General features: G+C 68.7%; 49 protein-coding genes and 1 tRNA gene (2 of these 50 only partly in view). 27 read left to right on the top strand and 23 right to left on the bottom strand.

What is annotated here, in order from left to right:
* The 4 genes in view from CS1GBM4_RS19180 to CS1GBM4_RS19165 are tightly spaced (each overlapping or abutting the next) and all read left to right on the top strand, a layout consistent with a single transcriptional unit that may run on beyond the window.
* Positions 1-519, top strand: the 3' portion of a protein-coding gene (locus CS1GBM4_RS19180; RefSeq protein WP_186420347.1) for an ABC transporter permease. The gene continues 288 nt to the left of window position 1, outside the view; the window shows 519 of its 807 coding nt (coding positions 289-807); its start codon lies beyond the left edge, outside the window; it ends in the stop codon at positions 517-519.
* The gene (locus CS1GBM4_RS19175) at positions 516-1274 is read left to right on the top strand and encodes an ABC transporter ATP-binding protein (protein WP_186420346.1); all 759 of its coding nucleotides are present in this window, start codon (positions 516-518) and stop codon (positions 1272-1274) included. The genes CS1GBM4_RS19180 and CS1GBM4_RS19175 overlap by 4 nt, the downstream gene beginning before the upstream one ends.
* Positions 1271-1603: a hypothetical protein gene (locus CS1GBM4_RS19170; protein ID WP_186420345.1), complete on the top strand. Its 333-nt coding sequence runs from the start codon at positions 1271-1273 to the stop codon at positions 1601-1603. Before CS1GBM4_RS19175 ends, CS1GBM4_RS19170 begins: the two co-directional genes overlap by 4 nt.
* Positions 1603-2664, top strand: a complete 1062-nt coding sequence (locus CS1GBM4_RS19165) for an NrtA/SsuA/CpmA family ABC transporter substrate-binding protein (RefSeq protein WP_244607306.1) — start codon at positions 1603-1605, stop codon at positions 2662-2664. The genes CS1GBM4_RS19170 and CS1GBM4_RS19165 overlap by 1 nt, the downstream gene beginning before the upstream one ends.
* Before the next feature lie 112 nt (positions 2665-2776).
* On the opposite strand, the gene CS1GBM4_RS19160 is transcribed toward CS1GBM4_RS19165, so the two are convergent.
* Complete coding sequence (locus CS1GBM4_RS19160; protein WP_186420344.1) at positions 2777-3466, bottom strand: Crp/Fnr family transcriptional regulator; 690 nt, start codon at positions 3464-3466, stop codon at positions 2777-2779.
* 384 nt (positions 3467-3850) lie between these two features.
* Between CS1GBM4_RS19160 and CS1GBM4_RS19155 the strand changes: the two genes are divergently transcribed.
* From CS1GBM4_RS19155 to CS1GBM4_RS19140, 4 genes are all read left to right on the top strand, one after another.
* Entirely contained in the window at positions 3851-4636 is a 786-nt protein-coding gene (locus CS1GBM4_RS19155) for a hypothetical protein (protein ID WP_186420343.1), read from the top strand.
* 124 nt (positions 4637-4760) lie between these two features.
* Positions 4761-6194, top strand: a complete 1434-nt coding sequence (locus CS1GBM4_RS19150; protein WP_186420342.1) for a DUF1254 domain-containing protein — start codon at positions 4761-4763, stop codon at positions 6192-6194.
* 68 nt (positions 6195-6262) lie between these two features.
* The gene (locus tag CS1GBM4_RS19145; protein ID WP_186420341.1) at positions 6263-7297 is read left to right on the top strand and encodes a DUF1254 domain-containing protein; all 1035 of its coding nucleotides are present in this window, start codon (positions 6263-6265) and stop codon (positions 7295-7297) included.
* A gap of 144 nt (positions 7298-7441) precedes the next feature.
* The gene (locus CS1GBM4_RS19140; RefSeq protein WP_186420340.1) at positions 7442-8674 is read left to right on the top strand and encodes an MFS transporter; all 1233 of its coding nucleotides are present in this window, start codon (positions 7442-7444) and stop codon (positions 8672-8674) included.
* Between the two features lie 20 nt (positions 8675-8694).
* On the opposite strand, the gene CS1GBM4_RS19135 is transcribed toward CS1GBM4_RS19140, so the two are convergent.
* The 8 genes from CS1GBM4_RS19135 to CS1GBM4_RS19100 all read right to left on the bottom strand — a co-directional run bounded on the left by CS1GBM4_RS19135 (position 8695) and on the right by CS1GBM4_RS19100 (position 16807).
* Entirely contained in the window at positions 8695-10908 is a 2214-nt protein-coding gene (locus CS1GBM4_RS19135; protein WP_186420339.1) for an amylo-alpha-1,6-glucosidase, read from the bottom strand.
* Between the two features lie 13 nt (positions 10909-10921).
* Complete coding sequence (locus CS1GBM4_RS19130) at positions 10922-12019, bottom strand: glycosyltransferase family 4 protein (protein ID WP_186420338.1); 1098 nt, start codon at positions 12017-12019, stop codon at positions 10922-10924.
* Between the two features lie 296 nt (positions 12020-12315).
* Complete coding sequence (locus tag CS1GBM4_RS19125) at positions 12316-12792, bottom strand: Hsp20 family protein (RefSeq protein ID WP_186420337.1); 477 nt, start codon at positions 12790-12792, stop codon at positions 12316-12318.
* A gap of 327 nt (positions 12793-13119) precedes the next feature.
* Positions 13120-13470: a hypothetical protein gene (locus CS1GBM4_RS19120; RefSeq protein WP_186420336.1), complete on the bottom strand. Its 351-nt coding sequence runs from the start codon at positions 13468-13470 to the stop codon at positions 13120-13122.
* Positions 13471-13711: 241 nt separating this feature from the next.
* Positions 13712-13787, bottom strand: a tRNA-Thr gene (locus CS1GBM4_RS19115).
* A gap of 103 nt (positions 13788-13890) precedes the next feature.
* Complete coding sequence (locus tag CS1GBM4_RS19110) at positions 13891-14835, bottom strand: prephenate/arogenate dehydrogenase family protein (RefSeq protein ID WP_186420335.1); 945 nt, start codon at positions 14833-14835, stop codon at positions 13891-13893.
* Positions 14832-15941, bottom strand: a complete 1110-nt coding sequence (locus CS1GBM4_RS19105; RefSeq protein ID WP_186420334.1) for a histidinol-phosphate transaminase — start codon at positions 15939-15941, stop codon at positions 14832-14834. The genes CS1GBM4_RS19110 and CS1GBM4_RS19105 overlap by 4 nt, the downstream gene beginning before the upstream one ends.
* A 32-nt stretch (positions 15942-15973) precedes the next feature.
* Positions 15974-16807 carry a chorismate mutase gene (locus CS1GBM4_RS19100; RefSeq protein WP_186420333.1) on the bottom strand — a complete coding sequence of 278 codons (834 nt, stop codon included), beginning with the start codon at positions 16805-16807 and terminating at the stop codon, positions 15974-15976.
* Positions 16808-16962: 155 nt separating this feature from the next.
* Here CS1GBM4_RS19100 and CS1GBM4_RS19095 point away from each other — a divergent pair, with 155 nt between their 5' ends.
* Together CS1GBM4_RS19095 and metW are read left to right on the top strand one after the other, a co-directional pair.
* Positions 16963-18141, top strand: a complete 1179-nt coding sequence (locus CS1GBM4_RS19095; RefSeq protein ID WP_186420332.1) for a homoserine O-acetyltransferase — start codon at positions 16963-16965, stop codon at positions 18139-18141.
* A 178-nt stretch (positions 18142-18319) separates the two neighbouring features.
* The gene (gene metW / locus CS1GBM4_RS19090; RefSeq protein ID WP_186420331.1) at positions 18320-18943 is read left to right on the top strand and encodes a methionine biosynthesis protein MetW; all 624 of its coding nucleotides are present in this window, start codon (positions 18320-18322) and stop codon (positions 18941-18943) included.
* Positions 18944-19101: 158 nt separating this feature from the next.
* Here metW and CS1GBM4_RS19085 read toward each other — a convergent pair whose 3' ends face one another.
* Both CS1GBM4_RS19085 and otsB read right to left on the bottom strand, forming a co-directional pair.
* Positions 19102-20943 (bottom strand): glycoside hydrolase family 15 protein, encoded by a 1842-nt coding sequence (locus CS1GBM4_RS19085; RefSeq protein ID WP_186420330.1) that lies wholly within the window; start codon positions 20941-20943, stop codon positions 19102-19104.
* Positions 20944-20957: 14 nt separating this feature from the next.
* Entirely contained in the window at positions 20958-22079 is a 1122-nt protein-coding gene (gene otsB, locus CS1GBM4_RS19080; RefSeq protein ID WP_348522335.1) for a trehalose-phosphatase, read from the bottom strand.
* On the opposite strand from otsB, the gene CS1GBM4_RS19075 reads away from it, so the two are divergent.
* From CS1GBM4_RS19075 to CS1GBM4_RS19050, 6 genes are all read left to right on the top strand, one after another.
* The gene (locus CS1GBM4_RS19075; protein ID WP_244607305.1) at positions 22050-23528 is read left to right on the top strand and encodes a trehalose-6-phosphate synthase; all 1479 of its coding nucleotides are present in this window, start codon (positions 22050-22052) and stop codon (positions 23526-23528) included. The genes otsB and CS1GBM4_RS19075 overlap by 30 nt on opposite strands.
* A gap of 116 nt (positions 23529-23644) precedes the next feature.
* Positions 23645-25912, top strand: a complete 2268-nt coding sequence (gene ptsP, locus CS1GBM4_RS19070) for a phosphoenolpyruvate--protein phosphotransferase (protein WP_186420329.1) — start codon at positions 23645-23647, stop codon at positions 25910-25912.
* Positions 25913-25968: 56 nt separating this feature from the next.
* Complete coding sequence (gene prfA / locus CS1GBM4_RS19065; protein ID WP_186420328.1) at positions 25969-27054, top strand: peptide chain release factor 1; 1086 nt, start codon at positions 25969-25971, stop codon at positions 27052-27054.
* Complete coding sequence (locus tag CS1GBM4_RS19060; protein ID WP_186420327.1) at positions 27051-27359, top strand: hypothetical protein; 309 nt, start codon at positions 27051-27053, stop codon at positions 27357-27359. Before prfA ends, CS1GBM4_RS19060 begins: the two co-directional genes overlap by 4 nt.
* 93 nt (positions 27360-27452) lie before the next feature.
* Positions 27453-28271 (top strand): peptide chain release factor N(5)-glutamine methyltransferase, encoded by an 819-nt coding sequence (gene prmC / locus CS1GBM4_RS19055; RefSeq protein WP_186420326.1) that lies wholly within the window; start codon positions 27453-27455, stop codon positions 28269-28271.
* Positions 28272-28662: 391 nt separating this feature from the next.
* Positions 28663-29637 (top strand): DUF4167 domain-containing protein, encoded by a 975-nt coding sequence (locus CS1GBM4_RS19050; RefSeq protein WP_186420325.1) that lies wholly within the window; start codon positions 28663-28665, stop codon positions 29635-29637.
* 67 nt (positions 29638-29704) lie between these two features.
* Here the strand turns inward: CS1GBM4_RS19050 and CS1GBM4_RS19045 are convergent, their stop codons facing one another.
* Entirely contained in the window at positions 29705-30493 is a 789-nt protein-coding gene (locus CS1GBM4_RS19045; protein ID WP_186420324.1) for an MOSC domain-containing protein, read from the bottom strand.
* A 104-nt stretch (positions 30494-30597) separates the two neighbouring features.
* The gene (locus CS1GBM4_RS19040; protein WP_186420323.1) at positions 30598-30930 is read right to left on the bottom strand and encodes a DUF2293 domain-containing protein; all 333 of its coding nucleotides are present in this window, start codon (positions 30928-30930) and stop codon (positions 30598-30600) included.
* Between the two features lie 179 nt (positions 30931-31109).
* On the opposite strand from CS1GBM4_RS19040, the gene clpB reads away from it, so the two are divergent.
* A complete protein-coding gene (gene clpB, locus CS1GBM4_RS19035) occupies positions 31110-33731 on the top strand; it encodes an ATP-dependent chaperone ClpB (protein WP_186420322.1) in 2622 nt (873 codons plus the stop codon).
* 92 nt (positions 33732-33823) lie between these two features.
* On the opposite strand, the gene CS1GBM4_RS19030 is transcribed toward clpB, so the two are convergent.
* Positions 33824-35032 (bottom strand): M20 family metallopeptidase, encoded by a 1209-nt coding sequence (locus tag CS1GBM4_RS19030; RefSeq protein ID WP_186420321.1) that lies wholly within the window; start codon positions 35030-35032, stop codon positions 33824-33826.
* Between the two features lie 213 nt (positions 35033-35245).
* Here CS1GBM4_RS19030 and CS1GBM4_RS19025 point away from each other — a divergent pair, with 213 nt between their 5' ends.
* Positions 35246-36715 (top strand): methyl-accepting chemotaxis protein, encoded by a 1470-nt coding sequence (locus tag CS1GBM4_RS19025; RefSeq protein ID WP_186420320.1) that lies wholly within the window; start codon positions 35246-35248, stop codon positions 36713-36715.
* Between the two features lie 43 nt (positions 36716-36758).
* On the opposite strand, the gene CS1GBM4_RS19020 is transcribed toward CS1GBM4_RS19025, so the two are convergent.
* Positions 36759-37391: a LysE family translocator gene (locus tag CS1GBM4_RS19020; protein ID WP_186420319.1), complete on the bottom strand. Its 633-nt coding sequence runs from the start codon at positions 37389-37391 to the stop codon at positions 36759-36761.
* 179 nt (positions 37392-37570) lie between these two features.
* Between CS1GBM4_RS19020 and CS1GBM4_RS19015 the strand changes: the two genes are divergently transcribed.
* Complete coding sequence (locus tag CS1GBM4_RS19015; protein WP_186420318.1) at positions 37571-38095, top strand: GNAT family acetyltransferase; 525 nt, start codon at positions 37571-37573, stop codon at positions 38093-38095.
* 40 nt (positions 38096-38135) lie between these two features.
* Here the strand turns inward: CS1GBM4_RS19015 and CS1GBM4_RS19010 are convergent, their stop codons facing one another.
* The 3 genes from CS1GBM4_RS19010 to gcvA form a co-directional block, all read right to left on the bottom strand.
* On the bottom strand, positions 38136-38642 hold the full coding sequence (locus tag CS1GBM4_RS19010) for a DinB family protein (protein WP_186420317.1): 507 nt from the start codon (positions 38640-38642) through the stop codon (positions 38136-38138).
* 203 nt (positions 38643-38845) lie between these two features.
* Positions 38846-40066: an FAD-binding oxidoreductase gene (locus CS1GBM4_RS19005; RefSeq protein ID WP_186420316.1), complete on the bottom strand. Its 1221-nt coding sequence runs from the start codon at positions 40064-40066 to the stop codon at positions 38846-38848.
* Between the two features lie 129 nt (positions 40067-40195).
* The gene (gcvA, locus tag CS1GBM4_RS19000) at positions 40196-41110 is read right to left on the bottom strand and encodes a transcriptional regulator GcvA (RefSeq protein ID WP_186420315.1); all 915 of its coding nucleotides are present in this window, start codon (positions 41108-41110) and stop codon (positions 40196-40198) included.
* A 183-nt stretch (positions 41111-41293) separates the two neighbouring features.
* On the opposite strand from gcvA, the gene CS1GBM4_RS18995 reads away from it, so the two are divergent.
* The 5 genes from CS1GBM4_RS18995 (at position 41294) to CS1GBM4_RS18975 (ending at position 47773) form a co-directional block, all read left to right on the top strand.
* Positions 41294-42814, top strand: coding sequence for an aldehyde dehydrogenase family protein (locus CS1GBM4_RS18995; RefSeq protein WP_186420314.1), 1521 nt, complete (start codon positions 41294-41296; stop codon positions 42812-42814).
* A gap of 140 nt (positions 42815-42954) precedes the next feature.
* The gene (locus tag CS1GBM4_RS18990) at positions 42955-44172 is read left to right on the top strand and encodes an acyl-CoA dehydrogenase (protein ID WP_186420313.1); all 1218 of its coding nucleotides are present in this window, start codon (positions 42955-42957) and stop codon (positions 44170-44172) included.
* A gap of 104 nt (positions 44173-44276) precedes the next feature.
* Positions 44277-45467, top strand: a complete 1191-nt coding sequence (locus CS1GBM4_RS18985; RefSeq protein ID WP_186420312.1) for a CoA transferase — start codon at positions 44277-44279, stop codon at positions 45465-45467.
* Positions 45460-47130, top strand: coding sequence for a thiamine pyrophosphate-binding protein (locus tag CS1GBM4_RS18980; RefSeq protein ID WP_186420311.1), 1671 nt, complete (start codon positions 45460-45462; stop codon positions 47128-47130). Before CS1GBM4_RS18985 ends, CS1GBM4_RS18980 begins: the two co-directional genes overlap by 8 nt.
* Positions 47131-47254: 124 nt before the next feature.
* Complete coding sequence (locus tag CS1GBM4_RS18975; protein WP_186420310.1) at positions 47255-47773, top strand: hypothetical protein; 519 nt, start codon at positions 47255-47257, stop codon at positions 47771-47773.
* Here CS1GBM4_RS18975 and CS1GBM4_RS18970 read toward each other — a convergent pair.
* The 5 genes from CS1GBM4_RS18970 to CS1GBM4_RS18950 all read right to left on the bottom strand — a co-directional run bounded on the left by CS1GBM4_RS18970 (position 47767) and on the right by CS1GBM4_RS18950 (position 52917).
* On the bottom strand, positions 47767-48483 hold the full coding sequence (locus CS1GBM4_RS18970) for an SDR family NAD(P)-dependent oxidoreductase (protein ID WP_186420309.1): 717 nt from the start codon (positions 48481-48483) through the stop codon (positions 47767-47769). The genes CS1GBM4_RS18975 and CS1GBM4_RS18970 overlap by 7 nt on opposite strands.
* Positions 48480-49448 (bottom strand): transaldolase, encoded by a 969-nt coding sequence (tal, locus tag CS1GBM4_RS18965; RefSeq protein WP_186420308.1) that lies wholly within the window; start codon positions 49446-49448, stop codon positions 48480-48482. The genes CS1GBM4_RS18970 and tal overlap by 4 nt, the downstream gene beginning before the upstream one ends.
* A gap of 218 nt (positions 49449-49666) precedes the next feature.
* Positions 49667-50503, bottom strand: a complete 837-nt coding sequence (locus CS1GBM4_RS18960) for a carbohydrate ABC transporter permease (protein ID WP_186420307.1) — start codon at positions 50501-50503, stop codon at positions 49667-49669.
* Positions 50503-51300: a sugar ABC transporter permease gene (locus tag CS1GBM4_RS18955; RefSeq protein ID WP_348522337.1), complete on the bottom strand. Its 798-nt coding sequence runs from the start codon at positions 51298-51300 to the stop codon at positions 50503-50505. Before CS1GBM4_RS18955 ends, CS1GBM4_RS18960 begins: the two co-directional genes overlap by 1 nt.
* Before the next feature lie 234 nt (positions 51301-51534).
* Positions 51535-52917, bottom strand: coding sequence for an ABC transporter substrate-binding protein (locus CS1GBM4_RS18950; protein WP_186420305.1), 1383 nt, complete (start codon positions 52915-52917; stop codon positions 51535-51537).
* A gap of 303 nt (positions 52918-53220) precedes the next feature.
* Here CS1GBM4_RS18950 and CS1GBM4_RS18945 point away from each other — a divergent pair, with 303 nt between their 5' ends.
* From CS1GBM4_RS18945 to CS1GBM4_RS18935, 3 genes are all read left to right on the top strand, one after another.
* Complete coding sequence (locus CS1GBM4_RS18945; protein WP_186420304.1) at positions 53221-54207, top strand: ABC transporter substrate-binding protein; 987 nt, start codon at positions 53221-53223, stop codon at positions 54205-54207.
* 31 nt (positions 54208-54238) lie between these two features.
* Entirely contained in the window at positions 54239-55984 is a 1746-nt protein-coding gene (locus tag CS1GBM4_RS18940; RefSeq protein WP_186420303.1) for an iron ABC transporter permease, read from the top strand.
* Between the two features lie 223 nt (positions 55985-56207).
* Positions 56208-56261, top strand: the beginning of a protein-coding gene (locus CS1GBM4_RS18935) for a diguanylate cyclase (RefSeq protein ID WP_186420302.1). It continues 1251 nt past the right edge of the window; only the first 54 of its 1305 coding nucleotides appear in the window; it begins with the start codon at positions 56208-56210; its stop codon lies off the right edge, out of view.

Here is a 56261-nt window from a genome sequence, read left to right as displayed (position 1 = left end):
GGCCTCAGCAGACGCGCCTATACCGCGCTGTGGCCGATCCTGCTGTTCTTCCAGGCGATCGGCGACATCGCCTGGCTGCCGATCCTGATCATCTGGTTCGGCTTCGGCATGACGACGATGACGGTCATCATCGTCTACACGGTGCTCTTCCCCGTGGTGCTCAACACGGTGCTGGGCGTCCGCTCCGTGCGCGTCGAGCTCTACCGCGCCGCCCAGAGCCTGGGCGCGACGCCGGCGCGCGTCCTCACCGAGGTCGTAATCCCCGGCGCGCTGCCCAACGTCATCACCGGCCTGCGCAACGGTCTGGGCTATGGCTGGCGCGCGCTGATCGCCGCCGAGATGATCGTGGGCACGAGCGGCATCGGCTTCCTGATGTTCGATGCGCGCCGGGCCGGATCGGTGGTCGAGATCGTGCTCGGCATGATCGTGCTCGGCATCCTCTGGTACATCGTCGATGCCTGGGTGCTGGCGCCGATCGAGCGCGCCACCGGTCGTCGCTGGGGGCTCGTGACGCAGTGAAGACGCTCAGCCTGAAATCCCTCTCCAAGACCTATTTCGACCTCTATGCCGGCTCGCACCATACGGCGCTGCACGACATCTCGCTGGACGTACCGGCCGGCGAATTCGTCGCGATCGTCGGCCCGTCCGGCTGCGGCAAGTCGACGATCCTGAACATGGTCGCCGGCTTCATCGCGCCGTCCGGCGGCGAGATCCTGGTCGGCGGCGAGCCGGTCAGGGGGCCGGGCGCCGACAGGGGCGTGGTCTTCCAGTCCTTCGCCCTGTTTCCCTGGAAGACGGTGCTCGAGAATGTCGGCTTCGGCCCCAAGATGCGCGGCGTCCCCAAGGCCGAGCGGGACGAGATCGCCCGGGACTATCTCGGGCTGGTCGGCCTGGCGCATGCGGCGGACCGCTATCCCAACGAGCTCTCCGGCGGCATGCAGCAGCGCGTCGGCGTCGTGCGGGCCCTCGCCAACGAGCCGGACATCCTGCTGATGGACGAGCCCTTCGCCAGCGTCGACGCGCAGACCCGCATGACGCTGCAGGAGGAGCTCACCCGGATCTGGGAGGATCGGCGGCCGACCGTCGTCTTCATCACGCATGACGTGCCCGAGGCGGTCTTCCTGGCGAACCGCGTCGTGGTGCTGTCGAAGGGCCGCATCCTGGAGCAGGTCGAGGTGCCGCTGGCGCGGCCGCGCGTCTGGGACAGGCTGGTCGAGGACGACGCCTTCAAATCCCTGTCCAACAAGGTCCTGGCGCTGGTGAGGGCAGCATGACGCTGGTCCGCGCAGCCCTCGCGTCCAGGCGCGGCCGCATCCTGCTCGGCCTGCTGGTCGCGTGGCTCGCCTGGCAGGGCTGGCTCGTGCTGGCAGCCCCCGCCAAGATCGCCGGCGGCTTCCCCGAGCGCCAGCGCGTCAGCGCGCTGATCTCGCTGCCTTTCGCCCCCGAGCGCTTCCACATCCTGATCTTCCAGCGCTTCGGGCGCGTCTCGGGCACCGACGGCAACAGCGTCGAGGTCAGGAATATCGACAAGAGCCAACTCAACGCCATCGCCCGGTACCACTGGGTGAAGAGGATCGAGCCCTTGCAACCGGGAGGATCGTGATGATCACACGCAGGACCATGCTTGCCGGAGCGGCGGTCGTCGCCGCGCCGGCCGTCGTCAGGGCGCAGCAGCTGGCGAAGCTGAAGGCCGGGATGGTCACCGGCATCGACCAGCTCGGCCTGCCCATCGCGCTGGAGCGGGGCTTCTTCGAGAAATGGGGGCTCGACGTCGATATCGCCCGGCCCTACGCGACCGGCGTCGACGCCCTGAACGCGCTGCAGGCCGGCGAGAGCGAGATCGTCCAGGTCGGCGTGCCGATGATCGGGGCCGTGGTGCGGGGCATGGATCTCGTCGCGCTTGGCAACTACAGCGGCAATGCGACCCGCCGCGGCTCGGACGCCACCATGGCGCTCGTCGCCCGCTCCGATGCCGGGATCGCCAAGGGCGATCTCGCCTCCCTCAAGGGCAAGAAGATCGCCGCCTCCTTCGGCACGATCAACCATCTCTACATCCTCGCCCTGATCGAGAAGGGCGGGCTCGGCGTCGCCGATGTGACGCTGGTCAACACGCCGCCGCCCGATATGACGGTGGCGCTGCTGGCCAAGGGGATCGACGCCTTCGTCGGCTGGGATCCCTGGCCTATCATCGCGCTCAAGGACGTTCCGGGCGCGATCGAGGTCATCCGCGGCGGCGACGTCATCGCCTATGTCGGCTTCAACGTCGCGCTGCGGCCCTGGGTGGCCGCCAACGGCGCCAAGATCGAGAAATTCCTCGCCGCGGTCTCCGAGGCCGATCAGTGGATGCGCAAGAACCCGAAGGCCGCCGCCCATGTCGGCACGCGCTGGATTCCGGGGCTCAAGCCGGAGATCGCCGAGGCCGCGATGGAGTTCAACATCCAGCAGGCCGACAGGCGCCTCTCGGCCAACAACTACCGGGCGATGTGGGCGGCGCTCGACCGTCTCAACCGGCTGGGCTTCCTGAAGTCCGGCTTCGACGTGAACAAGCACATCGAGCCGAAGCACATCCTCGAGGTGATGCAGGAGCACCCGGCCCTGTTCAACGACCTGCCGCCGATCCCGGCCGACGTCGCGATCGGCCCCGGCTACGAGTTCAAGCCCTGAGCCGAGCGATCGCGGGCGGCGGCAGCCAACGCCGGCGCCCGCGGCCGCGACGGCCGGAAAGATCGCCGCAACCGGAGCCGGCATCGGGCGAGAGCCGCGGGGACCTTCGCGATCAATCGGAGCCGTCCCCATCGGCGAAGCGGCGGAGCGCTGCCGGGTCGGTGATGTCGATCGAGCGGTAGGTATTGGTCAGCCAGCCGGCCTCGGAGAAGCGTCTGATGGCGGCGTTGACCTGCTTGCGCGAGGCGTTCGCCATGACGCCGACCTCGCTCTGCGTCAGCGGGATCGGCGCTTCCCCGATCCAGGTCGTGCGCTGAAGCACCGAGGCGATCCGCCGGTCCGCCTCCGGCTTCTGCAGATCGTTGATCACACGGAACAGGAACTCGACCGTCATCATCAGCAAGAGCGAGACATGGTGCACCACCGCCGGATCGCGCGCGGCCATCTGGTCCATCGCCGCGAGGGGGAGATGCAGCATCGTCGTCTCGACGACGGCCTTCATCTCGGCCCTGCGCGGCTTGCGCGTGAGAAAGCAGCCCTCGCCGGTCCAGTGACCCGGCACGCCCAAAAGGATCAGGCGCGGCGTCGCGCCGGCCGGGGCGAGGCTGACGCTGACGGTGCCCGCCACGAGCCCGTAAACCCCGCCGGCGGGATCGTCGAGGCGAAACACCGTCTCGCCCGGCGCGAAATGCAGCAGGACCGAACGCCGCAGCACGTCGGCCCGGAACGCCTCCGGCAGCAAGGGCAGCCAGCCACGCTCGCTCATGATCTGCTCGGCACGCGCCCTGCCGACTTGCCCCATGAAAAAACTCCAACTTTGTCCGATTCGGGACAAAATACGATTTCAGGAGCGACCATACTACCCGCTAGTGCAACGCAGATGTCGACCGATGCCGACTTTCAATGCCGCCGACCGAGTAGATCTTTACATATATAAGAAAACTTGGAGTAAGGATGAGGAGACGAAATAGCTTCCTGCTTCGCCGGGCTGTTCCTTCATCGCAAATCTCCGCCTCTACTCGGCAGAAGCCCAAGGCATTAGCGGCAGGCGAGCCGAACCGGGCCGCCAGCGGCGGCCCGGGCGGGCGCAATGACGAGAGCGGCAAGCCGCGACGGAATGGGCGGCTCGGATCCGCCTCGTCTTCGAAGCAACGCCCGAGCGGACGATCATGGAGGACACCAGGGCATGAAGCTGATTGTCGCCGTCACGGCGGTCCTGATCGGCGGGTCTCCGGCCGCGGCCGCCGACGTGCCGCCCGCGGCCAACCAACCGTCCCCGCTCGCTCCGGCCAGCGGCCCGAGCTTCTCCTTCACCGGCTATGGCTGGGCCTCGGCGCTGCACGGACGCGCCTCGACGCTGCCGCCGCTGCCCGCGGCAAAGGTCGATCTCAGCTTCGGCGACATCCTGAAGGACTTCAACGGCGGGGTGATGGGCGTCGCCGAGATGCGGCTCGGCAACTGGGGCCTCATCGCCGACGTGATGGTCTCGCAGATGACCTCGGGCGCGACACTGCCGGGCCCCTTCTTTTCGACGGTGAAGCTGCGTTCCCAAACCGTGACCATTCAGGCTTCCGCGCTCTATCGCGTTCACAGCGACGCGACCTTCGACATCGATCTCGGTGCCGGCCTGCGCTTCTGGAATCTCGACAACCGCCTGACGATCGGCCCGGGCGCGCTGAACCTCGCCCTCACGCATTCCGAGGCGGAGAGCTGGCTCGATCCGGTGCTGGCCGGCCGGCTGATCGCGCGCCTCGGCGGGCCGTGGAGCGTGACCCTGATCGGAGATGTCGGGGGCTTCGATGCCGGCTCGCGGCTGACATGGCAGGCGCTCGGTACCGTGAACTACCGCTGGAACGAGAGCTGGACGCTCCACGCCGGCTACCGGGCCCTGCATGTCGACTACCGCAAGGGCCGTTTCCTTTACGACACGACCATGCACGGCCCGATCCTGGCCGCGAGCTACCGGTTCTGACGGCGCGCCTGGCCATCATGCCGATGCCCGACCGCTTCCCCCCGCCGGGTCTGCTCGCGCCGCCGTCAGGCGTGATCGCCGACCCATTCCGACCCGTCCGGCCCCTCCGCGGAAGAAGATGATCATGGCAAGCCCCCTCTCCATCAGCAGGCGAGCCCTGCTCGCATCGCTCGCGGGCATCGGAGCGGGCGCCGCGCTCGGCCCGGCCGCGAGCCCTTCCGCCGAAGCCGCCGAAGCTGGAGCGCTGCGCGCGATCGCGAAGGAGGCGACGATCTGGGGCTTCCCGCTCGTCGACAATTACCGCATCCAGTATTCGTACTTCGCGGATCGCGGCGGCCCCGAATTCAAGGCGCCGTGGAATGTGATCGCCAACACGGCGCGCGTCTATACGCCCGAGGACAAGGCGATCCAGACGCCGAACTCGGACACGCCCTATTCCTATATCGGCGCCGACCTGCGTGCCGAGCCGCTGGTGATCTCCGTTCCCGCCGTCGAGGCGGGCCGCTACTACTCGCTCCAGTTCATCGACCAGTACACCTTCAACTTCGCCTATGTCGGCAGCCGCGCCACCGGCAACGAAGCCGGCAGCTTCCTGCTCGCCGGCCCGGGCTGGACGGGCCGCAGGCCGCCCGGCGTGAAGCGCGTCATCCGCTGCGAGACCCAGTTCGCCTTCGTGCTCTACCGGACCCAGCTGTTCGAGCCCTCCGACATCGAGAAGGTCAAGGCGATCCAGGCTGGCTACAAGGTGCAGCCGCTCTCGCAATTTCTCGGCGAGCCGGCGCCGGCAGCAGCGCCCGCCATCGACTTTCCCCGGCCGCCCCCGCCCGAGAAGCAGCGCAATTCGGCCGAGTTCTTTCAGATCCTGGGCTTCATCCTGCAATTCTGCCCGATACACCCGTCCGAGCGGGCCCTACGTCAGCGCTTCGCCCGCATCGGCATCGAGCCGGGCAAGGTCCTGGATGCCGCCAGCCTCGCGCCCGAGCGGCGCAAGGTGCTCGAGGACGGCATGGCCGACGCCTGGAAGGCCTTCGCCGCCTTCAAGGCCGGCGAGCTCGACACCGGCCGGCGCACCGCGGCGGAGGGATTCGGAACGCGGAGCTTCCTGAAGAACGACTACATGATCCGCATGGCCTCGGCCGCGCTGGGCATCTACGGCAACTCGAAGGAAGAAGCGCTCTACCCCTTCTATTACAACGATTCCGCCGGCAAGGCGCTGAACGGCCGCGACGGACGCTATACGCTGCGCTTCGATCCGAAGCGCTCGTTCCCGGTCAACGCTTTCTGGTCGCTCACCGTCTACGAGCTGCCGCAGAGCCTGCTCTCGGCGAATGTGCTCAACCGCTACCTCATCAACTCGCCGATGCTGCCCTCGCTGAAGCGGGATCCGGACGGGCTGGTGACGCTCCATCTCCAGCACGATTCCCCGGGACCGGAGCGCGAGGCGAACTGGCTGCCGGTGCCCGCCGGGCCGTTCTGGACGACGCTGCGCCTCTACTGGCCCAAGCCCGAGGCGCTGGACCGCCGCTGGAAGCAGCCGCCGCTCGTGCGGGCGGCGTAGTCCGCGCGGCCCCCTCGGCCCGGATCCCCGCCCGCCCCATCCCCATCACCAGACACAAGGAAGCGATCATGAAGCAGCTCCTCTCACTGGCGGTCCTGGCCGTGCTCGGCCCTGTCGCGGCCGCTCATGCGCAGGCTGCTCCCCAGCCGAAGCCCGTCCCGGTCACGGTCGATAACTTCGCGCGCGCGGAATCGGATCTCTACTTCGCCGGCATCGTCAGGAATGGCGGCTTCGGCAAGTTCGACCACACGCGCGAGCCGGCACCACTCGACAAGCAGACCGTGATCCGCCTCAACCGCGACACCCTCTACTCGTCGGCGGTGTTCGATCTCGATGCCGGGCCGGTCACGATCACGATCCCCGATGCGGGCCGACGCTTCATCTCGATGCAGGTGTTCGACGAGGATCAGTACACTCATCGGGTCGCCTACAAGCCGGGCCGCTACACCCTGACGCGCGACACCGTCGGCACGCGCTATGTGGCCGTGGCGTTCCGCACGCTGGCCGATCCGGCCGACAAGGACGACATGAAGCAGGCCCATGCGGTGCAGGACGCGATCAAGGTCGAGCAGCCGGGCGGGCCGGGCAAGTTCGAGATCCCGGCCTGGGACCAGACCAGCCAGAAGAAGGTCCGCGACCTGCTGATCGCGCTCAGCGATACCCTGCCCGACAAGAACCGGATGTTCGGCACGCGGGCGGAGGTCGACCCGGTCCGCTTCCTGCTCGGCGCCGCCTCGGGCTGGGGCGGCAACCCCGACAAGGAGGCCGTCTACCTCAATGTCGTCCCCGAGAAGAACGACGGCAGGACGGTCTACGGCCTGAAGGTACCGGCGAGCGTGCCGGTCGACGCTTTCTGGTCGGTCAGCCTCTACAACAAGGACGGCTTCTTCGAGAAGAACGAACTCGGCGCCTATTCGCTCAACAGCATCACCGCCAGGAAAAGCGCCGACGGCAGCTTCGATATCCAGTTCGGCGGCTGCGACGGCACGATTCCCAATTGCCTGCCGATCATGGAAGGCTGGAACTACATGGTCCGGCTCTATCGTCCCCGTGCGGAGATCCTGAACGGGACCTGGACCTTCCCGGCTGCCGTCGCGAGATAGCACCGGCCGGCTCGAGCGAGGGTCCTGGCGGGCGCGCCGTCGACCTCGGCTGACCGTCCGGAGGCCGGCGTCGTTCGCCGGCGCAACCGGAACGGCCCCGGCGGCGTTTCATCACGCAGGGGCAGGTCAGCAGGGCGCCCGGCGATGACGCCGACCTGCCGGTTGGAGCGCGTCGTGGCGGGTCAGGATCGGCGAGGTGGGGTAAACCGCGACCTGCTGGCGGGCTTCGTCCTGCTCTATGCGCTGATCTATGCCGCCTTCGGCGTGGCGTCGCCGTTCTGGCCGCATTATTTCGAGACGCGCGGCGTCGCTTCGGAAGAGCTCGGCCTGCTCCTCGCCCTCGGCACGGCGGTGCGGCTGGTGTCCGGCCCGGCAGCGGGACGGATCGCCGACCGGCGGAGGGCACGGCGGATGGTGCTCGCCAGCTGCCTCGGCATCGCAGGCCTGGTCGCGTTCGGCCTGGCGACCGCCGGAGGCCTGCTGCCGCTGCTTCTGTTCAGCCTCTTCCATGCGGCCGCGCTCGCGCCGACCACCACCCTGGCGGATGCGCTGGCCTCGCGCGCGGCGGTCGCGCCAGGAGACGGCCGGTCCAGGCGCTTCGAGTATGGCTGGGTCCGCGGCACCGGCTCGGCGGCCTTCATCATCGGAACGCTGCTCGCCGGGCAGATGGTCGGCGCGATCGGGCTGACCTCCATCGTCCTGCTTCATGCGGGGCTGCTCGTCGTGTCGGCCTTCGCGGTGCTTCTGGTCCCGGACACCCCATCCGACCGGCGACCGGCAGCGCAGGACCCGGCTTCGCCCGAAGGCGGCTTCTCGGCGCTCATGCGAATCGCCGTGTTCCGCCGCCTTCTGCTGGTTGTTGCGCTGATCCTGGGCAGCCACGCCATGCACGACGCCTTTGCGGTGATCCGCTGGACTGCGGCCGGCATCGGCCCGGGCACGGCGAGCCTGCTGTGGTCGCTGTCGGTCGCGGCGGAGGTGATCGTGTTCTTCGTCGTCGGCCCGCCCCTGGTCGCGCGCGTCGGCCCGGCCGCCGCGGCTGCCATCGCCGCCCTCGCCGGGCTGGCGCGGTGGAGCATCATGGCGCTGACGGCCGATCCGCTGGTCCTCGCCCTGGTGCAGCCGTTCCACGGAGCGACCTTCGCCCTGCTGCACCTCGCCTGCATCCGGATCCTGACGCAGAGCGTGCCGCCGGAACTCGCCGCCACGGGACAGGCGGTCTATGCCGTGGCGTCCGGTGCGGCGACGGCACTGCTGACGCTCGCAGCCGGCGTGCTTTATGCCCGCTACGGCGCCACAGCCTTCTTCGCGATGGCCGCGCTGTGCGGCCTGGCGCTGCCTCTGACGAGGGGGCTGCGTTCGGCCGGCGGGAGCTGAGGCGGCTTGCGCGCCGCCGCTCAGTGGACGACCAGCACGCCGACGGGGCCGCTGCGCTTCAGGACCTCCACCACGACCTGCGATCCGGAACGCCTGAGCGACACCGCCACCGCGTTGCCCGCCACCGTGAGATTGTCGAGCACGACCTGGTCCAGAAAGCCGGGCAGGACGGGCTGTTCGAAGAGGATCTGGCCCCGCTCGGGGTCGAAGCCGAGACCAATGCTCGACTGGAGCATGAACAAGGGCGCGGTCGCGGCCCAGGCCTGCGGGGCGCAGGCGACGGGATAGAAGGTCGGACCTTGGGCGCGCCGGCGCCGGAAGCCGCAGAACAGCTCCGGCAGGCGATGCAGATCGATATAGGTCGAGGCTGCATGGAGCCCTTCGAAGACGCGCGCGGCTTCGTGGCGGAAGCCGTAGCGGGCGAAGCCCGCCGCGATGAGCGCATTGTCGTGCGGCCAGACCGAGCCGTTGTGATAGCTCATCGGATTGTAGCGGGCCTCGCCGGAGGCGACGGTGCGTACGCCCCAACCGCAGAACGAATCCCCGGCCATCAGGGTCCGGACGACCGAGCCCGCCCGCTCCGGATAGGCGATGCCGGTCGCCAGCGCGTGCCCCGCATTCGAGGTCCGGACACGACATGGCCGCTTCTCGCCGTCGAGGGCGAGCACATAGGTGCCGAGCGCCTCGTCGAAGAAGGTCCTATCGAACGCGGCGCGCAACGCCTCGGCCCGCTCGCGATAGCGCGTGGCCTCACCGGGATGGCCGAGGCGGCCGGCGATATCGCCGGCCGCAAGCCAGGCGGCGTAGACATAGGCCTGGACCTCGGCCAGCGCGATCGGTCCGCGCGCCAGGGTGCCGTCGCTGTGAAAGACCGAATCATGGCTGTCCTTCCAGCCCTGATTGACCAGGCCCTCGATGGTCTGCCGGCCATATTCGACGAAGCCGTCGCCATCGCGGTCGCCATGATGCTCGATCCAGCCGAGCGCCGCCTGGATGCTCGGCCAGAGCTGGCGCAGGGTGGCTAGATCGCCGGTGCGGCGCAGGTAGCCGCCGGCGAGCATCACGAAGAGCGGCGTGGAATCGACGCTGCCGTAATAGCGGCGGAACGGCACCTCGCCGAGCTCGGCCATCTCGCCATAGCGGACCTCGTGGAGGATCTTGCCCGGTTCGGCATCGGCCACGGCATCCTGCGCCCTGGCCTGGTTGGCGGCGAGATGGCGAAGCACGCCGCGGGCGATCGAAGGGTCGAACCACAGCGTCTGGAGCGCCGTGATCAGCGCATCGCGGCCGAACACCGTGCTGAACCAGGGTATGCCGGCATAGGGGTAGGAGCCCTCGGGCGTCTCGGTGACCAGCATGTAGAGGTCCGAGATGCTTCGCCGCACCCCCTCGTTGAAGACTTCGTTCGAGGTCGTGATCGAGGCCGCCAGAGCGGCAGAAGCCCGCCGCGCGCGCCGCGCATCCCGCAGCGCGACGAAGAAGGCGCGGCGCGGCGAATGATCCGCCTCCTCCGCGCCGCAACTGATCTCCGCGAACAGGGACCGCGCCTCCCCCGGTTCCAGATCGAAGCTGAAGACCGCGCGATTCCCGGCGAGTTGCGCCGGCGCCGGCTCGAAGGACAGGGTCGTGACCCGGTGGTTGCCGTCGAGACCGGTATAGCCGAGGGTCACCCGGCCGGCGGCCAGCCTCGGCGGGTGCTTCTCGCCGCGGCGGGCGCGCCGCGTGCCGCGCACCTCGAACAGATCGGCGAAATCGGCCTCGAAGGCGATCTCCAGCGAGATCCGCCGGCGACGTTCGTCGTAGTTCCGCACGACGAGGCGCTCGAGGCACGCCGCTTTCCAGAGGAAGCGCGAGCGACGCACATGAATGAGGTCATGCTCGAGCTTGAGCCGGCCATCTTCATAGAGATCGGGATTGGTGAGGTCGCAGGTCAGGGTCGCGTTGTCGTCGCGCATCGTCGACGACAACAGCATCGGGCGCCGGCCCTCGATCGTCAGGTAGAGATGCGACAGATGCCGGGTATCGCGGTAGAAGATGCCCTCGGGGCTGCCGGGCCCCGAGAGGGCGTCGCCATTGTGATCGAAGACGGCGAAGCTGTCGTCGTGCTTCAGCGTCCGCGGCCGGCGCTCCTGAAGCGAGGCGGTGGCGGGGATGAAGAACTGAACCTGGTGGGCCGCTTCGCCTCCCGCCGGCGCGGGTGCGTGCGGTATGGCTTCGGCGCCGAGTGGCTGCATATCCGATCCGCCTCTATGCGACGACCTGCAGAGGAAGCTCGTGGCCGCGGCGCTGCCGGACGGGTGCCATCTGGGTCCGCGCGCCCGGCAGGTCGCGATAGACCGCGAGATAATCCTGCGTCATCCGCTCGGCGGTGAAGCGCTCCTCGAAGGTCGCCCGCACCCTACCACGATCGAGCTGATCCAGACGAGCCACCGCCTCCGCCGCATCGCCGACGGTGTCGACGATGTAGCCTGACAGGCCGTCGTCGATCACCTCCGGAACCGAGCCGCTGCGGAACGCGATCACCGGTGTCCCGCAGGCCATGGCTTCGATCATGACGAGACCGAACGGCTCCGGCCAGTCGATCGGAAACAGCAGAGCGCGGGCATTACCGAGAAACTCGGCCTTCCGCGGCTCGTCGATCTCGCCGATGAACTCGACATTCGGGTGCGATGCGATCAGCGGGGCGATCGTGCTGTCCCAGTAGGCCTGGTCGACCCTGTCGACCTTGGCCGCGATCTTGAGCTTCATCCCGGCGCGCGCAGCGATCTCGATGGCACGGTCCGGCCGCTTCTCCGGCGAGATGCGGCCGAGAAAGGCGAGGTAGTCGCCATGCGGCCCGGGCCTGAAGGGCAGCAGGTCTCGCGGCAGGCCGTGATGGACATTGCCGGCCCAGTTGAGATGGTCGGGAAGAGGGCGGCGCTGGTCATGCGAGATGGAGACCAGCGGCATCTCCGGGAAGGCCGCGTAGAAGGGCTTCAGATCGGGCAGGTCGAGCCGGCCGTGCAAGGTCGTGACGGTGCGATCGGCGAAGTCGCGGATGAGCGGGTAGTGCAGAAGCTCGATGTGGAAATGCAGGACGTCGAACTCGTCCGCCCGGCGCCGGACCTCGTCGAGCATCATGATGTGGAACGGCAGATGGTCCTTGACCGCCGGATTCAATCTCAGGGCCATGTCGCAGCAACGGACGAGCTCGGCCCGGGTCATCGAGTCGCCGCTGGCGAACAGGGTCACCTCGTGTCCCTGGCGGACCAATTCCTCGGTCAGGTAGGAGACGATCCGTTCCGTCCCTCCGTACAGCCTGGGCGGGCAGGATTCGGCGAGCGGGGCAATCTGGGCGATTTTCATCGGCGGGACCTGATCGATACGACAACGCACCGGCCATGAAGCGAGCGGTGACGGGCTGGAAGGACCGAGAGAGCAGCCGCCCTCGGCGAGACGATGGAGCTAGAACGGGAAGAGAGCGCGGCCGGTTCCGAACGCTCGGACATTCGTCCGGAGCCGACCCTCCGGCGGCGAGTCCGGCAGCGTCCGGGTCCGTCGCCGGCGCTCGGGCCGATCGCTCAATGCCTGATCGCGACACGTTCGATCCGGGCGACGCCGGGCTCGCGCCCGGCGCCCGACCTCGGGGCCGGCAGCGCGGCTCAGGCCGCGCGCTTCCCGGCTTCGATCTGGGCTCGCCCGCCCTGCAGCGGCGCCGTGCCGGCCGCGATCTCGATCCGGCGCGGCTTCATCTCCTCCGGCAGTTCGCGCTTGAGGTCGACCGTCAGCAGACCGTTCTCGAGGCTAGCCGAGACGACCTTGACGTGGTCGGCGAGCTCGAAACGGCGCTCGAAGGTGCGCTCGGCGATGCCGTGATGGAGATATTCGCCCGCATCCTGGCCAGCCTTGTGCCCCGAGACCATGAGCATGTTCGGCTCATGCGTGACGGTGAGATCGTCCTGCGCGAAACCAGCGACCGCCATCGTGATGCGATAGTCGTCGTCGCCGGTCTTGACGATGTCGTAGGGCGGCCAATGGCCGGCCGTATCGAGCCGGCTCGCAGCTTCGAGGGCATTGAACATACGGTCGAAGCCGATACTCGACCGGTAGAGCGGAGAAAAATCGAACACTGTTCTCATAGCCACATCCTCCATCGAGCAACATGGGTACAAGACGGACCAGCCCGGGTCCCGAGGCGCCGGCTGGCCGGCCGATCCCATCGGAAGGCGATCGGCATCAGAGGATTTGGTTCGGATCGATCGTTGTTCAAGAGGAGAGTGCGTCGTTCTTCCCGACGCGGAAAGCCCCGCCGGAAAGCCGGCGGGGCTCGGGCTATGCCAGGATGATCGCGAAGAGGAACCCGCTCGCTCCGGCGAGCATCGCGAGTGCCGCGAAGCGGGCCAGGCCCCTGTCGCTGAGCCGCCCGCTCCGGGGGGCCGTGACGGTCGCCATCCGGACCTCCTTGGTCACACGAAGACCGGCGCTCCGGACGACAGGCCGGCACTCATACCCGCCGCGCCGGCCGGTCCGCCGCCGGCGCCGCGATCGAGAACGGACAGCGCCTCCATGACCTCATCGGAGCCGACCGGCCGAGGTGCGAAAGGCGGGTGCCGCAACGCAGGGCACGAGTCCACGGCGCAGGCATCGGAAGCCCAGGATGACAGGATCGCCCGCATTTCCGAGCGCGACAGCGAGGTGTCGAGCAGGACATCGCCGGGGCGTTCATAGAACCGGCTGGGGTGCAACAGCCGGTCGAGGGCCGCGTCGTCGGTCTGGGGACGCGTGGGCGGCCTGATCGCGATCGATGGCTGGCTCATCGATGAACCCCTTCAGAAAGCTCCTTTCGATTGGCGCGAAGGATCTTCGCGGCGATCAATTTGGGCGCTGCCGGCCGGCCTTCAAGGCCGGATGCAGCAGGTCCATCGGGCCCGCACCGACGCACAGGCCGCCATTGTTCGCGAAGGCTCGCGGCGGCGATGCGCGCCAGCGAAGGCCGAACGCCGGGAACGGCCGTTCCGGCGGTCTCTCGAGAATCTGCGAATGCCGGGATCAGGAAAATGGTGCCGCAAGAGGGAATCGAACCCCCGACCCCATCATTACGAATGACGTGCTCTACCAGCTGAGCTATTGCGGCGACGGGTGGGGCTGTATCAGCCCTCCCCCGCTTTGGCAAGGCAAAGTGCCGGCGCGCCGGGCGGCTCCACGGCCGGCCGCGGAGCCGCCGAGGCCGCGCCGCCTCATCCCTTTTTCAGCTTCTCCGTCTCGGCCTTCTCCTGGCCGAGCGCGACGATGCCGCGCCGGATCGCCCGCGTACGGGTGAAGTGCTTGTGCAAGGTCTCGCCGTCGCCATAGCGGATGGCGCGGGTGAGGATGGCGAGGTCCTCGTTGAAGCGGCCGAGCATCTCCAGCACCGCCTCCTTGTTGGCGAGGAAGACGTCGCGCCACATGGTCGGATCCGAGGCCGCGATGCGGGTGAAGTCGCGGAAGCCGCCGGCCGAGAACTTGATCACCTCCGACTGCGTCACCGCCGCCAGATCCTCGGCCGTGCCGACGATGTTGTAGGCAATCAGATGCGGCAGATGGCTGGTGATGGCGAGGACGAGATCATGGTGCTGCGAGCCCATCACCTCGACGATCGCCGCCATGCCCTCCCAGAACTGGCGGGTGCGGGCGACGGCGCCCTGGTCGGTGCCGGCCGGCGGCGTCAGGATGCACCAGCGGTTGAGGAAGAGGCTGGGGAAGCCGGCATCGGGGCCAGAATTCTCGGTGCCGGCGACCGGATGGGCCGGGACGAAATGCACGCCCTCCGGCAGGTGCGGCGTCACCGCCTCCACGACCGCGTGCTTGACCGAGCCGACATCGGAGAGGATCGCGCCGGGCTTCAGCACGCCGGCGATCTCGGCCGCGACCGCCCCGCAGGCGCCGACCGGCACGCAGAGCACGACATGGTCGGCGTCGCGCGCCGCCTCGGCGGCGGTCTCTGCGACCTCGTGGCCGAGGCCGAGCTCGCGGGCCCGGCGGCGGACCTCGGCATCGGCGTCGCTCAGCACGATGTGGCGGGCGAGGTTGAGCTCCCTGGCCGCATGCGCGATCGAGGAGCCGATCAGGCCGATGCCGATGACGGCGAGCCGCCCGAAGAGCGGCTCGTCCCGGCGCGGCGCGAAGCTGTCCGGCGCGCTCACGCGGCCTTGCCCAGGAACTCGGCCAGCGCCGCGACGACGAGGCGGTTGGCCTCCTCGCTGCCGATGGTCATGCGCAACGCGTCGGGCAGGCCGTAGGCGCCGACGGCGCGCAGGATCAGCCCGCGCCGGGTCAGGAAGGCGTCGGCCTCCTTCGCGCTCCTGCCGGCTTCCTTCGGGAAGTGGATCAGGATGAAGTTGCCGACCGAGGGCGTCACCACGAGGCCGAGCTTCTCGAGCTCGGCCGTGGTCCAGGCCAGCCATGTCTCGTTGTGCTCGATTGCGGCGGCGAGATGCGCCTCGTCGGCGATCGCGGCGATGCCCGCCTCGATCGCGGCGCCGTTGACGTTGAAGGGGCCGCGGGTGCGGTTCAGCGCATCGACGATATGGGCCGGCCCGTAGAGCCAGCCGAGCCGCAGATTGGCCAGCCCGTAGATCTTGGAGAAGGTGCGCGTCATCACGACGTTCTCGCTCTCGGCGACGAGTTCGAGGCCCGCGGCGTAATCGTTGCGCCGGACATATTCGGCATAGGCGGCGTCGAGCACCAGCAGCACATGGGCCGGGAGGCCGGCATGCAGGCGCTTGACCTCGTCGAAGGGCAGATAGGTGCCGGTCGGGTTGTTGGGATTGGCAAGGAAGACGATCTTGGTCCGCGGCGTCACCGCGGCGAGGATGGCGTCGACATCGGCGGTGGGGGTCTTCTCCGGCACGACCACGGGCCTGCCGCCGGCGGCGAGGATGGCGATGCGGTAGACCAGGAAGCCGTGCTGCGTGAACACGCCCTCGTCACCCTCACCCAGATAGGCCTTGGTGATCAGCTGCAGCAACTCGTCCGAGCCGGTGCCGCAGACGATGCGGTTGGGATCGAGCCCATAGCGGCCGGCGATCGCCTCGCGCAGCTTCGTCGCCGAGCCGTCGGGATAGAACTCGAGCTTGCCGGCGAGGCCGCCAAAGGCGGCGACGGCCTTCGGGCTCGGGCCGAGCGGGGTTTCGTTGGAGGAGAGCTTGTGCAGCTTGACGCCGGCCGGCGCCGCGGACTTGCCGGGAACATAGGCCTCGATGTCGAGGACGCCGGGACGCGGGACGGGGCGGGAGGCGGGCAGAGCCATGGGGCTGGACCTTGGAGAAGAAGGAGTTTCGGTCAACGAGCGGATTTGAAGGCGAAGCGGGCGGCGTGGCTGCCGATCTCGGTGAGCTCCTTGAGGCCCGCGGGCTCGAGCGCGCTCCGGATGGCGTCGACCGGCGTCTCGCCGGAGGCGGCCACCAGCAGCGCCAGATGCGAGCCGTCGGCGGCGCTGGCCGAGACCTCGGCGAGGTGGTGGGCAAGGCCGTGGCGAAGCTGTTCCGACCAGCGCTCGACGCGGGCGGCATAGAGCACGATCTCGCGCACGGCGGCGTCGGTCAGCGGCTTGGCGATGCAGTAGACCGGCGTGCCGGCCGGATGGTCGGGCCGTTCGATGAAGGGCAGGCGCGCGATGATCTTGGGTTGGGCGGGACCGATCAGGCCCTGCCACCAGACGCCCGCGCTGGCGCCGAGGTCCATGCGGAAGATGCCGAGATCGCCGGCCGAGTCCGCCACGGCCGCGATCACGGCGCGGGCGTCCTCATGCGGAACGTAAGGCACGGTGAAGCCGAAATGGAAGCGGGCGCTGTCGCGCATCGGCGCGTCGCCGCCGGAGATGTCGGCATGGACCGCGTAGTTCGCCTGCACATAGGTGAAGGTCGCGATGATGATGCGCCAGATGCTCTCGACGGTGTCGAGCGGCAGCAGGCCCTGATGACGCAGCGCCAGGCGCTTCATCATGTCGGCCTCGCGGCCGGGGCGGAAGGCTGAACCGGAGACCTGCGTCTTCTTGATCGCGATCAGCGTCTCGATGATCTGCGAGCGCTCCATGAGGAGGCCGTGCATCGCCGCATCGATGCGGTCGATCTCGCTGCGCAGATCGGCGAGCGTGGTCGGTGCGGCTTGCGTCATCGGGGCCAGACTTCTTTAATCGTCCCGGTCTCTTAGCCGCCGCCGCCGGGCTTGGCAAAGCGCTCGCCATGCATCGCCGCGTTGACAGGCGGGAAGAGCCGCGCCATCGGTAAAGTCCGCTATTACGAACGGACCGGGCGACAAGACAAATCCGAATGCCGAACCGGACGCAAGCTCCCAACCTCCTCGCCGACCCGCTGGCCGAAGCCAACCGGCCCTCGAGCCTGCTCGCCCGGTTCGGGCCGGACAAGGCCCTGCAGCTCGACTCCGGCGCGACGCTGGAGCACTGGCAGATCGCCTATCAGACTTACGGTTCGTTGAACGCGGCTCGCTCGAACGCCGTTCTGATCTGCCATGCGCTGACCGGCGACCAGTATGTCGCGAGTCGCAATCCAGTCACCGGCAAGGGCGGTTGGTGGACGGCGATGGTCGGCCCGGGCAAGCCGATCGACACCGAGCGCTTCTTCGTCATCTGCGCCAACGTGCTCGGCGGCTGCATGGGCACCACCGGCCCGGCCTCGACCAATCCCGAAACGGGGAAGCCCTGGGGCCTCTCCTTCCCGATGGTGACCATCCGCGACATGGTCCGGGCACAGGCCCATCTCATCGACAGCCTCGGCATCGACAGCCTGTTCTGCGTCGCCGGAGGCTCGATGGGCGGGATGCAGGTGCTGCAATGGGCGGCGAGCTATCCGACGCGGGTATTCTCGGCGCTGCCGCTCGCCACCGCCGCCAAGCATTCGGCCCAGAACATCGCCTTCCACGAGGTCGGCCGGCAGGCGGTGATGGCCGATCCCGACTGGCGCCGGGGGCGCTATCTCGAGGAGGGCACGCGCCCGGCCAAAGGGCTCTCGGTCGCGCGCATGGGCGCGCACATCACCTATCTCTCGGAACCGGCGCTGCACCGCAAGTTCGGCCGCAAGCTGCAGGAGCGCAGCGCGCCGACCTTCACCTTCGACGCCGATTTTCAGGTCGAAAGCTACCTCCGTCACCAGGGCGTCAGCTTCGTCGAGCGCTTCGACGCCAATTCCTATCTCTATGTGACGCGGGCGATGGATTATTTCGACCTCGCCGCCGACCATGACGGGGTGCTGGCCAAGGCCTTCGCCGGGACGCGGACGCGCTTCTGCGTCGCGTCCTTCACCTCCGACTGGCTGTTCCCGACCAGCGACTCGCGCGCCATCGTGCACGCGCTCAACGCCGCCGGCGCCTCGGTCTCCTTCGTCGAGCTGGAGAGCGACAAGGGCCACGACGCCTTCCTGCTGGAAGAGCCCAACCTGTTCGCGACGGCACGCGGCTTCATCGGCGCCGCGGCAAGAGCGAGGGGGTTGTGATGGCTGGGCTTGCGCCGCCGCCGTCCCCTCTCCCCTTGCGGGAGAAGGTAGCCGCGAAGCGGCCGGATGAGGGGTCGCGCCGCACCGACCGCTTCCTCCTAAAATCCGCCAACGACCAGCGTCGCGAGACCCCTCACCCCAGCCCTTTCCCGCAAGGGGAGAGGGGGCAGGTTGCGCCATGACCCTCCCCGACAACCAGACCAACCGCATCGACCTGCGCCTCGTCGCCGAGATGGTGACGCCGGGCTCGCGGGTGCTCGATGTCGGCTGCGGCGACGGCGCCTTGCTGGCGCTGCTCGCGGAGACGCGCGGGGTCGACGGCCGCGGCATCGAGCTCTCGCGCGAGGGCGTCGCCGGCTGCGTCGCCCGCGGGCTCTCGGTGATCCAGGGCGACGCCGATACCGACCTCGCCGATTATCCCGACGATTCGTTCGACTACGTCATCCTCTCGCAAACCATCCAGGCGACCCGCAATCCGCGCCTCGTGCTCGAGCACATGCTGCGCATCGGCCGGCGTGCCATCGTCTCCTTCCCGAATTTCGGACATTGGCGGATGCGCGCCCAGGTCTTCTTCATGGGGCGAATGCCGGTGACGGACTCGCTGCCCTATGCCTGGTGGGAGACGCCGAACATCCATTTCTGCACGATCCGCGACTTCGTCGCGCTCTGCGACATGATCGGCGCGCAGAAGGAGCGCGCCGTCGCTCTCGACGTTTCCGGCGGCAGGGTCGGCGTCAGCGCGCCCTGGTGGTTCTGGAACCTGTTCGGCGCTCAGGCGGTGTTTTTGTTGAAGCGGGGCTAGCGTCGTCGTCTTTCCGGGGCTTCGCGCAGCGAAGAGCCCGGACCCCCAAGAACACGACGCATCAAGTCGAGCCGAGCCGCCTCGGCCCCTCCGGCAACCATGGTGTTCATGGGTTCCGGGCTCAGGCCTGCAGCCTGCCTCGGAAAGACGAGCCCCTCTCAGAACGCCTCTTCCCAATTCCGGCTGAGCCGCATCGCCGAATTGATCAGGCCGACCATCGAATAAGTCTGCGGGAAATTGCCCCAGAGCTCGCCGGTTTCGAGATCAGCGTCCTCCGAGAGCAGGCCGAAGCTGTTGCGCCGCTGCAGGATGCGGCCGAACAGCTCCTTGGCCTCGTCCTTGCGCCCGATCGCGTGCAGCGCATCGACATACCAGAAGGCGCAGATGAGGAACCCTGTATGCATGAAGCCGAAATCGTCTTCCGTGCCGTAACGCAGGATCAGGTCGCCGCGGCCGAGCTCGCGGCCGATCGCCTCGACCGTCGCGATGTAGCGCGGGTCTTCGGCGGCGACGAAGCCGAGCTCGGCGATCAGCAGCAGGGTGGCATCGAGGTCCGTGCCGTCGAAGGTCGAGACGAAATGGCCCTTCTCCTGGTTCCAGATCCGGTCGGAGATGATGTCCTTCAGGCGTCTGGCCTCGCTGCGCCAGTATTCCCTGCGGTCGGCACGGCCGAGCGTGCCGGCGATGCGGGCCAGCCGGTCGCAAGCCGCCCAGCACATGACGCTGGAGAAGGAGTGGACGACCTGCCTCTCGCGCAATTCCCAGGGGCCGGCATCGGGCTTGTCGAAGACGGCGATCGCGCGCTCGCCCATGCGCTCGAGCTGGGCGAAGAGCGCCTCCTTGCCGGGCTGGATCAGGCGGCGGTCGAAGAAGGAATGAGTCGCGGCGAGCACGACCGCGCCATAGCCGTCGTTCTGGATCTGGGTCGCGGCGCCGTTGCCGACGCGGACGGGGGCATGGCCGCGATAGCCCGCGAGGCTCTGCACCTCGAATTCGCGCAGTTCGCCGCCGCGCGTGATCGGGTAGAGCGGCGGCAGATGCTCGGCACCGCTTTCCGAATAGGTGTCGACGATGTTGGTGATGAAGCCGAGATAATCCTCCATCGTCCGGGTCGTGCCCAGGCGGTTGAGGGCGTGAACGACGAAATAGGCGTCGCGGAGCCAGCAGAAGCGGTAATCCCAGTTGCGCTGCGTGCCCGGCGCCTCGGGGATCGAGGTGGTCAGCGCCGCGACGATCGCGCCGCTCTCCTCGAAGGAGCAGAGCTTGAGCGTGATCGCGGCACGGATGACCTCGCGCTGCCATTCGAAGGGAATCGACAGCGAACGGACCCAGTCGCGCCAGTAATCGGTGGTCTTGTCGAGGAACTCGCGCGAGGTCGTCTCGATCTCGGCGCGCAGGGCCTCGTCCGAGCCGATGAAGAAGGAGAACGGTTTCTCCACCGCGAAGGGGATGCCCTCCAGCACATAGGAGATCGGCGCATCGGTGGTCAGGCGGATCGTCTGGTCGGCGCCGACGAAGCGGACATGGTTGGAGCCGCGCGTGATCTCGTCCGGCTCCTCGCCGAGGCCGAGGCAGGGCTTGACCACGACGCGGATGCGCGGGCGGCCGGAGATCCGCCGCACGCGGCGCACCAGCTGCGGCGGCCGGAAGAAGCGCTCGTAGCGGACGAAGCGCGGCGCGAAATCGAGGATCTCCAGCGCATTGCCATGATCGTCCGAGAGCACCGAGGAGAGGATCGCGGTGTTGTCGAGATAGCTCTGCTCGCAGCGCGTCATCCCCGCCATCTCGATGGCGAAGACGCCTTTCCTCGGCATGGCGTCCTCGCCATCGTCGATCTGGTTGTCGATCAGCGAGCAGAACACCGGGTCCCGGTCGAAGCGCGGGAAGCAGCTCCAGACGATGCGCGCGCGCCGGTCGATCAGCGCCGCGATGGTGCAATTGCCGATGACGCCGAGATCGAGCGAGGCAACGCTCGGCGGGGCGGTAGTCGTCACGGTCATGCCTGTCCCTGAAATCAGCCCTGGAGGAAGGTTTCGAGCGTGAGGTCGCCGCCTTCGGCGGCCGCCAGCAGAACATGATGCAAAGCCGTCGGCGAGGCCAGACGATGGCGGGCGCAGGTCCGGCCCTCGCCGATCCGGATCGACAGGCCCTCCGCCGCGTTCACCGCGGCGAAGCCGTCCTCGTCGGTGATGTCGTCGCCGACGAAGACCGGCGTGCGGCCGGCATAGCCCTGCTGCCGCATCAGCCAGGCGATGGCGCCGCCCTTGCTGGCGGTGGCGGGCACGAGCTCGGCGACCGCCTTTCCGCGCTGCAGACGCATGGACGGGCCAATCTCCGCCGCGACGGCTTCCATCAGCGCCAGCGCCTCGTCCGCGAGAGCCGGCGCGAGCCGCCAGTGCAGCGCCACCGACTGGCGCTTGTCCTCGACGATGACGCCGACATGGGCGTTGGCGAAGCGGACCAGGGCGCGCATCGCGGCGCGCAGGGCATCGGAGGGCGCAGCGAGTGGCGCCTCCCCGCCGCCGAGGCGCAATTGCGCGCCGTGCAGGCCGGCGGCGTCGAAGCGGTAAGGCGCCATCATCTCGTCGAGCAGGGCGACGGGCCGCCCCGAAACGAGCGCCAGCGCGCCGTCCAGCCGCCGGCGCAACGCATCGAGCGCCGCCGGCAAGCGCCGGTCGACCCGCACATCGTCCGGCGAAGGGGCGATCTCGACCAGGGTGCCGTCGAAGTCCAGGAATAGGGCGATCGGGCCGGTCCGAACGGCGGCTTCGGCGGGCGGCTCGGTGATTTGGAGGTTCGGCATCTGCGACATGGCGGCTTGGTTAGCGAGCGAAGCGGGCAAAAGGACGACGGAAGCGGAGTGTCCGCCAGGTCGCCACATTCGGGTGGCAGTTTGGCACCTTGGCGCCGCGATCCGGCCACGGCGGCGACGCGATCCGGCCGGGAAGCCGGCGTGCACCGAAACATTACGCCTGCCCGCGCGTTCTGTTCCCGCGCCTTTACGGCGAGCGTCAGCAAAAAGTGAGGTATTATGCGTCTTGTCGTCGTGTCCAACCGCGTCACCATGCCGGAACGAGGCGAAAAGGTGGCGGCAGGTGGATTGGCGGTGGCCTTGCGTTCGGCGCTCGAGCAGCATGGCGGCCTGTGGTTCGGCTGGAGCGGGGCGACGAGCGCCGAACCTGCGACCAGCGTGAGCCCCGTCAAGCACGGCAAGGTGAGCTATGCCCTCACCGACCTGACCGAATCGGAACGGCAGAGCTATTATCTCGGCTTCGCCAACCGGGCGCTCTGGCCGCTGATGCACTACCGGCTCGGCCTCACCGAGTTCAGCCGCGCCGACTACGCCGGCTATCTCGGCGTGAACCGCCGCTTCGCCAGGCTGCTGCAGCCGCTGCTCAAGCCCGACGACGTCATCTGGATCCACGATTACCACCTGATCCCGCTGGCGGCCGAGCTGCGCCGGCGCGGGGTCACCAACCGGATCGGCTATTTCCATCACATTCCCTGGCCGCCGGCCGAGGTCTTCGCCGCCCTGCCCTTCTCCTCGACGCTGATCAGCACGATGACCGCCTACGACCTGATCGGCATGCAGACCCAGAACGACGCGAGGAACCTCGCGGACGGGCTGGTGACGCTCTGCGGCGCGCGCCGCGAGGGCAACCGGGTCAGGGCCGGCCAGCGCGAGGCCGTGGTCCAGGCCTTCCCGATCGGCATCGACGTGGAGGCCTTCCGCAAGCTCGCGGCGGCATCGGTGCGAGCCGCGACCCAGCCGGTCCGGGCGACGACCGGGCCGCTCGGCGGCCGCAAGCTGGTGATCGGGGTCGACCGGCTCGACTATTCCAAGGGCATCGTCCAGCGGCTCGAAGCCTTCGGCACCTTCCTGCGCAACCATCCGGAGCACCGCGGCGAGGTCGGCCTGCTGCAGATCGCGCCGCCGTCCCGCACCGACGTGCCGGAATATGCCGAGCTCGACCGCCTGTCGGACGAGGTGGCGGGCCGGCTCAACGCCGCGCTCGGAGAATTCGACTGGACGCCGATCCGAGTGGTCAAGAAGGCCTATTCCCGCAACGCGCTGGCCGGGCTCTACCGGCGCGCGCAGGTCGCCCTTGTGACGCCGATGCGCGACGGCATGAACCTGGTCGCGAAGGAGTATGTCGCCGCCCAGAATCCCGAGGATCCCGGCGTCCTGATCCTGTCGCGCTTCGCGGGAGCGGCGCAGCAGCTCGGCGAGGCGTTGATCGTCAATCCGTTCGACACGCACGAGGTGGCGGAGGCGATCCGGACCGCGCTCGCCATGCCGAGATCCGAGCGCCTGCGCCGTTTCGAACGGCTCTACGCCACGATTTCGTCGACCGACATCGCCTGGTGGACGTCGCGCTACCTCGCCGCGCTCTCCGGCCTCGACGTTCCGAGCGGAGACAGCGTGCCGCCGGGCACGCCGAAGCTGCCGCGCGGCACACGCAGATCGGGCAGCCCCGCCAAGCCCGCACGCAGCAGTGTCGCGCACGGCCAGCCCCGGAAGGCGGGTCGGGATTTCGATCCGGTTCGCGCCAAGCCCTTGCCGAACGCTCCCTCTGCTCGCTAGAAGCTGCCGTCAGGGGCAGCAGATCCGGCTGACGCTTGCGACTCAGCCGGCGCGATGTCAGGTCTGCTGACGTGTTCGGCTGGAGCGGCCGAGGAGGCGGGCGGAGGGCTTTCTTGATGCGAGGCGCACTCGGGGGATCAGGCGTCCTGCTGCGCCGTCTCCGCGAGGTGATGGCGGCGCCGGTCAGTCCGCAGGAGCGGCTCGACCGGCTCGTCGTCGTGATCGCCAGCAACCTCGTGGCCGAGGTGTGCTCGGTCTATGTCCTGCGCGAGGACGGCTCGCTCGAGCTCTACGCCACCGAAGGCCTCAACCGCGAGGCGGTCCACCTCACCACCATGCGTGCCGGCGAGGGCCTCGTCGGCCTGATCGCCAGCGAGGCCGAACCGCTGGCCCTGTCCGACGCGCAGTCGCATCCGGCCTTCTCCTACCGGCCCGAGACCGGCGAGGAGATCTACCGCTCCTTCCTCGGCGTGCCGATCCTGCGCGGCGGCGCGGTGATGGGCGTGCTCGTCGTGCAGAACCGCGCCTCGCGGGTCTACAGCGAGGACGAGGTCGAGTCGCTGCAGACCACGGCCATGATCATGGCCGAGATGATCGCGGCCGGCGGGCTGAAGGCGCTGTCGAAGCCTGGCGCGACCATCGGCCTCGACCGGCCGATCCATGGCATCGGCACCACGCTGGCGGACGGCGTCGGGCTCGGTCATGCCGTATTGCACGAGCCGCGCGTCGCGATCACCAACCTGATCGCCGAGGACCCGGGACGCGAGGTGCAGCGGCTCGAGGCCGCGATCGCGACGATGCGGGTCGCCATCGACGAATTGATCGAGCGCGGCGACGTCGCCCATACCGGCGAGCACCGCGACGTGCTCGAGACCTTCCGCATGTTCGCCCACGACCAGGGCTGGCTCAGGCGCATGCGCGAGGTGGTGATGACCGGCCTGACCGCCGAGGCGGCGGTCGAGCGCGTGCAGTCGGACACCCGCGCCAAGATGCTGCGCCAGACCGACCCCTATCTGCGCGAGCGCCTGCACGACCTCGACGACCTCGCCAACCGGCTGCTGCGGACGCTGGTCGGCAAGCCCAACGGCGTCATGCGCGAGCAGCTGCCCGAGAACGCCATCCTGATCGCCCGCTCGATGGGGCCGGCGGCGCTGCTCGATTACGACCGCAGGCATCTGCGCGGCCTCGTGCTCGAGGAAGGCGGCCCGGCCAGCCATATCGCCATCGTGGCGCGCGCGCTCGGCATTCCCGCGGTCGGCGAGATCGCCAATGCCACGGCGCTGATCCAGGCCGGCGACGCCGTGATCGTCGACGGCCAGGCCGGCGAGGTGCAGATCCGGCCGCAGCCGGACGTCGAGAACGCCTACAAGGACAAGGCGCGCCTGCGCGCCCGCAAGCAGGAGCAGTACCGCAAGCTCAAGACGCAGCCGGCGGTGACCAGGGACGGGGTCGAGATCCAGCTGCAGATCAATGCCGGCCTGCTGGTCGACATGGCCAATCTCGACGAGACCAATGCCTCCGGCGTCGGCCTGTTCCGCACCGAGCTGCAGTTCATGGTGGCGCAGCACATGCCGAGCACCGCCGAGCAGCAGGCGCTCTACGGCGCCGTGCTCAGGGCGGCGAACGGCCGGCCGGTGACCTTCCGGACGCTCGATATCGGCGGCGACAAGGTGCTGCCCTATATGGAGCGGCTCGAGGAGGAGAACCCGGCGCTGGGCTGGCGCGCCATCCGCATCGGGCTCGACCGGCCGCGGCTGCTGCGGGGCCAGATCCGGGCGCTGCTGCGTGCCGGCGCCGGCTGCGACATGAAGATCATGCTGCCCATGGTCGCGACCGTGAACGAATTCCTGCGCGCCCGCCTCCTGGTGCGGCGCGAGCTCGCGATGCTCGAACGCGACGGCCGGCCGGCGCCGGCGAGCCTCAGGCTCGGCGTCATGATCGAGGTGCCCTCGCTGCTGTTCGAGCTGCCGGAGATCGCGCGCGAGGCGGATTTCCTGTCGATCGGCACCAACGACCTGATGCAGTTCCTGTTCGCGGCCGACCGCGAGAACAAGCGCGTCTCCGAGCGCTTCGACCCGCTCTGCGCCGCCGGCCTGCGCGCGCTGCGCAGCATCATCGACGAGGCCGGCAAGGCCGGCTGCCCGGTCACCGTCTGCGGCGAGATGGGCGGCAAGCCGATCGAGACCCTGGCGCTGATCGCGCTCGGCTATCATTCCTTCTCGATGTCCGCCGCCTCGATCGGACCGGTCAAGGCGATGCTGCGCGCGCTCGACGCCGGCAAGGCGCGCCAGCGCCTCGACGCCTGGCTGTCCTCCTCCGACGGCGCAGCCAGCCTGCGGCCGCTGCTCGCCGCGCTCGCCGCCGAAATGAAAGTGCCGGTCTAGCGACGCCGCCCTGGTCGCCCGCGCACGCCACCCCGCTCGAGATCGTTTTTCGCATCATGTCGCTCCCGCTCCCGCAAGACCGCCTGGACTCGATCGTCGCCCGCCACGCCGCGGCGAGCGACGCGCTCAACCATGCGACCGAAGCGGCCCGGGTCGTCGAATTGTCGAAGGAACTGGCGGAGCTCGATCCGGTGGTCGCGGCGATCGCGGCCTGGCGCAAGGCTCGGACCGGGCTCGACGAGGCGCTCGCCCTGATCGACGACCCGCAGACCGATGCGGAGATGCGCGACCTCGCCTATGAGGAGCGCGACGCCGCCAGGGCCGAGATCGAAGCGCGCGCCCGCGAGATCCTGATCGCGCTGCTGCCGAAGGACGCCGCCGACGAGCGCGGCGTCATCCTCGAGATCCGCGCCGGCACCGGCGGCGACGAGGCCTCGCTGTTCGCCGGCGACCTGCTGCGCATGTACCAGCGCTACGCCGCCGGCAAGGGCTGGAGCGTCGAGATCCTGTCCGAGAGCGAAGGCACGATGGGCGGCTTCAAGGAAGTCGTCGCCGAGATCGCCGGCAAGGGCGTCTACGCCCGGTTGAAATACGAATCCGGCGTGCATCGGGTGCAGCGCGTGCCCGACACCGAGGCGAGCGGGCGCATCCACACCTCGGCCGCGACCGTCGCCATGCTGCCGCTGGCCGGCGAGGTCGACGTCGTGCTCGACGAGAAGGATCTGCGCATCGATACGATGCGGGCCGGCGGCGCCGGCGGACAGCACGTCAACAAGACCGAGTCGGCCGTCCGCCTCACCCATATCCCGACGGGCATCGTGGTCCTGGTGCAGGACGAGCGCTCGCAGCACAAGAACAAGGCGCGCGCCTATGAATTGATGCGCGCCAAGCTCTACGACATGGAGCGCAGTCGCGCCGAGGCCGAACGCTCGGCCGACCGGCGCTCCCAGGTCGGCTCCGGCGACCGCTCCGAGCGCATCCGCACCTACAACTTCCCGCAGGGACGCGTCACCGACCACCGCATCAACCTGACCCTCTACAAGCTCGACGAGATGATGCAGGGGCTGGCCCTCGACGAGATCATCGACGCCCTGACCGCGCAGCGCCAGGCCGAGCAGCTCGCCGAGCAGGGCAGCGTGTGAAACCTTCCTCCCCTTCGCGCGTTCTGGACGCACCGACCGTTTCCATGGGGAGGAGAGAGATGAAAGTCCTGTTCAGTGCGATTGCCCTCGCCGCCGCCGTCGCACTCGCGCCGGCCTCCGCGAGCGCGCAGGAGCAGACCGCGAGGAAGGTCCTCGGCGGTCAACCGGCGACGCTTCACAATGCCAAGACCGAGGCGCAGGCGCGCCGCGATTGCCAGCGCCAGTATCGCGGCGCTAGGGAGAGCAAGTCCGCGCTGCGGATCAAGATGAAGGAATGCATCCGGGAAGGGATGCAGGGCAACTGACCGGCCGCGTGCCGGGCAAGGATACGCTTGACCGGCACCGGCAGACAAAAGGACGAGATCGCGCCCGCCGCCCTCGAGGCAGCGGGCGAAAGCGTGTCTGCCGTCCGGAAGGCGATCGCGCTGGCGCTGAAGCGCGGCGGCATCGGCGATTTCACCTATGAGGCCCGCATCCTGATCGAGGACCTCGCCGGCGCAGGCGACCCGATCGACGAAGCGGCGGCCGCGCGGCTCGAGCATGCGCTCGCACGGCGGCTCGCGGGCGAGCCACTCTGGCGCATCCTCGGCGCGCGCGAATTCTGGGGCCTGAGCTTTTCGCTCTCGCCCGGGACGCTGGAGCCGCGGCCGGACAGCGAGACCCTGATCGAGGCGGCGCTCGCCCATCTCGCCCGGCGCCGGCTCGAAAAGCTGCGTATCCTCGACCTCGGCACAGGCACCGGCTGCCTGCTCGTCGCGGCGCTGCGCGAGTTCCCGCAGGCGACGGGGCTCGGGATCGACCTCTCGCCGGATGCGCTCGCCACCGCCGCAGGCAACGCCGCGCGCAATGGCGTCGCCGCTCGCGCGGCCTTCCGGCGGGGAAACTGGGCCGCCGGCATCGAGGAGCGCTTCGACCTCGTCCTGTCGAACCCGCCCTATATCGCCAGCGGCGAGATCGCCGAGCTCGACCGCACGGTGCGCGAGAACGATCCGCTGCTCGCCCTGGACGGCGGCCCTGACGGGCTGGACGCCTATCGCGCCCTCGCCGCCGCCCTGCCGGACCTGCTCGAGCCTGGCGGCCTCGCCATCCTCGAGATCGGCGCCGGGCAGGAAGCGGCGGTGGTCGGACTGCTGCAGGACGCCGGCCTGCGCCACATCGCCTCCCGCCGTGATCTCGGCGGCCATATTCGCGCCCTTGTCTTCGGGCATGATCTGTGAACGGTGCAGAGCCTGCCGCGCGAATTTGCTTGGAAGAAGCGGCAAAACCGGCTATGCACGCATGGTCTCGAAGACAGTGTCGACAGCATTCGACCTTCGGAGAGGGTCCACGACGCGGACCGCTCCCACGGCTCACTGCCCCAATCGACGTTACTGACATGGCGAGACCGAGGCTCCGCATGCGCGAGACAGCCATTCGGATCGGGAGCCGGCGAGGCTCCGTTGGAAAGAGCGCGTGAAGACCCATATCGGCGCAAAGCCTTTCAGGTCGGATACCTTACGCGCGGCGTCGCAACCCGCCGCGTGACACGACGTGCATGACGACCTCCAGGTTGCTTAGAATGAACACAACGCGAGACAGACGCGAATGAGACCAGGTCAGAACCGGCGTATGCGCGGCCGTAACAACAACAATAACAGCGGCAACCGGAAGGCCCCGAACCCGTTGCAGCGAAGCTACGAGTCGAACGGCCCGGACGTGAAGGTCCGCGGCACGGCTCAGCATGTCGCTGAAAAATACCTGCAGCTCGCCCGCGATGCCCAGTCTTCGGGCGACCCGGTGGCGGCCGAGAACTATTTCCAGCACGCCGAGCATTACTATCGCATCCTGCTCGCGGCACAGGAGCAGATGACCCAACAGTTCGGTCACAGCTTCCAGCCGAACCGTGCCTTCGTCGAGGATCCGGACGAGTCCGACGAGGATGGCGAGGATGAGGCCGGCTTTCAGGGCGGCCAGCCGCAGGGCGAGCGTCAGCACAACGGCGCGAACGCTCCTGGCGGCCAGCGCCAGGACGGCGAGGAGGGTGAGGCCGGACAGGGCAATCCCCAGCGCTTCGACCGGCAGAATCGTCACGAGCGTAATTTCGACCGCGGCGGCCAGCGCCGTTTCGACCGCCAGGATCGTGGCGAGCGGCAGGACCGCGGCGAGCGTCGCTTCGACCGGCACGAGGGCCAGAACGGTTCCTATGTCCCGCGTCCCGAGGCCCAGCCCGGTGCCGAGCAGCCAGACATCGCGCCGGCTCAGCAGGGCGAGCGCCGCTTCGAGCGGCCGGAGCGCGACGAGCGCCGCGGTGACAGGCCTGCGCGCGGTGAGCGCCACCAGCGCCGCGACCGCGAGGAAGCCCGCGCCGGCAGCGAGGACCAGGACGCCCCGGCGGGGCTGCCTGCCTTCCTCACCACCCCGACCCGCGTGCCGATCGCAATCACCGAGGATGGCGAGGCTCCGGCGGCCGCCGTCCTGCCGGAAGCCGCCGAGGGATCGGCCGAGGCCGGCGAGAAGCCCAAGCGCAGCCGCGCCCGCCGGCGCTCGCCGCGCGAGGTGATGGATGCGCTCGGCAACGACGCCGGCGAGACGCCGGCCGAGTGAACGCCGCGCAAGACCAGGCTGCAACAGCAAGCTGACCGAGAGGGCCCGCGAGGGCCCTCTCGCTGTTTCAGGCGACGCCGAGCGTGGCTGCCTCTCCCGCATCGACCAGGGTCAGCCTGTCGCCTTCGGCGAGCGTTCCGCCAGCGACGATCCGGCAATAGATGCCACAATCGACATGGCCGTACCCCTGCATCAGCGCCTTCGGGATCTGCAGGTCGCGGATGCCCGTCTCCGGATCGACATTGGTGGCGGCGCAGCGCTCGATCCGTTTGATGACCTGGAGCCGCAGGCCCGACGGCGCGGCAAGCTCGCGGCCGGCCAGGTCGAGCTCGGCCCAGGCCGCCAGATTCTCGACCATGACATTGCCGCGGAAGCGCAGCGGATCCACCGGCAGGCCGAGCCGCGCCTCGAGATCGGCGATGCTGGCGAGGTTGATGATCGAGACGAAGCCCGAGCGCGAATCGGTGAAGCGATAGCCGTCCGGCGCCGCGAGCAGGCGCGGCTGGCCGCGCAGCGCCTCCGGCATATAGCTCTCGAGGAAGGCTGCGAGGCGCTCGCGCCCGGCATCCGTTCCCGTGGCGATCCGGATCTGCGAACCGGCATGGGCGATGACGAGCTCGCCGCTCGGGTCGTCATAACGGGTGCGCAGACGCGCCAAGGCCTCGTGGCGCATCAGCATCAGGTACTTGATCTTCGGCTGGTGCTCGGGCGCCGCCGGGTCGAAGCCGGATGGGCCGTTCTCGATGGCGAAGAGCCGGTCGCCCGGGAAATAGCCGCCGGCCGGCAGCTCCGCCCGGCTCAACCGCTCCGGCGACAGGCCCTTGACCGGGTAGCGAAACAGCGACGCGACACGCATGGACTCTGCCCTTCCGGTTGAGAGGCGGCGGACGGTGCCATGCCGGGCGACGGGACGCCACCGCGCCGGGCGCCGAGGCCGATGACGGGATTGCATCGCTGCGATCAAGGCGGCTGCTCCGCGCCCTCCCCCGCATCCTCCTCGTCGAGGATCGAGCGCTGGCAGCCCCAGCCGGACAGCACGTCGTCAATCGCGTCGGCGACGAAGAAGCGGGCGGCATCGCGCTCATAGCCCTCGGCGAGCAGGCGATCATATTCGGTGTGGCTGTGCCGGACATGGGCGCCGAGCGCGAGCCAGAGCGCGGTCGAGGGCGGCAGCGCCTTCATCTGCGCCCGGCCCGCGCGCGCGAGCACCGCCTCGGCGTCCGCCAGCGGGATGCCGGGCGCGAGCGCCCGCAGCGCCTTGCGAATCGCCTGTTGCCGCCTGGTGCCGACCATGCCGCAGGCTGGGGGCGGCTTTTGACGAAGGTCAATGCGAAAGCTGCGCCCTCCCCCTTTTGTTGCGCAAGGGCAACACTATCTTGTGGTGCGAAGGGCTGCCCGCCAGGGGGTCCTATCCTGACGAAGGCAGCCGGCTCCGCCGCTACGGGGCGCGACCGGTGGGCGGAGGCAAACGAATGAACATCGAGAAATACACCGACCGGGCGAAGGGCTTCCTGCAGGCCGCGCAGACGATCGCGATGCGCGAAGGCCATCAGCAGTTCACGCCCGAGCACGTGCTGAAGGCGCTGCTCGACGACGGCGAGGGCATGGCCGCCGGGCTGATCGACCGTTCGGGCGGACAGTCGCGGCTGGCGAAGCAGCTGGTCGACGCGGCCCTGGACAAGCTCCCCAAGGTGAGCGGAGCCGGCGCGAGCGGCCTGCATCTGACGCCGGCGCTGGCGCGCGTCTTCGACACGGCCGAGAAGGCGGCGGAGAAGGCCGGCGACTCGTTCGTCACCGTCGAGCGCCTGCTGCTCGCGCTGGCTATCGAGAAGGACAGCGAGGCCGGCAAGGTCCTGGCCAAGGCCGGCGTCACGCCGCAGGGCCTCAATGCCGCGATCGAGGCGATCCGCAAGGGCCGCACCGCCGACACGGCCTCCGCCGAGCAGGGCTATGACGCGCTGAAGAAATACGCACGCGACCTCACCGCCGCGGCGCGCGAGGGCAAGCTCGACCCCGTCATCGGCCGCGACGAGGAGATCCGCCGCACGATCCAGGTGCTGAGCCGGCGCACCAAGAACAACCCCGTGCTGATCGGCGAACCCGGCGTCGGCAAGACCGCGATCGCGGAAGGGCTGGCGCTGCGCATCGTCAATGGCGACGTGCCCGAAAGCCTGAAGGACAAGGAACTGCTCGCCCTCGACATGGGCGCGCTGATCGCCGGCGCGAAATATCGCGGCGAGTTCGAGGAGCGGCTGAAGGCCGTCCTCTCCGAGGTTTCGGCCGCGGCCGGCGGCGTCATCCTGTTCATCGACGAGATGCACACCCTGGTCGGCGCCGGCAAGACCGACGGCGCGATGGATGCCTCGAACCTGCTGAAGCCGGCGCTCTCCCGCGGCGAGCTGCACTGCGTCGGCGCAACCACGCTCGACGAGTACCGCAAGTACGTGGAGAAGGACGCGGCGCTGGCGCGGCGCTTCCAGCCCGTCTTCGTCGACGAGCCGACGGTCGAGGACACGATCTCGATCCTGCGCGGCCTGAAGGAGAAATACGAGCAGCACCACCGCGTGCGCATCACCGATTCGGCGCTGGTCTCGGCCGCGACTTTGTCGAACCGCTACATCACCGACCGGTTCCTGCCCGACAAGGCGATCGACCTCGTCGACGAGGCCTCGGCGCGCCTGCGCATGCAGGTCGACTCCAAGCCGGAGGAGCTCGACTCGATCGACCGCGAGATCGTCCGCCTCAAGATCGAGCAGGAGGCGCTGAAGAAGGAGAGCGACGCCGGCTCGCGGGAGCGGCTGAAGCGGCTCGAATCCGAGCTCGCCGAGCTCGAGGCGCGCTCGGCCGCGATCACCGCGACCTGGAAGGCGGAGAAGGACAAGCTCGGCCAGGCGGCTGAGATCAAGACCAAGCTCGACAATGCCCGCAACGAGCTCGCCCAGGCGCAGCGCAAGGGCGAGTACCAGCGCGCCGGCGAGCTCGCCTATGGCGAGATTCCCCAGCTCGAAAAGGCACTGGCGGAGATCGAGGCGAATGGCGAGCAGCCCGGCATGGTCGAGGAGGCGGTGACGCCGGACCATGTCGCGCAGGTCGTCAGCCGCTGGACCGGGGTGCCGGTCGACAAGATGCTGGAAGGCGAGAAGGAGAAGCTGCTGCATATGGAGCAGAGCCTCGCCAGCCGGGTGGTCGGCCAGGCGGAGGCGGTCGAGGCCGTCTCCAAGGCGGTCAGGCGCGCCCGCGCCGGCTTGCAGGACCCGAACCGGCCAATCGGCTCGTTCATGTTCCTCGGCCCCACCGGCGTCGGCAAGACCGAGCTGACCAAGGCGCTGGCCGCCTTCCTGTTCGACGACGAGACGGCGATGGTCCGGCTCGACATGTCGGAATACATGGAGAAGCACTCGGTCAGCCGGCTGATCGGCGCGCCTCCCGGCTATGTCGGCTATGAGGAAGGCGGTGCGCTGACCGAGGCGGTTCGGCGCCGGCCCTATCAGGTCGTGCTGTTCGACGAGGTCGAGAAGGCGCATCCGGACGTCTTCAACGTCCTCTTGCAGGTGCTCGACGACGGGCGGCTGACCGACGGCCAGGGCCGCACGGTCGACTTCCGCAACGTGCTGATCATCATGACCTCTAATCTCGGTTCGGAGTTCCTGGTGAACCAGCCGGAAGGCCAGGACAGCGACGCCGTGCGCGACGAGGTCATGGGCGTGGTGCGGCATGCCTTCCGGCCGGAGTTCCTGAACCGGATCGACGACATCATCCTGTTCCACCGCCTGCGGCGGTCGGACATGGGCGCGATCGTCGACATCCAGATGGCTCGGCTCGGCAAGCTGCTGGTCGACCGCAAGATCACGCTCGACCTCTCGCCGGAGGCGCGCGACTGGCTGGCCGAGAAGGGCTACGACCCGGCCTATGGCGCGCGCCCGCTGAAGCGCGTGATCCAGAAATCGGTGCAGGATCCGCTGGCGGAGCTCTTGCTCTCGGGCGCGATCCGCGACGGCGAGACCGTGCCGGTCACGGTCGGGCCGGCCGGGCTGATGCTGGGCGAGTTCGCCGCCGCGAGCGAGAGCCGGCCGGCCGGCGTGCCGCTGAACTGAGCCGCAACATCGCCGAGATGACGAAGGGCGCCGCTCACGCGGCGCCCTTTTTCATGCCGTCATTCTCGCATTCTCGAGCATGACGTACTTGGTCAATCCATCCTGGCCGCGGTTCGCATCACCGCCAGCGCCAGCGTCTGTGCCGCCGGCACGATGCTCTCGACTTCCAGGAACTCGTCCGGCGTATGGGCCATGCCGCCGACCGGGCCGACGCTGCACAGCGTCGGGCAGCCCTGCGCCGCGGTGAAGCCGGAATCGGCGCAGCCGCCGGTGTATTCGGCGGTCACGGCGATGCCCAGGCCGGCGGCGGCCTCGCGATAGGTGTCGTAGAGCAGGAGCGAATCCGGAGTCTGCTCCAGCGGGTGGAACTCGCCCTTGATGGCCAGCCTGGCCGAGGTGCCCTCGACCACCGGCGTCTCGACGATGTCGCGGATCGCCTCGACCAGTTCCTCGCGCTGGGCCGCCGTCTTGTAGCGCAGGTCGATCTCGCACCAGGCCGACGGCGCGACGGTGTTGACGGTCTGGCCGCCGCCGATCAGCCCGACATTGACGGTGACGCCGGCTTCGAGGTCGGTCAGCCCCTGCAGGCGCGGGATCTTGTGGCCGAGATCGACGATCGCCGAGACGCCCTTCTCGTAATTGGCGCCGGAATGGGCCGCCTTGCCGGTGAACTCGGCCCGCATGAACACGCCACCCTTGCGGCCGGAGGTGATCGACTGCCTGTGGTCGCGGCCATAATCGGTGCCGGCCGGAAGCCGGCTCGGTTCGGCGTTGAAGACGCAGCGCGATTCGCGCGCCGCCGCCTCGATCACCGGGCGCGAGGACGGCGAGGCGATCTCCTCGTCGCTGGTGGTCAGCATCGTCAGCGGCGCCTTCAGCCCGCCATTGGCGGCGAAGGCGGCGGCGACGAAGGCCTCGATGACGAGCCCGGCCTTCATGTCGGCGACCCCAGGCCCATAAGCGCGGCCGTCGCGGATGGTGAAGGGCCGGCGCGTCGGCTCGCCCTCCGGGAAGACCGTGTCGCGATGGCCGAGCAGCAGGATCGGGCGCTGGTCGTTCGCCGTCGGGTTGGCGAGGCGCGCCTTGACCGCGTCGCCATAGCGGGCATCGGGGAGGATCTCGACGGAGAGCCCGTTCGCCTCGTGGAAGCGCGCCAGCACCTGGCCGGCCCGGTCGACGCCGGCCTTGTCGTAGGAGCCTGAATCGGTATCCACGAGCTCGCGCAGGAGATCGATCATCTGCTGCTTGCGCTCGGCGAGCCAGGCGAGGATGCGGGCTTCTTCCTGTGTCGTATCGGTCATGGTCGGCTTCCGGGTCGAGAGGTGGCCGCGAGCTTAGCCAAGCCGTCTCCGAGGCGATAGGAGAGGTGCGCAGGCCCGGCAGACCCGCGGCGCGGCTCGGGATCGGCGCGCCCGCGATTAAGCGAAAATTCAGCGAGCGCAGGCAGGGTCTCGCGAGGGGCTGCCGAGCGCGTCGGCCGCCCCGATCGCGCGCTGACAAGGCCTGTGCCCCGCATGCAGACAGCTCCTGCCGCAGCCCATCTGACACAGTCGCGTTTGCGCGTCGGCGGCGCCCTGACCCTGCTCCTCTGGCTCCTCGTGCCGGCGACGGTGCTGGCCGCGTCATTCGCGCCGGGCGGCGTCGCCCCGCTGCCGCCGGTGCTGACGACGATCGGAGTGGCGGCCTTCGCGACCCTGGTTTGGCGGCGGGACCCGGTCGGCACCGCGACGCAGATCATCCTCTCGCTGGGCGCGACCGCCAGCGCCCTGGCCTTCACCCAGGCGCTCGCGGGCTCCGAATGGCACGAGGCCGGGCACATCGTGCTCCTGATCATGCTGACGCTCTCCGCCGGCTGGTGCGCCTGGCAGCCCCTCGTCGCCACCACGATCGCGGCGCTCGGGCACGTCACCCTCCTCGGGGCACTCCAGTCCAAAGCCGACGCGACGATGGGGGACGAGATCCTCTTCCTCGCCTGCGCCGTCATCCAGCTCGGGCTGCTGCTCTGGATCATCCGGCAACAGGCCCGGACGCTCGCGGCCGCCGGCGAGATGGCGGCCCAGGCCAGGCGCGACGCGACCGAGCAGGCCGAGGAGCTGCACCAGGCGCAGCTGCGCGACATCGAGCGCGAGGCGGCCCGCCGCAAGGCGACGCAGGACATCATCAGCGGCTTCAACGCGCAGTTCCTCGCCACGCTCGACACCGTGCTGCAGAGCATCCGCGACCTGAAGGAGCGTGCCGCCTCGCTGAACGAGATCGCCAACATCACCAATGGCGAAGTCGCCGCCGTGGCTTCCACCTCGGAGGAATCCTCGCGCAACGTCTCGGACGTCGCCGCCGCAACCGAGCAGCTTTCGACCGCGATCACCGCGATCGACCGACAGCTCGCCACCACCCAGGCGCTGGTGGCCGACATGAACGGCAGCGCCCGTACCACCTCCACGACGGTCGACACGCTCGATCAGGCGGTCCAGCGGATCGACGGCATCGTCGCCCTGATCCGCGGCATCGCCGAGCAGACCAATCTGCTGGCGCTCAACGCGACGATCGAGGCCGCCCGCGCCGGCGATGCCGGCAAGGGATTCGCCGTCGTCGCCAGCGAGGTGAAGAGCCTGTCGCAGCAGACAGCGATCGCGACGCAGGACATCGCCGGGCAGATCGCCGAGATCAAGCAGGCGACGGCCGGCGTGGTCGAGACGATCGCCAGGCTGACCAACGGCATGACCGACATGGACGAGCGGACACTCTCGATCGCGTCGGCGCTGGAAGAGCAGGGCCAGATGACGCATGTCATCAGCCGCAGCATCGCCGAGGTCGCGACGGGCACGGAATATCTCGCCCAGACCACCAACAATATCCGCGGCTCGGCCCATCAGACCCATGAGGTCGCCGGCGCGGTGCTGGGTTCGGCCACCGCGCTCGAGGGCAAGGCCGAAGAGCTCGTGACCGCGATGCATCAGTTCCTGAAGCGCGTCGCCGCCGCCTGAGAGCGGCGCGCCGGCGCGCCGCAGCCCTCCGCAGTGCCGACGATCAGCGGCGCGCTTCGGCCGCCATGCGCAGAGCGAAGCCCGCGAGCAGGGTCCCCATCAGCCAGCGCTGCACCAGCGACCAGAACGGGCGCGTGCGCAGGAACACCGCGATGCCGCCGGCGGCGAAGGTGATCAGCGTGTTGACGCTGACCGAGACGATGATCTGGATGAAGCCGAGGACGATCGACTGCGCCAGCACGCTCCCGGCGGCGGGATCGATGAACTGCGGCAGCAGCGCGAGGTAGAACATCGCGATCTTCGGATTGAGCAGGCTGGTCAGGAAGCCCATCACGAATAGCTTGCGCGGCCGGTCGTGCTGGAGCTCGCGGACATGGAAGGGTGAGCGGCCGCCGGGCCGGACCGCCTGCCAGGCAAGCCAGAGCAGATAGGCGGCGCCGGCCAGCCGCAGCGCGTCATAGGCAAAGGGCACGGCGAAGAGCAGCGCGGTGATGCCGAAGGCGGCGCAGAAGACGTAGAACACGAAGCCGAGCGCGATGCCGCCGAGCGAGATCAGCCCCGAGGCGGGCCCCTGCGAGATCGAGCGCGAGATCAGGTAGATCATGTTCGGGCCGGGCGTGAGGACCATGCCGAGCGCGAGCAGGATGAAGGTGACGAGATTGGCCGTGTCGGTCATGGCGTTCCTCAGCGCAGGGGAGCGGGAACCATGACACTGCCGGCAAGAGCCGCAAGCCGCGCTCCATGCGGCGGCCGCAACGCCGCCATCCCGGATCGTCGATCGCTGACAGGAGATGGCGGGAACGAGCAGACGCGTTCCGGGTTCATGGCGCATCACTCTCCGGGGGGAAGCGCATGATGAGTGTGTTCAGCCGCCTGCTCTATTCCGGCATCGCCGGCGCCCTGCTGCTGGCGTCGGTCCTGTTGATGGGGGTGGCGATCTCGCGCGCCTTCACCGGCTTCCGGACCGGGGAGGGCGCGCTCGACGCCATGCTCGACGGCATCGGGCTGGTGATCATCGCGGTCGCCGTCGCCGATGTCGGCAAGTTCCTGTTCGAGGAGGAAGTGATCGCCGACCGGGAGCTCCGGCGTCCGGCCGAAGCGCGGGGCTCGCTGACCAAGTTCATGACGATCATCATCGTCGCGCTCAGCCTCGAGTCGCTGGTGCTGATCACCAAGGCCTCGCGCGAGAAACCGGCCGAGATCCTGTTCCCGGCCCTGCTGATGCTGGTCGCGGTGGCGGCGCTGGTCGGCCTCGGCCTGTTCCAGAAGCTCAGCCACCGGGTGACGGCCGCGATTCCGGACGAGGCCGGGGATCACGAGGACGGGGCGGAGGCCCGGCGGCCGTCGCGCTCTGCAAAGGGCACTCCCAAGAACCGGTAATCCGCGCGGCCTTCTCCAACGCGGAGAGGAAGCCCCGCTCTCACCCGTGCAGGTCGATCAGCATCAGGTCGGTGTCGTCCGGCTTCGCGCCCGCCCCCGTCAGCATGGCGTGGATCTGGCCGCGGTGATGGGTCTGGTGATTGAAGAAGTGCATGACCAGCAGGGCCCGGGGCCTGGTGAGCTCCCGGCGGGAGATGCCCGAAACCCAGGTCAGGTCGCCCGCCAGCCAGTCGGACGAGAGCCCGCCCGCCCAGTCGCCGATCACGTCATCGGTCGCGCGACGCTCGGCGACGAGTTCGTCCCATGCCTCGATCATCCGGGCGGATTCGCTGCCCGGGACAGTTGGTCTCGGCATGTCGGCGAAGCGCGAGAGCCACATCCGGTCGGCCCAGAGCAGATGGCAGAAGGTCCCATGGATCGAACCGAAGAAGGCGCCGCGATCCTGCCGTCGCGCCGCGTCGGTCAGCCCGCCCGCGGCGCCGTAGAGGCTCTGATTCTGCCAGCGGTTATAGCGCGCCATGGTGGTGACGAAGCTCTTGTCGATCATGACATTGGTCTCCTTCGCGCGATGACGCCAAACCTGCCGTACACGTCCCTCGCGGTCATCCCGGCCGGAGCGCAGCGGAGAGCCGGGATCCATGCCAGAGCGTTGATCGGAGAGGCCGAGGCATGGGTCCCGGGTCTTCCTGCGGTCGCCCGGGACGACCAATACACACCGGTTCTGCCGCCTGAGCTCGATCCCCGCCGCGATCAGATGATGTTCGCTTCCCGCAGGGGGCGCCCTTCGACGATGCGCGCGTGCCCGAGGTCGGAGAGGTCGAGCGAACGGTAACGGCCGTTCAGCAGGTGCTCGGCGATTCCGCGGCCGACCGCCGGGGACTGCTGCAGGCCATGGCCCGAGAAGCCGTTGGCGAGATAGAGGTTCGGCACGCCGACCGCAGGGCCCAGGATGGCGTTGCCGTCGAGCCCGTTCATGTCGTAGGGGCCGGCCCAGGCGCGGCCGGCCTTGATCGCCTCGAAGGCGGGCACCCGATGGGCGAGCGGCGCCCAGACATGCTCCTCGAAGAAGGACCAGTCGACATCCTCGACATCGGGGTCGGTCTCGATCCATTCGCGGTCGAGCTCGGCCGGCGGCGAGGCGCCGCAGATGAACATCTGACCGTCGCTGCCGCGCTTGCCCTCGGGGCGGACATAGGCGCCGGAGGTGTCGATCAGCAGCGGGCAGTTGTCGACCTCGCCCTTGCAGGTGAAGCTGAAGACATAGCGCTTCATCGACCTGACCGGGATGGCGACCCCGGCGGTCGCGGCGAGCTTCGCGCCATGCGTGCCAGAGGCGTTGACCGCGGCGGCGCAGGCGATGCGGCTGCCGTCGGCAAGCTCGACGCCGGTGACACGCCCGCCCTCGACAACGTAGGCGGCGACCTCGCCCTGGCGGTACTCGACGCCGAGCGAGCGCGCCTTCCTGCGGAAGGCCTGCAGCAGGGCCCAGCCGTCGAACCAGCCCTCGCCGCTGACGCCATAGCTGCCGCAGGCTAGGTCGGACGTATTTAGCCAGCTGAATTTGCTGCGCAGCATGTCTGCAGCATAAAGCGCAATATCGGCGCCTTCCCGCTGTTGAAGTGTTTGATTTTGTTCGAGAACCCTGCGGCCCTCGCCGCTGGCGACATAGAGGTAGCCGCCCTCGTGCAGATCGATCGAAGGCACCTCGCCCTCGACCGAGAGGTAGCGGCCGATGTTGCGCAAGAATTCGATGCCGAAGAGCGAGACGCGGATGTTCACCGCACTGGAGAATTGCTGGCGGATCGAGGCCGCCGAGAGCGCCGAGGCCGAGAGCCGATAGGCCGGGTCCTTCTCGACGACGATCACCCTGCCCTTGAAGCCGGGGTCGCTGGCGAGGTGATAGGCGACGGAGGAGCCGATGGCGGCGCCCCCCACGACGACGATGTCGGCCGAGCCGGAAACGGAAGACATGAGCGACCTGCGCAGCGATGGTTCGTGATCTTTGCGCATGAATGACGGCTCAGCCGGCGCTTGTCGAGAGGGGATCGCCGGCGCCTGCGTCACCGCGGCGAAGCGTGCAGCCCGGACGGTCCCCGCCGGTCAGCTCATCCCCTCGCACTCGCCGAGCAGCCAGTCGCGGAAGGCGATCACCGCCGGCAGGCTCGCCTTGGCCTCGGGATAGACGAGGTAATAGCCTTCCGGACCTCGAACCGGTCGGTCGACCGGGATGACCAACGTGCCGGAGCGCAACTCCTCCTCGATCAGGAAGCGCGGCACGATGGCGACGCCGAGGCCGGCCACCGCCGCCTGCGCCACCATGGCGAACTGCTCGAAGCGGGGCCCCATCAGCGCCCGCTCCGGCGGCAGGCCCTGCTGCTCCAGCCAATTGGCCCAGGCGCGCGGCCGGGTCGACTGCTGCAGCAAGGGCTGGCGCAGGAGATCGGCCGCCACGCCGATGCCGGCCCGCGCCACCAGCGCGGGCGCGGCGACCGGCACGACCTCCTCGCCCATCAGCCGGTGCAGCCGCGCGCCCGGCCAGACCGGATGGCCGAAATGGATGGCGGCGTCGGCCTCGTCATGGGCGAAATCGAACGGCACCAGCCGGGTCGAGAAGTTGATGGTGACGCCGGGATGGGCCTCGGTGAAGCGCGGCAGGCGCGGGATCAGCCAGCGCGTGCCGAAGGTCGGCAGGATGGCGAGGTGAAGCAGGCCGGCCGCGCCGCGGAAGGCCATGGCAGAGAGCGTCGCCGCGGCGAGCCGCGACAGCCCGTCGCGCACCTCGGCCGCATAAGCGCCGCCGGCCGGCGTCAGGCTGACGCGCTTCTTCACCCGCTCGAACAGCTTGAGGCCGAGACTCTGCTCGAGCAGCGCGATCTGCCGGCTGACGGCGCCCTGGGTCAGGCTGAGCTCCTCGGCCGCCCGGGTGAAGCTGCCATGGCGCGCCGCCGCCTCGAAGGCGGCGAGCGCCGAAAGCGAGGGCACCGAAAGACGGCCGGGGACGATCTCCGAATTCATGAGCTGACCTCATCAAGTGGTGAGAACATATCGGTTGCGGAGAGCGGCCGGAAGAGGGCATTGTCCCGGCTTGAATTCGCGAGCTCCCGACCCGCGCCGTCTTCCCGGACGCAGCGAAGCGGAGCTCCGGGATGACGGCGCGCTCGGCCCAAACGCTCGCGCTAAATCGAGGCGAAAGACACCATGACGACCTCCCTTCCGAACGACGCCCTCGCCCTGCTGAAGCGCCTCGGCGTGCCGGAGAGCGCCTATGCCGGCGCCGGGCTCACCGCCCGCTCGCCGATCACCGGCGAGACTGTGGCGACGCTGCGCGAGACCAGCCCGGCCGAGGCCGAGGCGGCGATCGGCCGGGCGCAGGCGGCCTATCTCGCCTGGCGCAAGGTGCCGGCGCCGCGGCGCGGCGAGTTCGTCCGGCTGCTCGGCGAGGAACTGCGCACGCACAAGGCCGATCTCGGCCTGCTCGTGACGCTCGAGGCCGGCAAGGTCACCTCCGAGGGCCTCGGCGAGGTCCAGGAGATGATCGACATCTGCGACTTCGCGGTCGGCCTGTCGCGCCAGCTCTACGGGCTCACCATCGCGACCGAGCGGCCGAACCACCGCATGATGGAGACCTGGCATCCGATCGGCGTCTGCGGCGTGATCTCGGCCTTCAACTTCCCGGTCGCGGTCTGGTGCTGGAATGCCGCGCTCGCCTTCGTCTGCGGCGACAGCGTCGTCTGGAAACCCTCGGAGAAGACCCCGCTGACCGCGCTCGCCGTGCAGGCGATCGTCGAGAAGACGATGAAGCGCTTCGGTCCCGAGGCGCCCGCCGGCCTGTCCGGGGTGCTGATCGGCGGCCGCGAGATCGGCGACATCCTGGTGCAGGACCATCGCGTCCCGGTCGTCTCCGCCACCGGCTCGACCCGGATGGGCAAGGAGGTCGGCCAGAAGCTCGCCGCCCGCTTCGCCCGCGCCATCCTGGAGCTCGGCGGCAACAATGCCGCGATCGTCGCGCCTTCGGCCGATCTCGACCTCGCCCTGCGCGGCATCGCCTTCGCGGCGATGGGCACGGCCGGCCAGCGCTGCACCACGCTGCGCCGCCTGATCGTGCACGAGAGCGTCTACGACCGGCTCGTGCCGAAGCTCGCCAAGGTCTACGGATCCGTGACGATCGGCGATCCGCGCGAGGCGGGCGTGCTGGTCGGCCCGCTGGTCGACGAGGCCGCCTATCACGGCATGCAGAAGGCGCTGTCCGAGGCCAAGGCCGAGGGCGGCAAGGTCCATGGCGGCGAGAAGGTCGATGTCGGTACCGGCGGCTTCTATGTCCGTCCGGCGCTGGTCGAGATGCCCAGCCAATGCGGCCCGGTCCTGCGCGAGACCTTCGCGCCGATCCTCTACGTCATGAAGTACGGCTCGATCGAGGAAGCGATTGCGCTGCAGAACGCGGTCGGCGCCGGCCTGTCCTCCTCGATCTTCACGTTGAACATGCGCGAGGCCGAACTGTTCGTCTCCGACGAGGGTTCGGATTGCGGCATCGCCAACGTCAATATCGGCCCGTCGGGCGCCGAGATCGGCGGGGCCTTCGGTGGCGAGAAGGAGACCGGCGGCGGCCGCGAGGCCGGATCGGACGCCTGGAAGGCCTATATGCGCCGCGCCACCAATACGCTGAACTACGGCACCACGCTGCCGCTGGCGCAGGGCGTCAGCTTCGAGGTGGATGCGTGAGACATTGAACTGAGGAACCACGCCGTCATTGCGAGCGCAGCGAAGCAATCCAGGGGCGGCAGCGCTCCAAGCCCCCCTGGATTGCTTCGTCGCTACGCTCCTCGCAATGACGGTAGGCAAGGAAAAGCAGGGAGAGCATCATGGCCGAAGCCGCGCGCAAGAGCGCCCACAGCCACAAGCTGGCCGAGTTCAACTGGGAAGACCCCTTCCTGCTCGACGAGCAGCTGACCGAAGACGAGCGGCTGATCCGCGACACCGCGCGCGACTACGCGCAGGAGAAGCTGCTGCCGCGCGTGGCCGAGGCCTATCTCGAGGAGAAGACCGACCGCGAGATCTTCAACGAGATGGGCCAGCTCGGCCTGCTCGGCGTGACGGTTCCCGAGGAATACGGCTGCGCCGGCGCCAATTACGTCTCCTACGGGCTCGTCGCCCGCGAGGTCGAGCGCATCGACTCCGGCTACCGCTCGATGATGTCGGTCCAGTCCTCGCTGGTGATGTACCCGATCTACGCCTATGGCGACGAGAACCAGCGCAGGAAGTACCTGCCCAAGCTCGGCTCGGGCGAATGGGTCGGCTGCTTCGGCCTGACCGAGCCGGATGCCGGCTCCGACCCGGCCGGGATGAAGACCCGGGCCGAGAAGGTCGCCGACGGCTACAGGCTGACGGGATCGAAGATGTGGATCTCGAACTCGCCGATCGCCGACGTCTTCGTCGTCTGGGCGAAGTCGGCCGCGCATGACAACCAGATCCGCGGCTTCATCCTCGAAAAGGGCATGAAGGGCCTGTCCGCCCCGAAGATCGGCGGCAAGCTTTCGCTGCGCGCCTCGATCACCGGCGAAGTCGTCATGGACGGCGTGATCGTGCCGGAAGAGAACCTGCTCCCGAACGTCTCCGGCCTCAAGGGTCCGTTCGGCTGCCTCAACCGCGCCCGCTACGGCATCTCCTGGGGCGCGATGGGCGCCGCCGAGGACTGCTTCCACCGCGCCCGCCAATACGGGCTCGACCGCAAGCAGTTCAACAAGCCGCTCGCCCAGACGCAGCTCTTCCAGAAAAAGCTCGCCGACATGGTGACCGAGATCACGCTCGGCCTGCAGGGTTCGCTGCGCGTCGGGCGGCTGCTCGACGAGGGCAAGATGGCGCCGGAGATGATCAGCCTCGTCAAGCGCAACAATTGCGGCAAGGCGCTCGACATCGCCCGCGCCGCCCGCGACATGCACGGCGGCAACGGCATCCAGATCGAGTACCACGTCATGCGCCACGCGGCGAACCTCGAGACGGTCAACACCTATGAGGGCACGCACGACGTCCATGCGCTGATCCTCGGCCGGGCCGTCACCGGGCTGCAGGCGTTCTTCTGAGATATCCAGCGTCATGGCCGGGCTTGACCCGGCCGTCTCTCCCCGAACCAGACTCCCGAAGAGATGGTCGGCTCAAGGCCGACCATGACGACGTGGATCAGTCGATGTCCAATACCCCTCCCCTCGCCGGCCTGCGCATCCTCGAGCTGGCGCGCATCCTCGCCGGGCCGTGGATCGGCCAGCTCCTTGCCGATCTCGGCGCCGATGTCATCAAGGTCGAGGCGCCCGAGGGCGACGACACTCGCAAATGGGGGCCGCCCTTCGTCGAGGGCGCGGGCGAGGAGCATCTCTCGGCCGCCTATTTCCATTCGGCCAATCGCGGCAAGCGCTCGATCACGGCCGATTTCCGCACGCCGGAAGGCCAGGCGCTGGTGCACCGGCTCGCTGCCCATGCCGATGTGGTGATCGAGAACTTCAAGGTCGGCGGCCTCGTCAAATACGGGCTCGACGCCGCCGCGATGCGCAAGGCCCATCCGCGGCTGATCTATTGCTCGGTCACCGGCTTCGGCCAGGACGGCCCCTATGCGCCGCGCGCCGGCTACGACTTCCTGGTCCAGGGCATGGGCGGTCCGATGTCTGTCACCGGCGAGCCGGACGGCGCGCCGATGAAGGCGGGCTATGCCGTCGCCGACATCTATACCGGCCTCTACGCCACGACCGGCATCCTCGCCGCATTGCGCCGGCGCGACCAGACCGGCGAAGGCGCGACGCTCGACATGGCGCTGCTCGACGCGCAGATCGCGGTGCTCGGCAACCAGGCGATGAACTATCTCGTCTCGGGCAAGGCGCCGCAGCGCCTCGGCAACGCCCATCCCAACATCGTGCCCTATGACGTCTTCCCGGTGGCGGACGGGCACATCATCATCGCCACCGGCAATGACGGGCAATGGCGCAAGCTCTGCGAGGTGGTCGGCGATGCCGGCTTCGCGGCCGAACCCGACTATGTCGACAACCGCTCGCGCGTCGCCAACCGGGTTGCCCTGACGGCGCGCCTCAACGCGCTGACCAGCCGCTTTCCGAAGCGCGACCTGCTCGCCAGGCTGGAGGCCGTCGGCGTGCCGGCCGGCCCGATCAACACGATCGACGAGGTCTTCGCCGACCCGCAGGTCAAGGCGCGCGGCGTGCGCGTCGACCTGCCGAACCCGGCAGCCCGGGCCGGCGCGACGCCGACCATCGCCTCGCCGATCGTGCTCGACGGCGTCAGGCAGGTCGCGAGCCGGCCGAGCCCGCGCCTCGGCGAGCATGCGCACGACATCCTGAACGACCCGGCCTGGGGAGGGCCATACAATGGCTGAGCGCACCGGCGGGCAGATCCTCGTCGACCAACTCCTGATCCACGGCGCGACCGACGCCTTCTGCGTGCCGGGCGAGAGCTATCTCGCCGTGCTCGACGCGCTGCACGACGCCGACCTCAAGGTCACGATCTGCCGCGCCGAGGGCGGCGCCGCGATGATGGCGGAGGCCGCCGGCAAATTGACCGGCAGGCCGGGCATCTGTTTCGTGACGCGCGGCCCGGGCGCGACCAACGCCTCGCCCGGCATCCATATCGCGCATCAGGATTCCACGCCGATGATCCTGTTCGTCGGCCAGATCGAGCGCGGCATGCGCGAGCGCGAGGCCTTCCAGGAGCTCGACTATCGCGCCGTCTTCGGCACGATGACCAAATGGGCGACCGAGATCGACGACGCCGCGCGCATCCCAGAGATCATCAGCCGCGCCTTCCATGTCGCGACCGCCGGCCGGCCCGGCCCGGTGGTGATCGCGCTGCCCGAAGACGTGCTGACCGACCTCGCCGACGTCCCGGACGCGCAGCCCTATCAGGTCACCGAGACGCACCCCTCGCTGCTGCAGACGATCGACCTGCAGAAGCGACTCTGGGCGGCGAAGGCGCCGATCGCCATCCTCGGCGGCTCGCGTTGGAACCCGCAGGCGATCGAGCGCTTCCAGCGCTTTGCCGAGCGCTTCGACCTGCCGGTCGCGGTCTCGTTCCGCCGGCAGATGCTGTTTCCGGCCGATCATCCGAACTTCGCCGGCGATCTCGGCATCGGCCCCAATCCGAAGCTGCTGCAGCGGATCAAGGACAGCGACCTCGTGCTGATGGTGGGCGGCCGGCTCTCCGAGATGCCGAGCCAGTCCTACACCCTGTTCGGCATCCCCAATCCGGGCAGGCCGCTGGTGCACGTCCATCCCGACCCGGAAGAGCTCGGCCGCGTCTACCGGCCGGAGCTGGCGATCAACGCCTCGCCCACGGCCTTCTGCGCCGCGCTGGAGACGGTCCACCCACCGCAGTCGGTCCCCTGGTCCGGCGCCGCCGCCGCGGCGCACGACGCCTATCTCGCCTGGACCGAGCAGCCGGCGCCGGTGCCGGGCAAGTTCCACCCCGGCGAGATGGTGACCTGGCTGCGCCGCAATCTCCCACCCGACGCGATCCTGTGCAACGGCGCCGGCAATTACGCGACCTGGGTGCATCGCTTCCATCGCTTCACCAGATTCGCGACGCAGCTCGCGCCGACCTCGGGCTCGATGGGCTATGGCGTGCCGGCGGCGATCGGCGCCAAGCGGCTGTTTCCGGAGCGCACCGTCGTCGCCTTCGCCGGCGATGGCTGCTTCCTGATGAACGGCCAGGATTTCGCGACCGCGGTGCAATACGAACTGCCGGTGATCGTCATCGTCGTCGACAACGGCATGTACGGCACCATCCGCATGCATCAGGAGCGCGAATATCCGGGCCGGGTCTCGGCGACCACGCTGAAGAATCCCGATTTCGCCGCCTATGCGAGGGCCTTCGGCGGCCATGGCGAGCGCGTCGAGACGACCGGGGAGTTCGCGCCTGCCTTCGAGCGGGCGCTGACCAGCGGCAAGCCCGCGATCATCCATTGCCTGCTCGATCCCGAGGCGATCACGCCAGCGAAATCGCTCTCCACCATCCGGGCCGAGGCGCTCGCCGCGAAAGGTTGAACTCGCACCGAACCTTCCCGCCCTAGCCTCGTTTGAGAGGAACGGGCGCCTGATCCCTCGATTGCGGCGCTGACAGCGACAAGCGCGGCGCAGATCGAGCGACGCAGGAAGGGGAGATTCGGCGATGACGCGACGGATGATCCTGGCGACGGGCCTGGCCGCCGGCATCGGGATTGCGATGGCACCGCAGGCCCGGGCCGCCGGCTTCTTCGACGACCTGACGCAGGCGATATTCGGCAGTCCGAGGCCACCCGCCGCGATCGGCGCGCCGGACGGGCCGGCGATCAAGCCGAAGCCGCAGAAGGCACGCCCCGCCAGTCCGAAGCCGGCGGAACCCGCGGTCAAGCTCGACCCGGCGAGCGACGCCTACTGGTATCTGCGCGACCCGACCCTGCGGAAAGGCGACATCGTCGTCACCCGCAGCGGAGTCGTCGTCTTCAACGGTCAGCGTTCGTCGGACCATCTGACCAGCGACTTCGCAGCACTCGAAGACACGAAGCGGCTGCCGAAGGCCCAGCGCGAGACGCTCGAAACGGCGGCTGCCCGCGGGCGGGCCTATTTCACCCCCTCCGCCACGGCCCCTGTCGTTCCGCCCGCGCTGGAGACGAAGGCAGATTTGCGGGCCGCGGCGCAGCCTCAGTAGGTCGCGCGGCCGCCGGACAGGTCGAAGACGGCGCCGGTCGAGAAGCTGCATGTCTCGCTGGCGAGCCAGGCGACCAGTTCGGCGAGCTCGTCGACCGTGCCGAGCCGCTTCAGCGGACTCTTGGCGATCATGGTCGCGACGGTCTCCTCGCTCATTTGCCGCAGCAATTCGGTTTCGATCGCCGCCGGCGCCACCGCGTTGACCAGGACGCCGGTGCCGGCGAGTTCCTTGCCATGGGCCTTGGTCAGCGCGATCACGCCGGCCTTGGCGGCGCTGTAGGCCGAGAGGGTCGGCGTGCCCTCCTTGCCGGCGAGCGAGGCGATGTTGACGATGCGGCCCCGCCCGCGCGGCACCATCGCCGCCGCGACGGCGCGCGAGCAGAGGAAGGTGCCGGTCAGATTGACCGCCTGGACTCTCTGCCATTGCGCCAGCGGCGTCTCGGCCACGGTCGTCGAGGGACCGGTCAGCCCGGCATTGTTGACGAGGATCGCGACAGGTCCGTGCTCGCGCTCGGTGCGCTCGAGCGCGGCGGCGACCTGCGCCTCGTCCGTGACGTCGCAGGCGACGAAGGCGTGGCCGCCACCGCCATCCGCCAGGTCCCACACCACCGGGACGACGCCGTCCCGCGCCAGGCGCTCGCAGACGGCGCGGCCGATGCCCCCGGCGCCGCCGGTGACGACGGCGATCTGCGCTGCGGCTGCCGGGCTCACGCCGCCTTGGCCGAGTCGAGCTTGGCCGCGACGAGCTTGCGCAGGCTGCGCAGGTCCTTGACGAAGCCGCGAATGCCCTCGGCGAGCTTCTCGGTCGCCATCGCGTCCTCGTTCATGGCGAAGCGGAAAGCCTTTTCATCGAGGTCGAGCTTCGCCGGGACCCGGTCGGAAGTCTCCGGCGAGAGCTTGCGCGGCAGCTCGCCGGTCGCGCCGGCGAGTTCATCCAGCAGGCCGGGGCCGATGGTCAGCCGGTCGCAGCCGGCGAGCGCCTCGATCTCGCCGGTATTGCGGAAGGAGGCGCCCATCACCACCGTGTCGATGCCGTGGGCCTTGTAGTAGCTGTAGATCGTCCGCACCGAGACGACGCCCGGATCGGTCTCGGCCGTGTAGGGTCCGCCGCCGGCCTTGACGTGCCAGTCGAGGATGCGGCCGACGAAGGGCGAGATCAGGAACGCCCCGGCATCGGCGGCCGCGACCGCCTGCGGCAGGGCGAAAAGCAGCGTCAGGTTGCAGTCGATGCCTTCCTGCTGCAGCACGCGCGCCGCCTGCAGGCCTTCCCAGGTCGAGGCGATCTTGATGAGGATGCGCTCACGCTCGACGCCGCGCTCCCTGTAGGCGGCGATGATGGCGCGTGCCTTCGCGATGCTGGCGGCGGTGTCGAAGGAGAGATCGGCGTCGACCTCGGTCGAGACCCGGCCGGGCACGATCCTGGCGAGTTCCGCGCCGAAGGTGACGGCGAGCCGGTCGCACACCGCCTCGACCACGCCGGCGCCGCCCTGCCGCCGGCCCCAGGCGATCGCCTCCTCGACCAGCGCGGCATAGGCCGGCGTCTCCACCGCCTTGAGCAGCAGCGTCGGATTGGTGGTGCAGTCGACCGGCTTCAGGCGGCGCACGGCCTCGATGTCGCCGGTATCGGCGACGACGGTGGTCATGGCGCGGAGCTGATCGAGCTTTGAGGCGGTCATCACGTCATCCGTCAGGGTTGTTGCGGCGTTCGCCGCCAATATGAGGGCTGCCAGCCGTCATTGCGAGCTTTTGTGAACCACCCGCTTCGTCATTCCGGACAAGCCGCGAGAGCGGCGCAGCTCCGGAACCCATCGTAGTCGCCCAGAGCCCCATGATGGATGCCGCCGCAGCGCTTCGCTGCGGCCGGAATGACGGCGCAGGTGTAGAGCAAAAGACGTCAGCTCTTCACCGCCCCCGAGGTCAGGCCCGAGACCATGTTGTTGCGGAAGCCGTAATAAATCACCGCCGGCGGGATGGCGTAGATCAGCCCGGCCGTCATCAGCAGGTTCCAGGGCGCGTCGTCGGCCGAGAGGAAGAGGCCGAGGCCGACCGCGAGTGGCAGCGCCTGCTCGCTCGAGAGCAGCAGGAAGGCGTAGAGATATTCGTTCCAGGCGAGGAGCAGCGCGTAGATGCCGATCACCACCATCGAAGGCTTCATCAGCGGCAGGTAGACCAGCCGGAAGAGCTGGAGCGAGGTCGCCCCGTCCATGATCGCGGCCTCGTCGAGCTCCCTGGGCAGCTTGTCCGAGGCCTGCTTCAGCACCCAGATGGCATAGGGCGAGGCCAGCGCCACCATGGCGAGGATCAGCGCCGTGCGGGTGTTGAGCAGCCCGAAGGTGCCCATGGCCTTGTACATGGGAATGGCGAGGAAGGCGGCCGGGATCAGATAGGTCGCCAGGGCGAAGTTCATGATGGTGCGGCCGCCGGGCGCCCGCAGCCGCGAGATGGCGAAGGCGGCGCAGGTCGCGACGAACAGGGTGATCAGCCCGGTCGCGATCGCGATGAGGAAGCTGTTAAACAGCTGCAGCCAGAAATTGTTGAGGTAGTAGTGCTGCTGGTTGAAGACGATCTGGAAGTTCTGCAGCGTCGGCTTGTCGGGCCAGAGCTTGCCGGCCAGCATGGATTCCTGGTTGGAGATCGACAGCACGAAGAGATGGTAGATCGGCAGCAGGGTCCAGATCAGGACCGGAATGGCGATCAGGATGAGCTTGCCCTCGTCGAGAACTCTCTTCATCACTCGGCTCCCTTCGACAGACGCTTCACCATGAACCACACCATGGGCAGGATCAGCGGCATCGCGACGATGATCGAGGCGATGCCGAGGTCGAGATTGTTGTTGCGCATGTAGCGGATGCCGAGCGTCGCCAGCACGTGGTTGAGATCGCCCGGGCCGCCGCCGGTGAGCAGGTAGACACTGTTGAAGTCGCCGAGTGTCCAGATCATCGAGAGCAGGGTCGAGGTGACGTAGAGCGTCGCCAGCGAGGGCCAGGTGATGAAGCGGAACTGCTGCCATTTGTTGGCGCCGTCGACGCTGGCGGCCTCGTAGAGATCCTGCGCAATGGCGAGCCGGCCGGTGACGAGGATCAGGGTCCAGAACGGCAGCGACTTCCAGATATGGACGAAGATCGAGCAGATGAAGGCGAGCGTCGGATCGGTCAGCCAGCCCGGCCCTTCCATGATGCCGAACCATTGGAAGAGCTGCGAATTGACCATGCCGGTCTCGGGGTTGAGCATCACCCGGAAGGACAGGATGGTCGGGATCGACGGCACCGCCCAGGGCAGGATGAACAGCACCAGGACGATGCGCACCCAGGCCCGCTGCGCCACGAAGAAGCCCGACAGGAACAGCGCGATCAGGAACTTCAGGTTCACCGCGACGAAGAGGAAGATGACGGTGTTGACTACCGTCCGGAAGAAGATCGGGTCGGTGAAGAGAGCCCGGTAGGACTGCCAGTTCAGGCCGATCCAGAGCCCGTAGGCGACGGGATAGACCACCATCACCGCGAAGACGAGGATATAGGGCGCGAGCATGACCACGCCCCAGAAGGCGCGATCGCGCGCCTGTCCGGATGTCGTCGCGCTCGCGGGCGGCGCCGGGGCTGCCATCGTTGCGGCGGTCATCTTCTTGTCTCCCTCAGAGAATGCCCGCCCGGGGGCGAGCGGCGCGTATTCGGCGCCGTCGCCTTCCACCGGTCGAGACAGGCCGGCATCCCGCGGCGCCGGGCGCCGCGGGATGCCGTCTTCAGTCGGTCGAAGCCGCCGGTCTCAGCCGGCGATCTGCTTGATGCGGACGATCATCTCGTCGACCGCCTGCTCGGGCGCGACCTTGTCGACCAGCACACGGTTGACGGCCTTGGCCCAGACGTTTTCGGCGTTCACGGCCGTGAACTTGTAGTTATAGACGAACTGGAACGGGATCGTGCCCGAGCTGAACTGCTTGTAGACCAGCGCGCGGTGCGGATCCTTGCCATCCGTCCAGAACGGGCTGGCGAGGCCGGACTTCGTCGTCGGCAGCCAGCGCCCGAGCGAGCCCTCGACGAAGGGTCGCAGGTTCTCGTCCTTCATCATGAAGGCCATGAACTCCTTGCCGCGCTTCTTGTTCTTGCCGTCGGCGAAGACGACCGCGGTCTTCACCGCCGCCAGGTTCGGCAGCGGCTTGCCGTCGGGCTTGTCCGGGAACTGGGTGGTGCGGATGTTGTCGAGATAGTTCTTCTTCGCCTGCTCGCGCTGCTCCGGTGTCAGCGCCTGGTTGTTCATGTCGTCGAGATGCTTGGAGGCGATCGAGATGGTCGCGTTGTGCGTCATCGCGATGGTGCGGTTGTGGAAGGCGACGTTGTTGTCCGGGTCGAGCCAGTTGACCGAGGAGGGCGGCGTGCAGCCGCGCGAGGAGATGCTGGCGTAGTCCTTCACCGCCGCGACCATCGCCGCCTTGTTCTTGGGGTCGTCGAGCACGATCTTGCCGCTCTCGTCGACGACCTTGGCGTCATGCGCGTTGGCGAAGGTCAGGAAGCTGTAGAAGGTGTCGGAGGCGGCGACGCCGAGCGGATGGCCGACCGCATAGATCCGCTTGCCCTTAGCGCGCAGCCCGCCCTGGACCTTGTCGCACCAGAAGTCCCAGTAGCCGTTCCAGCTCTTCGGGATGTCGCTCTCCTTGAAGCCGGCCTCCTCCAGCATGTCCTTCCAGTAGGTGATGTGCATCATCTGCTGCTGGACCGGGAAGGCGTAGTAGGACTTCTTCTTCGTCTTGTCGTTCATCAGATAGGTGGTGACGAGCGCGTCCGGCAGGATGTCGCCCTTCAGCGGCTCGATCACGTCGGTGACGTCCTCGAGCTTGCCCTCGAAAGCCCACTGGCCGGTGGTGCGGAAATCATAGGTGGTGCAGAAGCCGACATCCGGCGGCGTCCCGGCCTGAACGGCGCCGACCGATTTGGTGACGCAGTCCTCGGTCGAGTAGAGGGAGAGGTCGACCTTGACGCCGGTCGCCTTCTGGAATTTGTCGACGACGGCGAGCAGCGCATCGTCCTCGCCCTTGTAGAAGCCCTTGGTGAACCAGACCGTCACCGTCTCCTGGGCGAGCGCCGCTCCCGACCAGCCGGCCGCGATCGCGGCCAAGGCTGCGCCGGCAGCCAGAGAACGCACCGATTTCATGGAAACCTCCCATTTAAAACGTTTAGATTGAGCTTTTTTACCCCGCTCTTCATAAACCCTAGCCGAAAAGGACTGCAACAAACAAGCGCGGGCGATGGGTGAATTTCGTGCACGGCTCCCAGGCGGCCGCTGTCGCAGGACCTCGGCGGCGCATGCGAATCGGCTTTGACGGCGCCGCCCCGCCGCGTCAAAGAGGGGCTGTCATGGATGTGTCATCGGCGCAGCTTACCCGGCACGCAGGTTTCATGTCCCCGACGTCGACGCGGCCCAGCCGGCCTCGCGGCGGACCAACCGGAGTTTCTCATGCGCGCCCTCGCAGTCACCGCCGCTCTCGCGCTCGGCCTGGCCCTGCCGGCGATCGACGCCGCCGGCGCCGTCGAAGGCAAGCTCGTGCTCTACACCAGCCAGCCCAACACCGACGCGCAGCAGACGATCGACGCCTTCAAGGCGAAGCACCCGAAGGTCGAGATCAGCTTCGTGCGCGACGGCACGCCGCGCGTGATGGCCAAGCTCCGGGCGGAGATCGAAGCGGGCGCCCCGCAGGCCGACGTGCTGCTGATCGCCGACGCCGTGACCATGGAAGGGCTGAAGAAGGAAGGTCGCCTCCTGGCCCACGAGAAGGCCGACATCTCGGCCTTTCCGGCCGGCGTGCACGATCCGGCGAAGATGTGGTTCGCCACCAAGCTGATCACCACCGGCATCGTCTACAACACCAGGGCGACGCTGAAGCCGCAGAGCTGGCTCGACCTCGCCAAGCCCGAGGTCAGGAATCAACTCGCGATGCCGAGCCCGCTGAATTCGGGCGCGGCGATGATCCACACGATCACGCTGACCGGAAACCTGCCGGGCGGCTGGGGCTTCTACGAGGAGCTGAAGAAGAACGGCACGCTCGCCGCCGGCGCCAATGGCGACATCCTGCGCCAGGTCGCCACCGGCGAGAAGCTCTACGGCATGATCGTCGACTTCATGCCGATCCGCGAGAAGGCCAAGGGCGCGCCGGTCGAGTTCGTCTTTCCGGCCGAGGGCGTCTCGGCGGTGAGCGAGCCGGTCGCGATCCTGAAAGGCACGAAGAACCCCGAGGCCGCCAAGGCCTTCGTCGACTTCCTGATCTCGAGGGACGGGCAGGAACTCGCACTGAAGCAGGGCTATGTCTCGGCCCATCCGGATGTCGCGCTGCCGGCCGGCTACCCGGCGCGCGGCGCGATCAAGCTGATGCCGTTCGACGCAGCCAAGGCGCTCGCCGACGAGCCGGCGGCGCGCAAGCGCTTCAGCGCGATCTTCGAAGGCTGACGTCAGGCGGCGAGGCCCGGGCACCGACGCGATGACGCTCGCCGCATCCGCAGAGCACCGGCAGGTCGGCTTCCGGCCGGCGCTGCCCGGCCTGACCTTGCCGACGGGGCTCACCCTGCCGGTCCTCGTGCTGCTCTGCGCGAGCCTGTTCGGCGCCCTGCCCTTCCTGCGGCTGCTCGCCGCCGCCTTCGCACCCGGCTGGCGCTTCGCCCCCGAGAGCGCCCTGGCCGAGATCACCAGCCGCGCGGCGGTCACGGCGACGCTACACACCCTCGAGACGGCCGGGCTCTCGGCGCTCGCCGCGCTGCTGATCGGCGGATCGGCGGCGATCCTGCTCGCCGTCACCGACCTGCGCGGCAAGCGGCCGCTCGCCTTCGCGCTGGTGTTCTCGATGATGATCGCGCCGCAGGTGGCGGCGCTCGCCTTCCTCAGCCTGTTCGCGCCGAACTCGGCCCTGCTCGGCATGCTCGGGCTCGCGCCGGCCCCCGGGACGCCCAACCCGCTGCTCGGGCGCGGCGGCATCGTCCTGGTGATGGCCCTGCACCACGCACCGCTGGTCGCGATCACGCTCTGGACCGGCCTGCGCAGCGTGCCGCACGCGCTGGTCGAGGCGGCGCAGATGGAGGGGGCGGCACCGTCGTCCATCGTCGGGCGCATCCTGCTGCCGCTGCTGCGGCCGCAGATCATCGCCGCGGCCCTGCTCGCCTTCGTCGCCGGCATCGGCAATTTCGGCATTCCCGCCCTGCTCGGCCTGCCGGTGAACTATCTCACCCTGCCGACGCTGATCTATCGCCGGCTGTCGAGCTTCGGCCCGGCCGGCCTGCCCGATGCGGCCGCGCTCTCGCTGCTGGTCGCGCTCGTCGCCAGCCTCGGCATCGCGGCCGGGCTCCTCGCGACACGGCGCAGCGGCGGCAAGGTCGAGATCGAGCGGCCGCTGCAGCCGTTCTGGCAGCTCGGCCGTGCTCGTGCCCCCGTCGCCGCGGGTCTTTGGCTGCTGATCGCGCTCAAGCTCGGCCTGCCGCTCCTGGCGCTGATCGGCGAGGCCCTGACGCCGGCTCTCGGCGTGGCGCTGAGCTGGCAGAGCCTCACCCTCGACAAGTTCGCCGAGGTTCTGCTGCGCCAGGATGTGACGGTGCGCGCCTTCCGCAACTCCTTCCTCTTCGCCGGCTCGGCCGCGGTGCTGCTGGCGCTGATCTCCATCGCGTTCGCCTATGGGCTCGAGCGCCGGATGGGCAGGCTGCGGCGCGTCGTCGAGATCGTGATCGAACTGCCCTACGCGCTGCCCGGCGTCGTCCTCGCCATCGCCTGCATCCTGATGTTCCTGAAGCCGCTACCGCTGATCGGCGTGAGCATCTACGCGACGCCGTTCATCATCCTCTTCGCCTATGTCGCCCGCTTCCTGCCGCTGGCGCTGAAGGCCCCGGTCGCGGCGATGGCGCAGATCGAGGCGCATCACGAGGAGGCGGCCAAGCTCGACGGGGTCAGCCTCTGGCAGATGCTGCGCTTCATCGTCGCGCCGATCCTGGCGCCCGCCGCCATGGTCAGCGGGCTGATGGTCTTCCTCGTCGCCTTCAACGAACTCACGGTTTCGGCCCTGCTCTGGTCCTCGGGCACGGAGACGCTCGGCGTCGTGCTGTTCAGCCTGAAGGAGGCCGGGCTCGCCGGCGAGGCCGCGGCGGTCGCCGTCAGCGCCTGCGCGGTCATCCTCGTCGTCATGCTCGGGATCGATGCGCTGGGCCGTAAGCTGCCGGCCAATATCCTGCCCTGGCGCATCTGAACGCATCGTCGCGGCGCGAGCAGCCCAGCCGCGGCGTTCTAGAGACCGCTTTACCGATCAGATTGATCCAACCTGACCGGATCCGGCTCTAAGCAGGCATGGTTAAGCTCAATTTAACGTTACGGCAGGATGGTTGCCACATTGAGTTCGCCCCTCGACCGCGAGGCAGGACTCGAAACCAGCCGCACGCCCCGCCGGCGCCGATCAGGGACTTGTGAGCCCAATGGCCTTTCGTGCAATCGACCGCCGCCAGAGCGAGCCTGTTTCCGAGCCGCAG

Source organism: Allobosea sp. CS1GBMeth4, from assembly GCF_900185715.1.
In the GTDB taxonomy this organism is placed as follows: Bacteria; Pseudomonadota; Alphaproteobacteria; order Rhizobiales; family Beijerinckiaceae; genus Allobosea.
The sequence above is the reverse complement of the archived record's forward strand: the minus strand, read 5'-3'. Positions and strand labels throughout refer to the sequence as shown.

Bases quoted from the DNA above. Each gene is read 5' to 3' on its own strand.
- CS1GBM4_RS19170 (WP_186420345.1), top strand. From the start codon at position 1,271: ATGACGCTGGTCCGCGCAGCCCTCGCGTCCAGGCGCGGCCGCATCCTG.
- CS1GBM4_RS19165 (WP_244607306.1), top strand. From the start codon at position 1,603: ATGATCACACGCAGGACCATGCTTGCCGGAGCGGCGGTCGTCGCCGCG.
- CS1GBM4_RS19160 (WP_186420344.1), bottom strand. From the start codon at position 3,466: ATGGGGCAAGTCGGCAGGGCGCGTGCCGAGCAGATCATGAGCGAGCGT.
- CS1GBM4_RS19155 (WP_186420343.1), top strand. From the start codon at position 3,851: ATGAAGCTGATTGTCGCCGTCACGGCGGTCCTGATCGGCGGGTCTCCG.
- CS1GBM4_RS19150 (WP_186420342.1), top strand. From the start codon at position 4,761: ATGGCAAGCCCCCTCTCCATCAGCAGGCGAGCCCTGCTCGCATCGCTC.
- CS1GBM4_RS19145 (WP_186420341.1), top strand. From the start codon at position 6,263: ATGAAGCAGCTCCTCTCACTGGCGGTCCTGGCCGTGCTCGGCCCTGTC.
- CS1GBM4_RS19140 (WP_186420340.1), top strand. From the start codon at position 7,442: ATGACGCCGACCTGCCGGTTGGAGCGCGTCGTGGCGGGTCAGGATCGG.
- CS1GBM4_RS19135 (WP_186420339.1), bottom strand. From the start codon at position 10,908: ATGCAGCCACTCGGCGCCGAAGCCATACCGCACGCACCCGCGCCGGCG.
- CS1GBM4_RS19130 (WP_186420338.1), bottom strand. From the start codon at position 12,019: ATGAAAATCGCCCAGATTGCCCCGCTCGCCGAATCCTGCCCGCCCAGG.
- CS1GBM4_RS19125 (WP_186420337.1), bottom strand. From the start codon at position 12,792: ATGAGAACAGTGTTCGATTTTTCTCCGCTCTACCGGTCGAGTATCGGC.
- CS1GBM4_RS19120 (WP_186420336.1), bottom strand. From the start codon at position 13,470: ATGAGCCAGCCATCGATCGCGATCAGGCCGCCCACGCGTCCCCAGACC.
- CS1GBM4_RS19105 (WP_186420334.1), bottom strand. From the start codon at position 15,941: ATGGCTCTGCCCGCCTCCCGCCCCGTCCCGCGTCCCGGCGTCCTCGAC.
- CS1GBM4_RS19100 (WP_186420333.1), bottom strand. From the start codon at position 16,807: ATGACGCAAGCCGCACCGACCACGCTCGCCGATCTGCGCAGCGAGATC.
- CS1GBM4_RS19095 (WP_186420332.1), top strand. From the start codon at position 16,963: ATGCCGAACCGGACGCAAGCTCCCAACCTCCTCGCCGACCCGCTGGCC.
- metW (WP_186420331.1), top strand. From the start codon at position 18,320: ATGACCCTCCCCGACAACCAGACCAACCGCATCGACCTGCGCCTCGTC.
- CS1GBM4_RS19085 (WP_186420330.1), bottom strand. From the start codon at position 20,943: ATGACCGTGACGACTACCGCCCCGCCGAGCGTTGCCTCGCTCGATCTC.
- otsB (WP_348522335.1), bottom strand. From the start codon at position 22,079: ATGCTGCTCGAGCGCCGAACGCAAGGCCACCGCCAATCCACCTGCCGC.
- ptsP (WP_186420329.1), top strand. From the start codon at position 23,645: ATGCGAGGCGCACTCGGGGGATCAGGCGTCCTGCTGCGCCGTCTCCGC.
- prfA (WP_186420328.1), top strand. From the start codon at position 25,969: ATGTCGCTCCCGCTCCCGCAAGACCGCCTGGACTCGATCGTCGCCCGC.
- CS1GBM4_RS19050 (WP_186420325.1), top strand. From the start codon at position 28,663: ATGCGCGGCCGTAACAACAACAATAACAGCGGCAACCGGAAGGCCCCG.
- CS1GBM4_RS19045 (WP_186420324.1), bottom strand. From the start codon at position 30,493: ATGCGTGTCGCGTCGCTGTTTCGCTACCCGGTCAAGGGCCTGTCGCCG.
- CS1GBM4_RS19040 (WP_186420323.1), bottom strand. From the start codon at position 30,930: ATGGTCGGCACCAGGCGGCAACAGGCGATTCGCAAGGCGCTGCGGGCG.
- clpB (WP_186420322.1), top strand. From the start codon at position 31,110: ATGAACATCGAGAAATACACCGACCGGGCGAAGGGCTTCCTGCAGGCC.
- CS1GBM4_RS19030 (WP_186420321.1), bottom strand. From the start codon at position 35,032: ATGACCGATACGACACAGGAAGAAGCCCGCATCCTCGCCTGGCTCGCC.
- CS1GBM4_RS19025 (WP_186420320.1), top strand. From the start codon at position 35,246: ATGCAGACAGCTCCTGCCGCAGCCCATCTGACACAGTCGCGTTTGCGC.
- CS1GBM4_RS19020 (WP_186420319.1), bottom strand. From the start codon at position 37,391: ATGACCGACACGGCCAATCTCGTCACCTTCATCCTGCTCGCGCTCGGC.
- CS1GBM4_RS19015 (WP_186420318.1), top strand. From the start codon at position 37,571: ATGAGTGTGTTCAGCCGCCTGCTCTATTCCGGCATCGCCGGCGCCCTG.
- CS1GBM4_RS19010 (WP_186420317.1), bottom strand. From the start codon at position 38,642: ATGATCGACAAGAGCTTCGTCACCACCATGGCGCGCTATAACCGCTGG.
- CS1GBM4_RS19005 (WP_186420316.1), bottom strand. From the start codon at position 40,066: ATGTCTTCCGTTTCCGGCTCGGCCGACATCGTCGTCGTGGGGGGCGCC.
- gcvA (WP_186420315.1), bottom strand. From the start codon at position 41,110: ATGAATTCGGAGATCGTCCCCGGCCGTCTTTCGGTGCCCTCGCTTTCG.
- CS1GBM4_RS18995 (WP_186420314.1), top strand. From the start codon at position 41,294: ATGACGACCTCCCTTCCGAACGACGCCCTCGCCCTGCTGAAGCGCCTC.
- CS1GBM4_RS18990 (WP_186420313.1), top strand. From the start codon at position 42,955: ATGGCCGAAGCCGCGCGCAAGAGCGCCCACAGCCACAAGCTGGCCGAG.
- CS1GBM4_RS18985 (WP_186420312.1), top strand. From the start codon at position 44,277: ATGTCCAATACCCCTCCCCTCGCCGGCCTGCGCATCCTCGAGCTGGCG.
- CS1GBM4_RS18980 (WP_186420311.1), top strand. From the start codon at position 45,460: ATGGCTGAGCGCACCGGCGGGCAGATCCTCGTCGACCAACTCCTGATC.
- CS1GBM4_RS18975 (WP_186420310.1), top strand. From the start codon at position 47,255: ATGACGCGACGGATGATCCTGGCGACGGGCCTGGCCGCCGGCATCGGG.
- tal (WP_186420308.1), bottom strand. From the start codon at position 49,448: ATGACCGCCTCAAAGCTCGATCAGCTCCGCGCCATGACCACCGTCGTC.
- CS1GBM4_RS18960 (WP_186420307.1), bottom strand. From the start codon at position 50,503: ATGAAGAGAGTTCTCGACGAGGGCAAGCTCATCCTGATCGCCATTCCG.
- CS1GBM4_RS18955 (WP_348522337.1), bottom strand. From the start codon at position 51,300: ATGCTCGCGCCCTATATCCTCGTCTTCGCGGTGATGGTGGTCTATCCC.
- CS1GBM4_RS18950 (WP_186420305.1), bottom strand. From the start codon at position 52,917: ATGAAATCGGTGCGTTCTCTGGCTGCCGGCGCAGCCTTGGCCGCGATC.
- CS1GBM4_RS18945 (WP_186420304.1), top strand. From the start codon at position 53,221: ATGCGCGCCCTCGCAGTCACCGCCGCTCTCGCGCTCGGCCTGGCCCTG.
- CS1GBM4_RS18940 (WP_186420303.1), top strand. From the start codon at position 54,239: ATGACGCTCGCCGCATCCGCAGAGCACCGGCAGGTCGGCTTCCGGCCG.